This window comes from Microbacterium gorillae, assembly GCF_050990725.1.
GTDB lineage: Bacteria > Actinomycetota > Actinomycetes > Actinomycetales > Microbacteriaceae > Microbacterium > Microbacterium gorillae_A.
The window spans coordinates 3,820,164-3,875,160 of the sequence record NZ_CP158844.1; the positions used below are offsets into that span (position 1 = coordinate 3,820,164).

The following is a 54,997-nucleotide window of genomic DNA, read 5'->3' on the forward strand; positions in this document are numbered from 1 at the left end:
CGACATTCCTGGAGATCTCGCGGTGGCCGTCCCCACCCGAATTCACGTGCTGCTCTGCAGCGCTGACGACGCGGACTCCGTCGCGGCGCTGCAGGGCTACGCCACGGAGCTGTTCGCGCAGGCGGCGTCGAAGCCGGTGACCACCCAGCTACTGAGGCTCGACACCGCCGGCGTGCTCAGCGTTCTCCGCTGAGCATTCTGCAGCCAGCAGCAGCCACACGAACGTCGGTGCTCGGGTCGAGATCCCGCCCGTGCGAGCGCCCGGGTTCAGCGCCCACGGCGCGTCGGCCGAGCACACGCCTCGGTCAACGCGCTCAGGCGAGCGCGCGCCGCAGTGCCTCGACCGCGTCGTCAGAGATCACGTGCTGCCGCTCACTGGCTCCGCTGCTCATGCGCGGGATGACCGTGATGCGCAGGTGGCTCTCCTCGTCGATGGCGTCGTTGCCTGCCTCGGCGACGACCCCCTCGAGCGCGATGTTGCCGTCTTCCAGAGCGACCGCGACATCCCGGGCGAGCATCATCAGCTCCGTCGCCTGGGCATCGGAGAGTTCGGAGATCCGGCTGACATGCGGGCGAGGTACCACGATGACGCGGCCCGGTGCGGGCGCGTTCTCGTCCACGACGGCGCAGGCATAGGGGCGATTGGCGATCACAGAAGATGCACGGGCACCGTCGGTGATCTCGCACAGCGGGCAGTCGATCATCTTGCCTCCTCGGTGCACCCGCGCGGCTGCACGGACGAACAGTGTGGCCACAGCGTACGCCCTTCCCCGAAGGACGATCCAGAATCTTCGCACGAGGTCACATCATGCGGATCGATGAATGTCCGATGTGCGCGCTACTCTCGCGGAATGAGCGAAGAGCGCGTCGTCGAAGCCCAGTTCACCGTCACTCTGACACCGGCCGTCGGCATCGTGGCCGAGACCGGTCGGTTCGACATGACCAAGGAATGGACGGGCGCCATCCGGGGCACCAGCGAGGGAGTGATGCTGTCCGCCGGCGACCCGCGCCTCGGTGCGGCGGGCTACGTCGCGCTCGAGGTCGTGTCAGGCTCGCTCGACGGTCGTGCGGGTTCGTTCGCGCTCGCCCAACTCGGCCGAATGACGCCCGCGGGGCAGAACCTCGACTGGGAGATCGTCCCGGGTTCCGGCACGGGAGACCTGATCGGGCTCGCTGGCACCATCGAGCTGCTGAGCGCCGAAGACACCCATCAGGTGCGACTGAGGTACACGCTCCCCGAGTGAGCGTGAATCGTGACTGACACGCCGCACCGCTGCTGCACACCCGCGGATCCCGGCGGGATGATCAACGCATGATCGTGGTGACGACGAATGACATCCCCGGCTATCGTGTGGAGGCCGTGCTCGGCGAGGTCATGGGCCTCACCGTCCGCTCCGCGAACTTCGGCCAGAACTTCGTGGCCGGATTCCGCTCGCTGGGCGGCGGTGAAATGACCGAGTACACGAAGATCATGTACGAGTCGCGCAACGACGTGATGAACCGCATGATCGCCGACGCGCAGCAGCGCGGCGCCAACGCCATCGTCGCGATGCGGTTCGATACCGGCGACATCGCGCAGAACTTCTCCGAGGTGTGCGCATACGGCACGGCCGTGGTCGTGAGTCCCATCCCGGGCGGACAGCCCGGTGCCACCAGCCAATCGGCCGGGCAGGCGCAGCAGTAGCGAAACGACACGAGGGCCGATCGGACAGTTCCGATCGACCCTCACATCCTTCAGGTGCCGTGCTCGACCTCAACGGGACCAGCACGGCACCCATCATCGCGATTCGGCAACGTCCCCTGGACGGCAGGACGTACGCGAACTCAGCTGATGGCCTCCGCCACCGTACGGCCCGCGAACGACGCGATCGACAGCCCGGTGAGGCGAGCCTCCTCGAGCCGCAGATCCTCGGCGATCCAGTCCTCCCCGAATCGGAGCGCCGCGATCGCACCGGCGACGGCCGGGAGCGTCGCAGCATTCCGAGGCTGGCCGAGCACGCCGAGCATCAGATCGTCCGCGGACTCCGCGACGCTGACGTGGGCGAGCAGGAAGCCGAGCGTCTCGGGCGCCGCGATCGGGTAGCTGTAGATCCAGTCCCCCACCTCGACGCCGAGCCTCCGGGCGCGATCGAGCGGTCCGCGCGCGTCAGCGGCGACTGCCAGGGATGCTTCGACCATCCGGCGCGACCAGGTCTGCGGTGGCAGCACCTCCACCGCTGCTGCCACCGCGTCGGCGGCGCTCGCACCGGCGAGCAGCGCGGACGCCAGCTGCACCGTGGCCTCAGCACACCACACGCCGTCCAGAGCGTGCGTCACCGATGCATCAGCGACAGCAGCGTCCCGCGCGCCCTCGCCACCCACCACGGCAACGGCCGCGAGGGCGCGCACCATGGCGATGTCATCGAAGTAATGCGCGTTGTCGTGACCGGACTGCGGCGGCTCGGCGCCGGCACGCAGGTTCTGCAGCGCGAGCTTCGTGCCGATGCGCGACCGCACGGGCGGTTCGGTCTCGGCCAGCGCGCGCCATTCCTGGAGGCCGAGACCGTGCGTGTGCTGGCGGGCGGAGAAGGCGAACCATTCCAGCGCCTCCCCCGGTCCCGGGTGCAGCACGGCGGGCGGTGCCGCGTGCGTGAACGGGCGCGGCACGGTGGTGGTCCGCGTCTCGTCGGCCAGCAGCGACAGCGTGCGCACGCGCCCCACGCGCTTGGGCGGCAGAGCGTACACGCGGTAATCGGCGTTGAAGGCGGAGGCCGCCTCACCGGCAAGAATGCCGCGGGCGATGGTGGCGAAGGCTTTGGTCATCGCACGTCTCCTTCCACGAGGGCGGTGAGTCTGTCGGCGGCGTCCAGCGGGTGGGTTCCCCGTGTGGAGCGGATGCACGAGCCGACCACGGGGCGCAACCCCGCCACCCAGTCCTGCGGGAACGCGTCGATCCCGGAGATCGCACCGGCGATCGTCCCGGCGATCGCGGCAGTGGTGTCGGCGTCACGACCCATGTTCACGGCGAACAGGATGGACTCGGCCGCGCGCCCCTCCGCGCGCAGCACCGACGCCATCGCGAGCCCCACGGCCTCCGGCGCGAGGTCGGCCCAGTAGTAGTCGGCCACGGCGAGACGATCGTGCAGCGCGATGGCGAGCGCATCATCGTCCAGGCCGGACCCCACCAGGTCCCGAGCGTCGCGGAGGTTACGCGCCGTCCAGCTGTCGGCCGGGATCGCGGCCAGTCCCGCGTCGTAGCAGGCGGCGGCGTCCGCACCCGTGAGGGCAGTGGTCACGGCAACCGCCACCACGACGCCGGCCCAGACGCCCTCCGTGGTGTGACTCACGGCACCATCCGCCTCGGCGAGACGACGGGCGAGGTCGACATCGCCGGCGGCGACGATGCCCAGCGGGCTCACGCGCATCGCGAGCCCGTCACTCCAGCCGTGCATGGTGTCGCCGCTCAGCGGCGGACGAACGCCACGACGGAGGTTGTCGATGGCCGCCATCTCGCTGAAGCCGCCGCCCTTGAAGTCATCGGCCTGCGGCAGCACGTCGGTGAGCCAGGTTTCGGCGAAGTCGTCCGCGGTGGCGTTCACACCGACCCGCTCCACCGTTTTGGCGGTGAGGAGTGCGTACTCCGTGTCGTCGCTGCCCGCGGGCTCCGGGTCGAGGTATCCGGTGACGCGGCCGTGCTTGGCCTGGATCTCCTGCGCGGAGAAGCCCTCGACGGGTCGTCCGATGGCATCGCCGATGGCGAGACCCGCGAGCGAACCGCGAGCGCGCTCGCGCAGGGTGAGGGAGGAAGTCATGTCAGGGCTCCTGTGTCGTGGGGATGAGAGCGAGAGTCCGGCGGGCGAGGTCGTCGATGGCGACGTCGTCCATGCCGGGAAGGCTGGTGGCGATGCGATTCTGCAGTGGCGTGGTCCACGCCGCGGGGATGGCACGGTGGCCGAGCAGACCGCCCAGCACCGATCCCACCGTGGCGCCCGCGGAATCGGTGTCCCAGCCGGCGATGACCGCGAGCGCGATACCGCGACCGAAATCCCCGCCGCTGCGGGCGAGTGCGAAGGCGATCAACGCGGCATTGTTCACGGTGTGCACCCAGTGCAGGTGACCGTAATGGGCATGCAGCTCGTCGAGGGCGGCGGCATCGTCGAGATCACCGACCCCGAGCTCGCGCCCGTGGCGGATGGCGGCGGCCAGTGCGGTGCCTTCGGGCACCACGAGCGCGGCAGTGTCCAGCACCTCGTCGATATCGGCGGATACCAGCGACGCGGATGCCAGAGCCGCGGCCCACATCGCACCCCACAGACCGTTGCCGGTGTGGCTGAGGCGAGCATCGGCGTGCGCCATGCGGGCGGCTTCGTGGAGGTCGCCGGGATTCACCCAGCCGAACACGTCGGTGCGGATGAGAGCACCGATCCACTCGCGGAACGGATTGCGGATGCGGCCCGCCTCATCGGGCGCGTACCCGTCGAGCAGGTTTCGGTAAGCGATGCGCTCGGCGGTGAAGGTGCGTCCGGCCGGAAGGTCGGACAACCACGCCTGGGCGATGTCGTCAGTGCTGAACCCCCGGCCGGACTGCTCCAGCACCCGGAGGTTCAACAGCGGATAGTTGAGGTCGTCATCCTCGGGCATGCCGGAGATGTTCTCCTCGAGGGAGTTGACCGCGGAGCGGCGGTTCCACGGCCACCGCGCCGACACCTCAGGGGGAAGACCCCGCGCGGTGAAATACTCCCGCAACGGCCAGCGGCCCGTTGCATGGAGGATCTCCTCGATTCCCTCGCGCGGGATCTTCTCCACGGGCTTGCCGAGCAGGCACCCCGCCGCTCGGCCCGACCACGCACCGTGCACACGGTCAGCGAGGTCGTCGCCCGCCGGCCGGATCGGCAGCGCAGGCAGGAGGGCGGCCGCATCCTCCCACCGCGGTGCCGGGGCGGCGGCACGCTCATCCAGCTCGATCAGCAGCTGGCGGGCCAGCGAGCGCAGCGGCTCCGGCGCGCGCTCGGGGGTTGCCCCGCCGCGCACCGGAACCAGCGATCCCCCCGCCTGCGCCCACCGGTCGGCGATGTCATCGACGTCGTGGCCCTCGGCGCGGGACTGCACCAGTTCATGCGCGACCAGGTCCTCGGGCTGCGCCCACGTGAGCCGCATCAGAGCACGCCGGCCGCGACTGCGGTGAGTCGCTGCAGGTCGGCCTCGGCGCGCGCGGCGTCCTTGCGCATGATGTCCTCGGCAACGCTCGCGAGCCGGTCCGCGTGCTCGGCGAAGTCCATGCGGCTCGCCTCGGCGATGGCGTCGAGCCAGTCCGTCGCGATCACGGACATGCCGCCGATGCCGCCCGCGATGCTTCCCGCCATCGAGGCGATGGAGTCGGAATCGCGACCGTAGTTGACGGGCCCGAGGATGGTGTTCCGGAAGTCGCCCTCGTACGCCACGAGGAACCCGAGCGCCACCGGCAGCTCTTCGATCGACTTGGTGCGGGACGGAATGCGCGCGTCCATCGCCGGCTGACGGTAGGCGTCGCCCACCGTGTCGAACGGCCGGATGGCGTCACGCAGCGCCCGACCGATGGTGTCGTGATCGCCACCACGCACAGCGCGGGCCGCACCGACCACCGCTTCGATCGCGGCGCGCGTGCCGTCATGAGCGAGCGCGATGCTCGCCTCGACGACAGAGTCCACGCTGGATCCCGGTGACACCGCGGCGGCCACGGCAGCCGCGAACACACCGGCGGCCTCCCGGCCGTAGCTGGACTGGTGGGCACCCGCCGCATCGATGGCCTCGGCGTACGCAGCGCGGGGGTTACCCGCGTTGACGACGCCGACGGGGGCCATGTACATCGCCGCGCCGCAGTTCACGACATTGCCGACGCCCGCCTCGCGCGGGTCGACGTGCCCGTACTGCAGCCGCGTGACCAGCCACTTCTCCGCGAGGAAGATGCGGTGCAGGATGATCGACTCGCGCTCGAACTCCGGGATCCACCGCACCTCGGTCTGCAGCCGCGGCACCAGCAGATCCGCGATGGCGAACGCGTCGATGTGGTCGCGGTGCTCCTCGTAGACGCGGATCAGCGCCTGCGTCATGAGGGTGTCATCCGTGATGTGCCCGTCGCCCTTGTGGTACGGGCTCACCGGTCGCGCCGTCTGCCAGTCCAGGTGGTACGGCGGCACGATGCCCTCGATCCGCCCCTGATAGCGCTCGCGGATCGCCTCCGGGCTGAAACCCTCCGCAGCTCCGCCCAGGGCGTCGCCGATCGCGGAGCCCGCCAGCACCGCAGCGGTCCGATCGTGAATCCAGTTCATGCCATTCCTCTCAGCGGGGTGGTGGGCCACGCGGGCCCACCACCCGGTGTCAACCGTTGACCTGCGCCCAACCGGTGTCGAGCTCGGACTTCAGCTGTGCGTCGTCGATCTCCCCGCCCAGGAACTTCTGGAATCCGGGGGTCGCGACGGTGTCCTTCCAGCGCACGAATCCGTTCGCCTGCAGGAAGACGGGACCGGCCAGACCCTCAGCGGAGGTCATGATCGCGGGCCAGCCGTTCTGCTCCTTGGTCTGCTCCTCCAGAGCCGCGCGCGCGGACTTCGTGGTGGGGATGAGGCCGTCGGCGATGTTCATCTTCACCAGGTTGTCGGTGGACATGAAGAAGTCGATGAACTTCGCCGCCTCCTCCTGGTGCTCGGAGTCGATGTTGATCGACAGGGTCTGCGGGTTGGCCGCCTGGACCGCACCCTCGCTGCCCGCGAGCGGCGGCAGCACGACCCAATCCATGTCGGCCGGCGCATCGGCTGCGATGTTCGCGATCTGGTACGAGCCCTGCACCGTCATCGCGGCCTTGCCCGCGTAGAAGGTGGCCAGCACCTCGGAGCCGGACTGCGTCACACCGATCGGGTCCACCGATCCGGCATCGATCATCGCCTTCACGCGGTTCGGAACCTCGAGATCGGCGTCGCTGACGTCGACCTTCATGTCATCGCCCTTGCCGGTGAAGTAGGTGGAGCCGAAGCCCATCCCCAGGCTCATGAACGCCGCCGTCGGGCTCTTCATGCCCCACGTGATGCCGTGCACGTCGCCGGCCGTGGTGGCCTTGGCGATCTCGGCCAGCTCGTCCCAGGTCATCGAGTCGCCGGTCGGCACGGTGACGCCCGCGGCTTCCAGCAGCTTCTTGTTGGCGAACACGACGTAGGTCTGCAGCTCGGTGGGAGCACCGATCACCTGGTCGTCGACGGTCACGGAATCGAGCACACCCGGATCGATGTCGGAGATGGTGTCCTTGCTCAGCAGGTCCGAGAGGTCGGCCAGGTAGCCGTCCTTCGCGAACGGCACGATGCCGAGCACCTCGTAGTGGATGATGTCCGGTGCCACGCCGCCCACGAACTGGGTCGTGAGCTTGTCGTCGAGGCTGTCGGTCGGGGCCTGCACGATCTTGACCGTGATACCGGGGTTGTCGGCGTTGAACGCGTCGACGATCTCCTTGGTCGCGGCGATCGCAGCCGGCTGGTCGGAGAACGACTGGAACGTGATCTCGACCGGCGATGCCGGATCTCCGGTTGCCGCATCGCCGGTGCCCGTGTCAGACGAGCCGGGCGAGCAGGAGGTGAGTGCGAGTGCCGTGACGGAGGCCGCCGCGAGCAGCACTGCTGAACGGTGGAGCTTGTTCACTTCTTTCCTCTTCCTTGTGATTGTGGAACGTACGGGTGGTGCGGGTCAGCCCTTCACGGCGCCGGAGATGAGCCCCTTGGCGAGGCGCTTCTGCAGCAGCGAGAAGAAGACGATGCTCGGGATGCTGGCCAGGAGTGCACCGGCGGCGAGCGGACCGACGGCGACCTTTCCTTCGCCGCCGACGAAGGTCGCCAGCGCGATGGGAAGCGTGTAGTTGTCCGGGTTCTGCAGCAGAACGAGCGCGAAGAAGAACTCGTTGTACGCCGAGACGAAGCTGAACATCGCCGTCGCCACGATGCCCGGCATGAGCAGCGGGAACACGATGGTGCGCATCGCCGTGAACTTCGACGCACCGTCGATGGACGCGGCCTCTTCGATGTCGAACGGGATCGCCGACACGTAGCCCTGGAGCATCCACAGCGAGAACGGCAGCGTATAGACGGTGTAGACCACGATCAGGCCGAGCAGCGAGTCCACGAGTCCCGCGCTTCGCAGAATGAAGAACAGCGGGATGATCACGAGGATCACGGGGAAGATCTGGCTCACCAGGATGTAGCCGACGCCGACCGCTCGCATCCGCCCCTTGTACCGGGCCATGACGTAGGCACCGGGGATGGAGATCACGGTGGTGAAGATCGTTGTCACCACCGCGACCACGAGGCTGTTCCAGGCGGCACGCGGCAGGCCCTGCCGCTCGAATGCCGCGATGAAGTTGTCGATCGTCGGCTGCGCCGGGATCAGGTTGACCGACAGCGAGTTGATCTCCGCCGACGACTTGAAGGCGGTGGAGAGCAGCCACAGCAGCGGGAAGCCGAGGAAGATCAGGAACCCGGCGAGAGCGAGGTACTGCAGGATGCGTACCGTGCGACGACGCGCGACTCGTGAGGTCATGACTCGCTCCTGTCTGAACGCAGCTGGCGCCAGAGCGCGACGGTGAGGATCGCCACCAGGAAGATGACGATGACGTCTCCCATCGCGGCGGCGCTGCCGGTGTTGCGGGATTTGAACGCTTCGAGATAGGTGAACAGCATCGGCAGCATGGTCCGGCCGCCGGGGCCGCCCTCGGTCATCACGTAGACGATGCCGAAGGAGTTGAAGTTCCAGATGAAGCTCAGGCTCGTGATGGAGAAGATCACCGGGCGCAGCGCGGGCAGCGTCACGTGGAAGAACCGCTGCCAGGCACTCGCACCGTCGACCGCCGCCGCTTCCTGCAGCTCGCCCGGGACGTTCTGCAGCCCCGCCAGCAGCACGACGGTGTTCTGCGGCATTCCCACCCAGACGCCCACGAGGATCACGGCGGGCAGCGCGAGCGAGAAGTCACCGAGCCAGTTGATGTTGGCGGGACCCCCCAGCGTCTCGATCAGCCAGTTGAGCGGCCCGTTGGTCGGCGAGTAGATCATCTGCCACATCACCGCCACCACCACGGGCGGCATGGCCCACGGGATGAGAGCCAGCACCCGGGTGATGCCGCGGAACTTCATGTCCGTGTTCAGCAGCAGGGCGAGGCACAGTCCGCCGATCAACTGCAGGGCGGTCACGGTGACCGACCAGATCATGCCGATGCCAAACGACTGCCAGAACTGCGTGTCGGAGCCGAGATCGAGGAAGTTCTGCAGCCCGACGAACTGCGTGTCGTGATTGCGCGCGAGGCGCGAGTCGGTGAACGCCGTCGCCACACCCACGAAGAGTGGGACGACGCTCAGAATCAGGATGGGAAGGACCGTGGGGATCGCCAGGGCGATCGCCTCGTTGCGTCGGGTGCGGGCCAGCCCGCCCCGACGCGCGGTCACTGTTGGTGCACTCATGACATCTCCAGCGAAGTCGAGCCGCGGACGACGAGGGTGGCCTCGACGGTCGCGTGTTGTGCGGAACGGGTGGGATCGGAAAAGCGGGACAGCAGCATGCGGGCAGCCAGCCGACCACGATCGGCGGACTGCAGAGAGACGGTGGTGAGGCCGGGCAGGTAGATGGCCGCGAGCTCGGTGTCGTCGATGCCAGTGATGGCGAGGTCGGTGGGCACACGGAGCCCGAGGCGGTGCGCCGCGTGGATCGCGCCGATGCCGATCAGGTCGTTCACGGCGACGATGGCGTCGAGTTCGACCCCGGCCTGGCGGCGGCGCGCGAGGAGCTCGGTTCCCGCGTCGATGCCGGCGGTCGAGGTGAAGTCGCGAGCGGTGATCTGTGCGTGCTCCGACACCGCCAGACCGTGACGCTGCATCGCGGCGACGAAACCGGCACGGCGAGCGGCACCCGGGTTCGTGTTGCCCGGGCCGTGGATCGCGCCGATCCGTGTGCGTCCCAGGGAGACGAGGTGGTCGATGATCATCCCGATGGCGGCGGACGAGTCCACGAACACCGAGTCGATCCCGAGATCGGAGTGCAGGTTGCCGATCACCACGACGGGGACAACGGTCTCGGAGAGGGCCTGCCGCAGCGCGGGCGAGACCCGCAGCGGCGAGATGATGAGGCCGTCCCCCGCTCCCATGCTGAGGCTGCGGACCAGGTCGACGGTCTGGTCCGGGCCCCGCCCGGTGGCGGAGACGCTGAGGCGGATGGTGTCGCCCAGCTCGGCCTCGATCGCGCGGAGCATCTGCACGTAGTTCGGGTTTCCGATGTCGTCCACGGCGAAGACGACCTGGCGCCGTCCGCCCAGCCGGAGCTGTCGCGCCGTGGCATCAGGCAGGTAGCCGATGCTCTTGGCGGCCTGGCGGACCCGACGCACCATGTCAGGGCTGGCGGAGCGTCCGGTGAGTGCCCGAGACGCCGACGCGAGCGAAACGCCCGCGGTCGCGGCCACCTCGTGCAGTGTCGGTTTGTCGCCCATGGTGCTCCTCGTCGAGCTTGTCTGTAAACGTTTCCACGGTGCCCCGTTGGAAACGTTTCCAAATCCGGCGGTTGTGTGGTGCAGAGACCTTAGGGGTGGGGGTACGGGCTTGTCAACCGTGCTGTTCCGCGGCGCGGAGGATCGCGATCGCGCGGCCCTGCATCGCGGGGTCGACCATCTCGCCGCTGCGCAGCGTGGCGACTCCGCCGGCCTCGAGGGCGGACTGCACTTCCTGCGCCCAGGCGATCTCGCCGGGCGTGGGCGCGAACACGGCTCGAATAGGGGCGAGCTGGCGCGGGTGCACGGCCATGCGGCCGACGAGGCCGAGATCCGCGCCGCGACGGGTGTCGGCGATGAGGCCCGCTTCGTCCGCGATACGCGGGAACACGGAGATCATCGGCGCGTCGAGTCCGGCGGCACGGGCGGCGAACACCGCGGTGAGGCGTGCGTGGTCGAGGACCGGCTCCCCTCCCCCGAGCTGGCTGCGCAGATCGCTCTCGCCCAGTGCGATCGCCGTGACGGCGGGGTGCTCGGCGATGGCCCGCGCATCCAGCACGGCGCGGGCTGACTCCAGGAGTGCGGTGAGGGGACGGTCGCCGATGTGCGCGGCGACGTCATCGAGCAGGGTGGGGTTCTCGGTCTTGGGGAGCCTGATGCCCACGGAGGGCGGAAGGTCGGCGACCGCCCGGAGATCGTCGACGTCTCCCGCGTTGACGCGCACCTCGACGCCGATGCCCAGAGACTCGGCACGATCCTGGAGCCAGGAGACCACGAGGGATCGAGCTGGTGCCTTGGCCGCCGGCGCGACGGCGTCCTCGAGATCGAAGACGACAAGATCGGCACCGCTGTTCACGGCTTTCTCGAATCGGTCCGGACGGTCGCCGGGCACGTAGAGCCCGGTCAGGCGCGTCATACGACACCTCGCTCGGCGAGGTCGTCGATCTCCTGCGCGCTGAGCCCGAGATCGGTGAGTACCTCCCGGGTGTCCGCGCCGTGCGCGCGTCCCGTCCACCGGATCGAGCCCGGGGTGCGGGAGAGTCGGAACAGCACGTTCTGCATCGCGATGTCGCCGAAATCCGGGTCGGGGACGCGGGTCACCGTCCCCAGCGCTGCGTACTGCGGATCGGCGACGACTCCCCGCACGTCCGACACGGCCGCGATCGCCGCGGACACCTCCTCGAAGCGCGAGATCACATCGTCCGCGTCGCGCGCGCCGATCCACTGCTGCACGGCCTCGTCGAGTTCGTCAGCGTGCTGGGCCCGCTCATGACCGCTGGCGAACCAGCTCTCCTCGGTGAGATCGGCTCGGCCCACCAGCTGCATGACCCGTTCGGCGATCGACTGCGAGCTGGTGGAGACTGCCAGCCACACGCCGTCGCGGCTGCGGTAAACGTTGCGGGGTGCGTTGTTCACGGAGCGGTTGCCCGTGCGCGGCTGCACGATGCCGAGCTGGTCCCACGCGGTGATCTGCCCGCCCAGGAGCATGAGGATCGGCTCGATGATGGCCATGTCCACCACTTGGCCCACGCCGTCGCGTTCGCTGGCGCGGAGCGTGGCCATCACCGCGTATGCCGTGGCAAGCGCCGTGATCCCGTCCGCCAGCCCGAACGGCGGAAGCGTGGGCGGTCCGTCCGGCGCCCCGGTGAGTGCGGCGAATCCGCTCATCGCCTCGGCGAGCGACCCGAACCCCGGTCGGCCGGCGTAGGGACCGAACTGTCCGAACGCCGTCACGCGCGCGAGGACGAGTCGGGGGTTCACGTCGAACAGCCGCTCGGGTGACAGTCCCCAGCGTTCCAGAGTGCCGGGGCGGAAGTTCTCGATCATCACGTCGGCCTCGGCGACCAGACGCAGCAGGATCTCCGCGCCTGCGGGGGCGCTGAGATCGAGCGTCAGGGTGCGCTTGTTGCGGCCCAGCGTCTTCCACCACAGGTTCACGCCGTCCTTCTGTGGCCCGTGTCCTCGGGCGGCGTCAGGACGACGCGGGTGCTCGATCTTCGTGACATCAGCGCCGAAATCGCCGAGGAAGGTGGCGGCCAGCGGACCGGCGAACAGCGTGGACACATCGAGAACCCTGACGCCGGCGAGGGGTGGCTGCGGAACAGTTTCCAGATCTGACGGCTCGAACATGCGACATGGTACTCCGACGGCTACAAACGCACGACGTACCCCCGGTGCCGCTCTCGCGGCACCGGGGGTACGTCGTCAGGTCAGCGGGTCAGCCGCGGATCAGCGGACGCTGGAGCGGCGTCGGGCGATCACCAGCGCGGCGCCCAGCGCGGCCAGCACGACCGCAGCGATCGCACCACCGCCGAGCACGCCACCATCGGCACCCGTGGTGGGCAGCGACGTACCGCGCGGCGCGGAACTCGACGGAGCTGGCGGCGACGCGGGAGCGGCCGGCGTCGTTGCCGACGGGTCCGGTGTGGAGGTGGGCTCGGGAGTCGCACTCGGCTCCGGCGTCACGCTCGGCTCCGGCGTCACGCTCGGCTCCGGCGTTGTTGTCGGCGTGGTTGTCGGAGTCGGCCCGGGGGTTGTTGTGGGCTCCGGCGTCACCGTCGGCGTGGGCTCCGGCGTCACTGTTGGCGTTGGCTCCGGTGTCACCGTGGGAGTCGCAGTCGGCGTCGGCGTTGCGGTCGGAGTCGGCTCCGGCGTCACCGTCGGGGTGGCGGTGGGCTCCGGCGTTGCCGTGGGCGTGACCGTCGGAGTCGGCGTGGGAGTCGGCGTCGGCGTGACCGACGGGGACGGTGACGGCGTCACGGCGTCCGCGACGTTGGTCAGCACGATCTCCACCCGCTGGCCGCCGACGCCGAGAAGCGTGTAGCAGCCGTTGGCATCCGGACCCGTGACGCCGGCACCGGTGATCGTGTAGGGCTTCCACGTGATGTCGTCGACGTCAGGGACCTTCTCGCACAACACGATCGGGGTGTCGGCCGCGTAGTAGCCGGAGTTCACCAGCGTGCCGTCAGCGGGAACCGCAATGGTCTCGCTGATGTCCCCCGACGTTGCGGTGAGCTCGTAGCTGTCCGGAAGCTCCGCGTCGGAGTTGTTCGTGAGTCGCTTCGACACCGCGAACGAGGTGTACTCACCGGCGTCCGCGCCGCCGCCGCCGAACGCCTTCGGCGTCACGGTGGCGTCCTTGGACTCGCCGTTGACGAGCGCATCGTTGGCGAAGAGGTCGGTCTCGAAGGACACGGCACCGGTGGCGACCGAGGTGTAGCGCAGCCGGTACTGGTAGCCGAAGGCCATGTCGTCGATCGAGAACGTGAAGCTCGTGCCGGAGCCATCGACCACCGGTGCGCTGAAGGTCTCACCGAGGAAGTTGGGGTATCCGGCGACATAGCTGCCGTCCAGCGGCAGATTCATGCGCGTCTCGATGAGACCCTTCGTGGGGTCGGTGGGGTCCTGCTGATAGCGAGTGAGCTGGAAGGAGTCCGCCACCAGGGTGTGGGGCTGGTTCGGCGAGGTCGATGTGAGCGTGTCGCTCACATCGAAGCGACGCACCGCCTGTGCGTCGTCGGGACTGCTGCCAGGCCACATCAGGATGTTCCAGGTGAGCACGGCCTTGTCGTCGATGATCTCGCCGCTGCCTGACTTGTCGGTGCCGAATCCCGGTCGCCATTCTCCCGGGGTGGCGGGCGTGGGAACGGGCAGGGGGATCGCTCCGCCGCCGACCTCCCAGACCGGCCCTGGCTCGCCCTCGGCCGTCTCCTCCAGGGTGCCGACGAACCAGATGTCGCCCTGCGGATCGCGATACGGACCGTCGGGGAGGAACGTGCACACGATAGTCGTGGGCTGGTACTCGCATCGCGCGATCGGCGTGCCCGTCTCGTCCAACAGTGAGAACGGGGCGGACTGGACGGAGGCGAAGCTGGACGGCAGCGGCACCGTGAAGGTGTCGCCGGCGTTCACCTGTCCTGCGACGTGCCAGTCCGCCTGGAACCGCAGCTGGTCGTTGGTCGTGAGCGGCGTGCTCGGGTCGACGGACTCGCCGCCGAGCAGCACCTGCGGATTGGTGATATCGACCGGCCGCTCGGCGGCGCTCGCCGCGGGTGCGACCGCGAGAGCGGTCCCCGCGACCAGCACGGCGGCGACGAATGCGGACGCCAGTATTCGGCGCATGAATGACCCCCAGATCGTGACGGACGCTCGCGACGCGAGCGGAAGAACCGTCGCGACCGGAGGACGGCATGCACCGACTTCCCGAGCAGAAAACCATCGGGTGCCCCCAGGCCCCGATCGTGTCGTCCGACGCTAGCAAGCTGGGCAGGCACTGCCACCCGCATATGGCGCATCTGTGGATAACTCCAGAGACGACAACGGGCGCATCCCCGAGGAGATGCGCCCGTTGTCAACGAACTCAGTCGCGGATGAGAACCTTCCGCGCCGCGAGCGCGGCGAGTCGACTGGATGCCCGCACCTGCACCAGCGGGATCGGCCACTGCGCGGCGTCTGCACTGAGAGGGATGCCCGTGTTGACCACGACGGCATCGGCACCGGTGGAGGCCACGGCCGAGACGACGTCACGCTGAGCCGCATCCACGGCCACTCGATCCACGAGGACGATGATCCGCTCTGCCGGATCGGCGACGGCGGCAGCAATCGCCGCCGTCCGCTCGGCATCGGTCGCACGATCAGGGTCCACCCGCAACACCGTTCCGCCTGCCGCCAGGACGGTGGAGACGTAGGACGCGGCGCTGTCCACGGCGAAGGAGGCACGCTTGCGCGCATCCACCACGACCGCCGATGCAGCGGGCGACAGGCTCTCACCCGAGCGCACCGTCACGGCACGGTCGGCGAGCTCCTGAGCGTCGAACGCGGCCGCATCGTTACCCGCAGTGGCCACCGCGAGTCGTCGTCCGAGGCGCGCAACGCGCTCAGCCGCAGCCTGCACCGTCTCGGTGGAAAGCGTGCCGTCGCGAAGAGCAGCGATCACGGCGGACTGCACGGCGAAGAAGTCGCGCTCGTCCTGATCCTCTGCCATCGCCTCACCCGGGTTGGTGGGGTTGCCGATGCACAGCAGGTCGGCTCCGGCCTGCAGCGCCATGACAGCACCGGCACCGAGTCCGTAGGTCTCGCGGATCGCGGCCATGTCGAGCGCATCGGTGACGATGACGCCGTCGAAGCCGTCCGCACGCAGCCCACCGAGGATCTCGGCGTTCAGTGTCGCGGGGAGCGCTCCGAACTGCGGAATCACGATGTGCGCGGTCATGATCATGTCCACGCCCGCCGCGATGGCGGCGAGGAACGGCGCACGGTGCTCGGCCAGCTGCTCTTCGGTGAGGCGCAGCGTCGGCAGGTCGTGGTGCGAGTCCACGTGGGTGTCACCGTGACCCGGGAAGTGCTTCACACACGCGGCGACGGCACCCGAGGCCTGAATGCCCTCAACCTGCGCCACGCCGTGACGCGAGACCAGATCGACGTCATCACCGAACGCCCGCACGCCGATCACCGGGTTGCGCGGGTCGGTGTTGACATCCACGTCCGGTCCGAGCTGGGCGTTCACGCCAATCGCGTGCAGGCGACGCGCGATCTCCGCCCCCGTGGCACGGGTGGCGTCGAGGTCATCGAGGAAGCCGAGCTGGGCAGCACCCAGCACCGTGGATCCGTTCGTCGTCTCGAGGCGAGTGACCGAGCCACCCTCCTCGTCGATGCCGATCAGGATCGACGGATTCGCGGCGCGCAGGTCGGCGCTCAGCTGTGCCAGCTCGTCGCCGACGTTTTGAGCGAAGTAGACGACACCCGCGAGTCCCGCCCGCAGTTCGTCCAGCAGCCACGCGGGCGCGCTGCGGCCGAGGAAGCCCGGCCACAGCACACCGTTCGCGAGGCGACGGAGGTCGTCCTCGGAGGTCATCCCTTCACCGCCCCCGCCACGACGCCCGAGCTCAGGCGACGCTGCACGATCACGAAGAAGATCATCACCGGAAGGGTGATCAGCGTGGAGGCCGCCATGATGGAGCCCCAGTCGTTGGAGTGCAGACCGAAGAACGACTTCAGACCGATGGCAACGGTGTACTGATCGCTCTCGGAGCCGAGGATCGTCATCGCGAAGATGAACTCGTTCCAGGCGGTGATGAAGGAGAACACGCTGGTGGCGACGAGGCCCGGCATGGTGAGCGGGAGCATGACCGAGCGGAACATGCGCCACCACGACGCGCCGTCGACATACGCGGCCTCTTCGAGCTCGACCGGGACCGCGGCGACGAAGCCGCGCAGCATCCAGATGCCGAACGGCAGCGAGAGCGCGACGTAGACCACCATGAGGCCCAGCAGGGAGTTGAGGAGTCCGAGGCTCTTCACCTGCAGGAACAGCGGGATGACGAGGGCCTCGAGCGGCACCATCTGGATGACGAGGATCATCATCAGCATGGTGGTGCGGAACTTGAAGCGGAATCGGGCCACCGCCACGGAGGCCAGCAGCGCGACGAATCCGCTGATGAGCACCACGACCGCGGCAACGATCAGCGAGTTGCGCAGATACAGACCGAAGCCGGCGTCGCCCAGCACGTAGGCGAAGTTGTCCCAGCTGAACTCCTTCGGCAGGAAGGAGGATCCGCCGTCGCCCGCGCGCTTGTCGAAGGCCGACTTCATCATCCAGTAGACGGGAAACAGCGTGAAGATCAACAGCGCGGCGACCGCGATGCCGATGCCGACCTTGCCGGCGAGGCTCTTCTGCTTCACAGCTGGTCCTCCTTGAAGAGCGTGCGGATGTAGACCGCGGTGATGGCCATCAGCACGAGCGTGAGCAGCACCGCGAGCGCGGAACCGAAGCCGTAGCGGTTCTGACCGAAGGACTCGATGTAGCTCCACACGCCGAGGTTCAGCAGCTCGCGGTTGGAGCCGGCACCACCGGGCATGAGGTACACCTGCGCGAAGACCTTGAAGTCCCAGATGGTCGAAAGGATCACGACCACGGAGAAGACCGGCTTCAGGGTGGGGAACGTGATGCGCCAGAACCGCGTCCAGGCGTTCGCACCGTCGAGCTCGGCCGCCTCCAGCATCTCCTTGGACACACCCAGGAGGCCGGCGAGGATGGTGATCGCGATGAACGGGAAGCCGTGGTGGATGACGTTCAGCAGCACGATGCCGTAGAACGACCAGCGGTTGGTGAACCAGTTGACCGGCTCATCGATGATCCCGGCCCCCTGCAGCAGGGAGTTCACGAGACCCTTGTCGGCGTCGAAGACCCAGGTCCAGACGTAGGTGCCGGTGACGGCGGGCATGGCCCACGCGACCATGATGGCGCTGGAGACGATGGTGCGCCAGGTGGTGCCGAGGCGGGCGAGGAGCAGGGCGACGAGCGTACCGAAGGCGACGGTGCCGAGCACCGAGACGATCGCGAAGCCGACGGTGTTGGGAAGGACAACGGTCCACAGGGTGGGCGAACTGAACGCCTCGAGGTAGTTGTCGACCCCGTTGAAGTTGGTCTTGCCCGTGTTGATCTCGCGCAGCCCGTAGTTCTGCAGCGAGATGATGACAACCCGGATCAGCGGCCAGATCATCAGGCCGCCGAGGATCACCAGGGCGGGTGCGAGAAGCAGCCACGGCCGTGCCTTGGCCATGGTGATGAAGCGTCGGCCACGCCCGGCGCCCGAGGGCGCGGCGACCGAAGTCGCCGCGCCCGGGGCGGGAGCGGGCGCCTGGATGGAGGTCAAGGCGCGCCCCGGATTACTTCTGGTTGAGGATGTCGGTCATCTCCGCAGCGGCGTCCTTCGTCGCCGTGGCGACGTCCTTCTGTCCGCTGAGGATCGACTGGATCATCGTGTTGGTGGTCTGCTTGGCCTGAACCGCACCGAACTTCGGGGTGACGGGGACCGAAGCGCCGCCGTCGACCATCTGCTCGGCGAACGGGGCGACCAGCGGGTCGGTCGACTTCAGAGCCTCGTCCATGCCGCTCTTGACGCCGGGGAAGTAGCCGGTCTGGCTGGCCCACTCGGTGGCGAGCTCACCGGTCGTCATGATCTTGATGAGCTCCCACGCGAGCTCCGGGTGCTTGGTGGTGTTGAACGCCGATAGGTGCGAACCGCCGAGCACGGAACCGGCGATGCCGCCGTCCTTGGCCGGGATCACGGCAGCGCCGATCTTGCCCTCGAGCTCCGGGTTCTTCTCCAGCAGCGACTTCGGGGTCCAGGAGCCGGAGATCATCGTGGCGACCGTGCCGCTCGTGAACGCGTCACGCACGTCGGTCTCCTTCCACGTGGTGGCACCCGCGGTGGAGAAGCCGTACTTGGTGGCGAGGTCCGTGTAGAACTGCAGGCCCTCGACGGACTTGTCGGAGTCCAGCTCGCTCTTCCACTTGTCGCCGTCCTTGACGGCGACCTCGCCGCCGGCACCCCAGACCCAGGGGTAGACCTGGAACTCGGCGTTGCCGGGAACCGCGAACGCGGCCATCTCGGGGTGGGCGGCCTTGATGGCCTCACCGTTCTTGATGATGTCGTCCCAGTTCTTGGGAGCCGACAGGCCGAGCTCTTCGTAGATGTCGGCGCGGTAGATGATGGAGCGGACACCGGCGTACCACGGCATGCCGTAGAGCTTGCCGTCGTAGGTGCCGGCCTCCTCAAGACCCGGAACCAGGTCTTCCTTCAGGCCGTCGACCGAGTCGATGTAGTCGTCCAGCTCCAGCAGCGCGCCGGCGTCGGCGAACTCGGGGGTCCAGGTGGTGCCGGTCTCGGCGACGTCGGGGGTGGTGCCACCGGCGATGCTCGTGACGAAGCGGTCGTGTCCGTCGGCCCACTGGACCTCTTCGAACTTGACCGTGGCGCCGGTCTTCTCCTTGAAGGCCGCGGCGACCTTCTCCTGGTACGCGCTGGAGTCGGGGTTGGTGCCCTGCATGATCCAGGCCGTGATGGTCACGTCCTTGTTGTCCTCAGGGTTCACGGTGGCCTCGCCGGCACCGGTGGAACCACCGGAAGAGCAGGCGGTCAGGCCGAAGGCCGCGACTGCGCCGAAAGCGGCGACGGTCAACATGCGCTTGTTCACGATTGTCTCCTCGTTGAAACCCGGGCGGCCCGGGAGGCTGTGGTCGTGCTTTGTTAGGAGCACTTACATTTCTCGTGAGTCTACGGACCGGTCAGCGAAATGACAAAAAGTTTTCAGGATCGTTATCAAGCGTGGAAATTCGTGACACTCCGGCAGAATGCCGCGTCACACCAGTCTAGGCGCGGAATTTCGGGGTTCTGTCCCGATCCGGATAGGTCAGGACCAGACCCGAGCGAGGTCTCTCGATGATGAATCCGCGCGCAGAAACGCGTCCTCTGATCACGCCTCCCCGGCTGTGCGCGCACGGGCGCGAGTACCCTCGAAGGGTGGCACGACGCAGCAGAGAAGAACCCGACTCCCCGCGGGTGCGGCTGAGCGATGGAACGCTGGCGCGCGTGGCACGCAGCGAGTTCACCAGCGGCTGGGAGCTGCTGGTGGATGAGACACCCCAGTCCCACGTGGACCTGGACGATCCCACGCATCTGCACTTCGAGTACATCGCCCGCATCGGCGCGGTGATCGATGTCCTGAAGCCCGCCGGCGAGCCTCTCACCGCGGTGCACCTCGGCGGTGGGGCGCTGACGGTGCCCCGGTACATCGCCGTCACCCGGCCCGACTCGCGCCAGCAGGTGATCGAGCTGGAGCCGGGCCTGTGGGACCTGGTTCGCGAGAACCTTCCGCTGCCACGCGGTGCGGCGATCCGTGTGCGCATCGGCGATGCTCGCGCCGGCGTCGAGAAGATGCCCGGCGGCATCCTCGGCCAGGTTGACCTGGTGGTGAGCGATGTGTTCGCGGGAGCGCAGACTCCGGCACACGTCACCTCGGTGGAGTTCTACACGTCGGTGGCGAAGCTTCTCGCCGCCGACGGGGTGGTGCTGGTGAACGTCGCGGATGGACCGGGCCTGGCCTATACACGTCGGCAGATCGCAACGCTGCGTCAGGTGCTCCCCCACGTCGCAGTGCTCGCCGAGGCGCAGGTGCTGAAGGGCCGCCGATTCGGCAACCTCGTGCTGGCGGCATCCCGCGCACCGCTGCCCACGGACTGGCTTCCGCGACTGCTGGCGGCAGGTCCTCATCCCGCGAAGATCGCGACGGATCGCGAAGTGAACCAGCTCGCGTCGGGTGCTCTCCCGGTGACGGACGCCGATGCCGTCGCCTCTCCGCGCCCCAATGCGTCCATCTTCGATCGCTGACATGCGCAAGCTCGCGACTGGAGCCATCTGGGGTTTGACGAGACAGGACATCGGTGTGCCACAGGGGTCACACGGCAGACCGCTGACACACTAGGAACAGCGCCATCGGGAAGGGAGCGACGAGTGAGCTTGATCCGCGGGTATGACCCGGAGACTCTGCGCGAGCTGATCGATCCGAAGGAGTGCGAGGCTCGCCTGGAGGAGATCAGCGCCCAGCGGAGCCTCCCCGCTCTGCTGGAGCGGGTGTGGCTGCTGAAGGTGCTCGGACAGTTCGACGATGCGCTGAAGGTCTCGGAGCAGTCCGTGCGTCAGGCCCGGATGGGTGGCACACGCAAGGATCTGCTGCGTGCTCGCATCCTGCACGCCACGGTGGTCCACTCCCGCGGCGGCAGCATCGCCGCGGAGCAGGAGCTGACGATGTGCGCCGAGGAGGCTGAGGGTCAGGGCTGGCCCGGGATCGCCGCCTTCGCCGTGCAGCACCGCGGCCGACTCAACTTCGACAACGCCGACTACTCACAGGCGCGGCACGACTTCAAGAAGTCCCTCTTCCTTCGCCAGCAGGCGGGTGCCGACGAGAGTGAGCTGGAGTCCATCCTGATGTATGTGGATGCGGCCGATCGCCGCTGGGCGCGCGACGCCGCGCACCAGGCCACTCCGGTGGCCGACGCGTTGGAGGCTCGGCTTTCCATGGGCGACGCGCCCGCCGAGAAGCCCCGCGTCGACGCCGCGCGTCGGGAATCGTTGATCCGTCGCCCCGTGGAGAACCGTTCGCGCGACGCCGAGGACGCGGCCGTCCGCTGAACGAGGCGTGCCTCGACGGGCGGACTTTGCCCCGCCTCTGACGGGGAGGGGCGGGATTAGCCGCGCGGGATGTCGTCGGGAAGATCGCCGGCGGAGCGCAGCGTCCGCGCCGCGCGCACGTGGCCGGTGAGCAGGCGCTCCTCGGCCGACTGACCCGCCAGGAAGCCGTGCAGCCAGCCGGACGCGTAGGCGTCGCCTGCTCCCACCGGCTCGACGACCTCCACGGGAGGCGTTGCCACGAACGTCTCTGAGTCGTCGTCGAACTCGGTCGCCCCGATCGGGCCGTCCTTCACCACGAGGATCCGCACGCCGCCGAGCAGTGCTCGCACGTCTGCCGGCGTCTCGACGTCCCAGAGCCCCTGGGCCTCGTCAAGTCCGACGAAGCAGATGTCGGCTCGCTCGGCGAACGCGCGGAGCACGTCGGAGGCGGTCTGCAGATCGGGCCAGAGCGCCGCGCGGTGGTTGACGTCGAAGCTCACCAGGACGCCCGCCTCGTGCGCTCGCTCGATGAGAACCGACGCGAACTCGCGGCACGACGGCGACAGCGCCGGCGTGATGCCGGAAAGGTGGAGCACGCGGAAGCGCTCCAGAGAAATCGCACGCGCGTCGTCCGCGTTCAGCCGGCTCGCCGCGGATCCGGCGCGGTAGTAGACGACACCGTTTCCGGGGTCCTTGAGGTACAGACCGGTGCGCTCGCCCTCACGCACCTCGACGAGCGAGACATCGACACCCGCCGCGCGCAGGCGTCGCAGGATGCGCTCGCCGACCGCGTCCGCACCGAGCGCGCTGAACCATGCCGCATCGTCGCCCAGTGTCGCCAGGTGCGCGGCGACATTCGACTCGGCGCCGCCGGTCTCCAGCAGAAAGCTCGTCCCGGTGACCACGGGCGACGCATCGCTCGTGGTGACCACGCCCATCGTCTCCCCCACGCACAGGACTCCGGTGGGGGACGGTGCGAATTCGCTCATGTTCTGCTCTCATCAGGCGGGTGGGGGCTGTTGTCAGTCTAGTCAGCGGGCCCTCGACGCCCGTCGCCCGAGGCCACTGTCGGAGGCCAGACGTAAGCTGAGAGACATGTCGGAGCTGGGGCGCGTGGAGATCTGGGCGAACGCGCTCATCCGCACCCATCTGGACCCTTCGTGGACGTTCGGTTTCGACAATGCGAAGCGTCGCGCGGGGCTGTGCGACTACAACCGCAAGCGCATCTCCGTCTCCCGGTACCTGGCCGCCCGGTATGACGACGACACCAACCACCAGACACTGCTGCACGAGGTGGCGCATGCCCTGGCCGGCCCCGCCGCCGGGCACGGGCCGCGGTGGAAGCGCATCGCTCGGGATCTCGGTTACGTCGGTGGCACCACGCACCGCGGCGAGACGGCCAATGAGCTCGCTCCCTGGGTCGGCGTCTGCCCCGCGGGTCATATCGCGTATCGACACCGCAGACCGACCCGGCTCGCCTCGTGCGTGAAGTGCGCACCACAGTACGACCCACGCTTTCACTTCACGTGGACGCGACGCGAGATCTCAGCTGCAACACGACGGGCAGCGGTAGCTCCGCGCTGAATCGCGAGTGGGGGCGCAGGTAGGCAAGGATGGGGGCCATGCTCAGCGACGATGATGCCCGAGAACTCCGCGAGCTGCAGCGGCGCGTGTTTCGACACGGAGATGCGCTTGACGCCGCCGAGCTGGCACGCCTCGATGAGCTGACACGGCGGGCGGAGGAATCCGCCGCCGAGGCTCAGGACATCACGCCCGAGACGAGGGCGCGCGAGGAGGACGTGCGTGATCTCCTCGACGGCATCGGTGAGGAGGCCTCCGTTCCGACCGGTGATCCTGCGCCCGCGCGACGTCGGGGACGGATCGTTGTCGCGTCCCTCGCGTGTTTCGCCGTCGCGGCAGCGCTCATCGGCGCGTTCGTTGTCGGTCGTTCCACCGCTCCGACACCGCCTGCGGCGATGGAGCGGGTTCTGCAGATCGGTGCGGACATCGCGCGGGAGCAGGGGTGGGCCACCTGGAACTACGCGGGCGCGCTGAACGGCATCGACTACTTCGCGGGCTCTCTACAGTCCGGGGAGCACTGCGTGCTCCCCGTGTCCACCGCTCCGATGCCGCTGGCAGAGCCGCTGTGCGTGACCGCAGACACGACGGAGTTGGTGTTGCGGACCGACGTCTACAACGCGGACGGGGGCGGGGAGGCCGCCATGAGCACGAGCATCCTGTGGAACAGCGAGGGCGCACGGTTGCAGACATCGATCGACGGTGTCACGGGCGATCTGGCCGTGGGCCCCGGTGCCGGAGCGTCCCAGCAGCTGATGGAGGACCGGCAGTCGGCGGTGGAGCTCGCGGGGTGCGAGGACCCACCCTCCCTCCTCGACTTCTCCATCGTCCCCGGCGCTGACGTCTTCGGCAGTGGGAGCAACGCCGTCACCACGAGTTACTGGGCGTGTGTCGCCGGGGGCGCACGTGCGGCCATCGCCGTGAAGCGGGACGGCACGACAATCTCCTGGTTGGACGACCAGGACGATCCGGCGGCCGGCATGCGTGCCACCTCGGCAGACTTCGCACCCGACAGCATTCTGCTGGAGGCAGAAACCGGGAACGTCCTGCCGGGATGGCACTGGCGCGTGGAGTGGCCGATCGACGGCGACCCGACCCTTGTTCCCGCCCTGGATCAGTGACGGCATGCGTGACGAGAGGGGGAAGATCGTGGGCGACACCTCGGCAGATGAGGAAAGACGACGCCTGATGGCGGCCGCCTACGGCCGCGCTGGAGCCGACCTCGAGCCGGAACAGGCACGACGACTCGCGGAACTCCTGGCACCCGCGGACGATGCGCCGGCGGCTCAGGAGGATGAACACCTCACACCCGGTCCGCAGGCTGCGCGCGATACCCGCCGTCCTCGAACGAGGGTTCGTGTGGCCGGCCCCGTTCGCCGCGCGCTGCTGGCCGTCGGCGCCGCAGTGATCCTGGTGGTGACCTTCGTGGCGGGATGGGCGGGGCACGACTGGGCGCAGGCGCCCGACACCGCCGCCTCGTGGATCCCCGTGAGCGAGACCGTCGCCACGACCCTCAACGCCGCGCGAGTGGAGATCGCCAACGAGGCGGACCCTGACACCCTCGTCTATATCGGCATGCTCTACGGCAGCGTCGTCTGGGAAGCGCGTTCGGTGGATGGCGAAAGTCGCTGCTTCGTGATCGCTGCCATCCCCGATGCGAGCCAGCCGAGCAGCGCAGACCTGCTGAGCTGCACCGCCGAGACGACGGGGGCCGCGGAGCTGTGGTCGACCTCTGCATCGGGAGAGACGTATACCGCCCGCAGCACGATCCAGGCCGTCTGGCGGGAGGGAACTCCTGCTCAGCTCGAGCCGGTGTGGCATGACGTGACCATCAGCGCGCTGGAGCCGAACGCGATCATCAACCGTACGCGACCGGTCCCCCCGGACGACGCCGTCACCGCGACGCCCGTCGCGGTCTCAGGGCTCACCGCGCTGTGGGCCGTGGATCAGGACGGATTGCGCTGCGTGTACGCGATCACGCTCTCGGGGTCCGACATCAACACGGCCGGGTACGAGAGCGCCGAGTCGTGTCGCGAGAGGGTCACCTCGAGCGAGCAGACCACCTGGATCTTCCCCGGCCCTGAGTTCTCCTTTCCGCCAGCGCCGTCCGGTCGGTACGTCCGCACCGTCGTCACCTGGCTTCCGGGCCAGGATCCCGTGGCGACGCTGCGCGAGGAGTGACGTGTCAGGCGCGGATGATGCCGTCGATCAGCCGTGGCGCGACCCGATCCGCGTCTACGCTCGCGGCAGCCGCGGTGACGGCACGCTCATCTCGCATGATCAGCTCTCGTCCTGATCCCGACGCGCCCAGCAGATGGCGCACGGCGCCGGCGAGTGCCCGGTACGCCTCACCGGCGACCGCGGCCTCCGGTGAGGTGTGATCGAGACCCCGTGTGCTCAGCGCGTCGATGATCGCACCCGCACCGAGCTGATCCTCGACCGCGAAGCGCACGTGAGCGTCGGGATCTCGAGAGGTGAGCTCTCCCGCCGCGATCACGGCCACCGAGGTGCGCGCGCCCCGCTGGTTCTGCAGATCGACGATCGCGTCGGCGATCGCGGAGGCGTTGCGCAGGCTGCCGATCAGGACGACCGGGGCGTGGTCCTGATCGGCCGCGAATGCGGCAACGGCCGCTCCGTTGAGAGAGCGCGGGGCGAGATCTGCGAGCGCAAGCTCCTCACCGGCGGCGGTGCGTTCGGAGACCACCGACGAGAATCGCAGCACGTCCACCACGACGACAACGTCCGCCGGTGCCAGCCGGGCCAGGCCCGTTGTCCCCCACTCCATGCGCACCTGATACGTGTCCTGGGCGAAGGGGAAGCTCATCCCTCCATGCTATTCACCGCTGACGCACCGCCCGCCGGGGCAGGATGGTGGCATGCGCGTGATGCTCAAGTTCCAGATCGACTGCGACGCCGATGCAGCCTGGCGTGCGCTGCACTCCCCCGCGGTGCTGGCCGAGCTCTACAGCCCGCTCATCGTGTTGCGGCCGATGACACCCATCCCCACGCAGCTCGAGCACGGCGGCGACACGGCCGTGGAGATGCTCATGATGGGAGCCGTGGGCATCGGCAAGCAGCTCATCCACACCACCGATCGCGAGGTCGTCCACGACGGCGTGCGGGTGCGGATCCTGCGAGACTCGGGCATTCCGTTGACAGGGCCCTTGGCGTCGCTGGATGTGTGGGATCACCAAATGGCGGTGAGCGCGGTTCCGGGACGGCCGGATCGCACGCTGTGGCGCGATCGCCTCACCGTCCGCGGAGCGACAGCCCCGGCACTCTGGCCGACCCTGTGGGCGTCGTGGCAGCTGCGCCAGGCGCGCATCACGAAGCTCGCACCCACGTGGGCTTTCGATCCCGAGGCGTCCGCATCACCGGCGGACTGACGAATCAGACCAGGGATCTGCGCATCAGCACCCGCGGGAAGCCGTCGAGCACCGATCCGGTGTCGGCGGCCTTCGTGAATCCGGCTCGCTCGAACAGGCTCCGCGTACCCACGTAGGCCATGGTGAGGTTGACCCGGTTCCCGCCGTTGTCGACGGGGTAGCCCTCAATGGCGACCGCACCGCTGTCACGGGCGTGTTCCACGGCCCCGTCTACGAGAGCGTGCAGGACCCCCTGTTTGCGGTGTCCGGGCTTCACCCGGAAGCACCACAGCGACCAGACGTCGAGATCGTCCACGTGCGGAATCAGTCGGTTGCGCGCGAAGCTCGTGCCGGCTCGCGGGTGCACCGCCGCCCATCCCACCGGTTCTCCGTCGAGATAGGCGAGCACTCCCGGCGGGGGATCCTGCGCACAGAGCTCCTTCACCCGATCGGCGCGTGCCTGACCGCGGAGTGAGACGTTCTCCTTGTTGCCGATGCGATAGCTCAGGCAGAAGCACACGTTGGAGGTGGGCTTCTTCGGCCCGACCACCGCGGCCACGTCTTCGAAAACGACCGCCGGCCGTACCTCGATGCTCATACAGCCAGTGTCGCAGGGACCTCCGACAGTGAACTACGCTGGCGCGTCATGGCACCTCTTCGCTTCGACATCAGACAGGCCGCCCTCCCGGATGCGCACGGGCTCGCAGAGGTGCACGTGCGCGCCTGGCGAGAGGCGTACGCCGGGCGAATGCCGCAGAGCCTGCTCGACGGTCTGTCGGTGTCGGATCGGATCGCTTCCTGGCAGCGGATTCTGACGTCGGAGGCCGAGCCGGAGGCGCCGTGGCGTTCCTGGCTGTCCGATAACGAAGGGCGCGTGGCGGGTTTCATCTCAATCGGGCCGTCCCGCGATGAGGATCTGCCCCCGCACATCGAGCTGTACGCCCTGTACGTGCTTGCGGACGCCTACGGATCGGGCGCAGGCCAGGCGCTGATGGATGTCGCGTCCGACTTCGCCCGACCGACCTCCCTGTGGGTGTTGGACGACAACCCCCGGGCGCAGGCGTTCTACCGCCGCAACGGCTTCGCGTTCGACGGAGCGGAGAAAGTCGACGAATACAACGGCGTCAAGCTCCGCGAGCTGCGCATGGTGCGCGACGAGGTCTGACACGCATCCGGCGCGCGCTTCCCGCGGGGTCCACGCAATGCGTCGAAAAGAGGATCATGTCGCGAGCGAAGGACGAAATCGGCACATCCGTCCTCATCTCAGCGCATGATCCTCTTTTCGACGCAGGGGCTGCGGCGCGGGGATCGGTCAGTCCGTGGCGAGGGCCTCCACAGGAACCACACGTGTCGCGAGGCGCGTCGGCGCGAGGGATGCCACCACCGTCAGCAGCGCGGTGGCCGCGACGACGCCGAGGATGAGCGTCCAGGGAATGGTCGGCAGGATGAAGTTCGGCGCGGTCATGTCCGGCGGCACCGGAATCGAGCCCAGCGTGGACTGTGCGCCCACCCACCCGTAAGCGACACCGAGCACGAGGCCCGTCGCGAGGGAGGCGATCGAGATGTGCGCGGCCTCCAGCAGCACCATGCGTCGAACCTGCTTGGCCGTGAATCCGAGAGCGCGCAGCAGTCCCAGTTCGCGACGACGCTGCACCACACCGATCGTCAGCAGGTTCACGAGGCCTACGGCGGCGATGATCGCCGAGACTCCGACGAGCCCCATCATGACGGCGGCGAAGCTGTCCATGACCTGACTGATCTGAGCTCCGATCGCCGAGTCGGCACCGCGCACCATCATCGCCTTGGCGGATTCGCTGGCGACCGAGAACATGGTGACCAGGGTCACGCCCATCACCACGCCGATCGTCATGCGTGCCGAGCGCTCGGGGTGGCGCATCGCGTTCTCGGCAGCCAGTTTCGCGGTGGGCGAGGAGCCGAACAAGCGCCCGACCAGGCCCAGCACCGGCGGCATGATGAACGTCGAGCCCAGCGCGAGTCCGGTGAAGGAGAGGACCCCGCCGAGGAAGGCGATGGCGACGCCCATCGGGTTGATGAACGTGCCGAACAGCAGCCCTCCCGCCAGCAGAGCGATCCCCATCACGAGCAGGGCGACGGCCGAAGCAGTGCGCGCGGGACGGCGAACATCGTCCGCGGTCCGCTCCTGCGACCCGGCGAGCGCCTGCAGCGGAGTCACCGTGAGCACGCGACGCGACCCCACCCATGCCGCCGCCCAGGTCGTGAGCGCCACGGCGGCGGCGGGGATCACGATCCACGGCTGCAGCACGCTGAACGAGAGGTCACCGACACCCAGCGCACGGTTGACGAGAGGCAGCGCCACCGCGGCCGCGGCGGTGGCGAGCACGAGGCCGATGACGGCTCCGATCACGCCGACCCCCAGTCCCTGACGGGCGATCGCTGCACGCTCGGAGCGAGCCGACGCACCGATGAGACGCATCAGCGCGATCTGCCGCGTGCGCCCCGCCACGATCGTCGCGAACGTGTTGGCGGTCACGATGGAGGCCACATAGACCGCGACGCCCACCAGCAGCACGCTGAGCATGACCACGACGAACATCGCCGTGGCGGATTCCCCGAGCACCGGGTTGTCCATCATCACCGCGCCGATGTAGCCCGTCACCGTGACGAGGACGACACCGAACGCGGAGCTGAGGGCGGCGATGAGGATGCTCGATCCCATCCCCCGCTCACGCAGCCAGCCGAGCGAGGGGGCCGCGCTCTTCGTCGGTGCAAGCGCGACGGCGGTCATGCGTTCACCTCGGCCGCGAGCATGTACGTGGTGATCTGCTCGGGCGTCTGACGCGGCTTGTCGGCCACGATGCGACCGTCGCCCAGGAAGATGACGCGGTCGGCGTAGGAGGCGGCGATCGGATCGTGGGTGACCATCGCGATCGACTGGCCGTGCTCGCGGCTGGCGGCAGCGAGTAGGGACAGCACCTCGCGCCCGGTGCGGGAGTCGAGGTTTCCGGTCGGCTCATCGGCGAAGACGAGGTCGGGCGCGGTAGCGAGCGCACGGGCGATGGCCACGCGCTGCTGCTGGCCGCCCGACAACTGGTGCGGTCGATGGGTGAGACGGCTCCGGAGTCCCAGCGTGTCGACCAGCATCGCGATGCGCGCGGTCTCCTCCGCCGTCGGCTTGCGGCCATCGAGGTCGAGGGGCAGCTGGATGTTGCCAGCCACGTCGAGGGTGGGCACCAGGTTGAACGACTGGAAGATGAAGCCGATCCGACGACGCCGCAGCAGCGTGAGGTCGGTGTCGCCCATGCCGGTGATATCGGTGTCGCCGATCCACACGTTGCCGCTGGACGGCGAGTCGAGCCCCGCCATGATGTGCATGAGCGTGGACTTGCCCGAGCCGGACGGGCCCATGATGGCGGTGAACTGTCCGCGACGCACGCCGACACTCACGTCGTCGAGCGCACGGACCTCGCCCTCGCCCGAGCCATAGGTCTTGGTGAGGTGCTGGACGCGGGCGGCGAGCCCGAGGTCGGAGGTCGTGATCTGCATGCTTCCAGCCTCGTTCGACGGCAGACGCACGCACATCGCCCCCGCGCCCGATCCCCCTACATCGCGAGGATGATCCGACTCCCCCACCCGTGAGACTTCCGTCTGTGGGTGACAATGCACGCAACGCGGGGTTTCTCGCCCACAGAGGGAATTCTCGCGGGGTTCGGCACGCGCGGCTGGACGGGACGGCGCTGCGGAGGTGCGTGGCCGGGGCGGACCGAGCGCGACGATCACAGTGCCGGGCGCTGGGTGGCGCGGAGGCGGGGTTAGGCGAGGCCGTGCTCGAAAGCGAAGACCACGAGCTGCACCCGGTCGCGCAGGTCGAGCTTGGTGAGGATGCGACTGATATGCGTCTTCACGGTCGCCTCGGAGAGGAACTCCCGCGCGGCGATCTCGGCGTTGCTCAGCCCACGTGCTGCGAGGGCGAAGATCTCGCGCTCACGCTCGGTTAGCGTCTCGTACTCTGCGGGAAGCGGTGCCGTCTGCGGGCTCGTGAAGTGCGCGAAGAGGTCTTGCGTCGCAGCAGCGGCGATGACCGCCGATCCGGAATGGACCGTGCGGATCGCCGCGAGGAGCGCTTCCGGCTCAGTGTCCTTGAGGAGGAATCCGCTCGCGCCCTGCTGGATCGCGCGCGCGGCTGCTTCATCGAGATCGAACGTCGTGAGCATCACCACGCGCGGTGCGTCCGGAGTGCGGAGGATCTCCGCGGTGGCCGTGAGACCGTCCATCACCGGCATGCGGATGTCCATGAGCACGACGTCGGGCTTCGTGCGCGCCACCACGTCGAGCGCCTCGCGCCCGTCGCCGGCCTCGCCCACCACGTCGATATCGGGCTGCGAGTCGGCCAGCATGCGAATGCCGGCGCGGAACAGCGCCTGATCGTCGACGAGCACGACCCGGATCGAATCGGCCATGCGTACGCTCCTCAGCTGGTGGCACCGGCGGCTGAATCCGCCGGCTCTGCGATCTCGGTGATCGGGATGCTGGCGCGGACGACGAAGCGATTCCGCCCGTCGGTGGCGTCAGCCCCCGCATCGAGTGTGCCACCCACAAGCTGAGCGCGCTCGCGCATGCCGATGAGACCGTGACCCCCGGGGCGTGATGAATCCTGCGGATTGATCACGTTGATGACCCCGAGATCGACGCGATCCGGGTACCACGACAGGTAGACGTCCACGCCGGAATCGTCGCCGTGACGCATGGCGTTGGTGAGCGCCTCCTGCAGAATCCGGTACACCGCCAGCTGGATCGCGCCGGGCGGGTCGACGCGCGGAATCGGATCGACGTCCACGCGCAGATCGACGCCGGCCTGGCGCACCTGCGTGTAGAGCATCTCCAGATCGGCCAGGGTGGGCTGCGGGCCCTCGGCCTGCGAGTGTCGCAGCTGCGTCAGCAGCAGTCGGACGTCCGACAGCGCGCCGCGCGCTGTGCTCGCGATGGTCCGCAGCGCTTCTGTCGCCGCCTCCGGGCGTGCCACCGACGCATATCGGGCGCCGTCGGCCTGCGCGATCACGACCGCCAGGGAATGAGCAACCACGTCATGCATGTCGCGGGCGATCTGCGTGCGCTGCTGTTCGGCAACGGCCAGCGCCTCGGCGATCTCCCGCTCACGCTCCACCCGACGCGTGCGGAGGCGGTTGCGCAGCAGGAGGCCGAACGCCCAGCTGAGTCCCATGGACGCGATGCAGGCCACGAACATCGCCGCGGTGATGACCAGGACCAGCGTGGTGCCCGGCGTTTCCGTGGTGCCTGCGGCCGGGTTCATGAACGCGCCCGCGAGGGTCGCGAGAGTGACGTAGGCGGATGCCAGGAGCGACCCCACCACCACGGACGCGAGCCCCCAGTACAGGGTTCGCTTCGACCCGTAGGCCGACGTGGCGAACAGCACCATGAAGACCACCGGGATGATCACACCCGGGATCAGCACGAATGCCATCGTCAGCAGCGCGGCGACCCACGCGATGATGAGCGCCAGGGGCGGCGAGAGTCGGCGGATCGCAGCGGCCCCGGCGGCCAGCACCGTGCTCAGCACTGCGCCGAACGCGGTCCAGCCGTTCGTGGGTTCCATTCCGGTCGCCGAGGCGACGCCGATCACCGGCCACCCGATCAGAAGCAGCAGGGAGGCGCCGACGATATCCCAGACCAGTTGGGAACGGCGAAGCGGACGGAACACCCCTCCACGCTACGGGAGGCCCCGCTTCGGCACATCCGTCTCCGGATGTATGAGATCGGCACCGGATGAGACACCTCGCCATCGAACGGGCATGTCTCGGTGAGAGGGTGGTGCAGAAACATGGACGATGACTTCACGGCACGACTGAATGCGATGGTTGCCCCACCGGATGCGCGGCTGGCAACTGCCGCGCGTGACGTTGCGCGCGCCGCCACGCATCGACAGCCTCGACGATGGTTCGTCCCGCTGATCGTGGTCGGAGCTGTGGTGCTCACTGGGGCCGCTTCGGCAACAGCCCTCGGCCTGAACTCCTGGCCGTTCGTCCAGCTGCCCGACGGGGCATCGCGCACTTCGGTGCCGATTCCCCTCGTGTTCACCACGATTGACGGTGAGCAGGAGGAGTGCGGTGGCTACGTCGAGTTGAGCCAGGTGACGCCCGAGCAGATCCGAGCCCTCAACGACGACATCGCCGCGCGCGACTGGTCCGGCTTCGGACAGTCGCTGTACGACAACGCGACCGGCGCCCCTGTTCCCGGCGATCCCAACGACGGCGAAGAGCGCGTGGGCGAGGGTTTCACGCGATGGGTTCCCAGCTTCGTCACCGCGACCATTCCTGATGCGGCGATCCTGCCCGGATCCGATCTCGCCCTCGAGCCGCCGACGGATGTGCCGCTCGTTGAAGCATGGGGCTTCTCCTGCGTGCCCGGGGTCCTCGGATGAGTCGCGAGGAGCTGCGCGCACGCATCGCGGCTGCCGCCGAGCGGGAGGCGCCCGACCTCCTCGCGTACTTCGTTCGCCGCACTCCGGTCCGTGAGGACGCCGCCGATCTGCTGTCGGAGACGATGCTGGTGCTGTGGCGTCGCGCCCGAGACGCGCCGCGCGACGACGCCCAGCTACGTCCGTGGCTGTTCGGTGTGGCTCACCGGGTGTTGCAGCGCCACAGACGTTCGTGGGCTCGACGTGCGGCTGTGACCGAGCGACTGCGCAGCGAACTGGAGCAGAACCCGTACACCGGCTTCACCGACGCCGATGACGCCCGCCGTGTGCGCGACGCGCTTCGAGAACTGGCCGAGCTGGACCAGCAGATCATCATGCTGGTCCACTGGGAGGGCTTCATGCAGGCCGAAGCAGCGGCCATCCTCGGACGCAATCCGTCGACGGTGCGCACGCGCTATGAGCGCGCACGTCAGCGGCTCCGAGCGATCCTCGCCGATCACGATGGGCGCAGCGTACGGGCCCACGGAACTCAGCCGTCGTCAGGGGGAACCCGCTAGGATCGTCGCAACCCATTCACCCGCCGCCGCATTCACAAGACGTGGCAGCACGTCGCAGTGCAGCGGCCCGAGCCTCGAGATCGGAGGTTCCCATGTCCATCAGCCAGACCCACGAAACGCGTGAGCACAAGGCCGTCGTCGGAGAGCCCGAGGTCGTCGAGGACGGTCGCGCAGTCGGCGTGGAGGACTCGCCGCAATGGCTCGCCCTGAAGGGTGCCGCCACCGAGCTGCAGACGATGCAGGTGAAGGACGGCTCGGTTCCCGAGACCACCGATCACGCGCGCGCCGGTGAACTGGTGCAGACGATCATCTCGTCGATCGACACGCTGGCCCCGTTGTTCCCGCATGACGCGGAGTACCTGACCGCTTTGGTCGCCGACTTCCGGCGCTGGGCGGATGAGGGCTTCGGCGTACCGGACTTCCTGGATTCGCTTGTGGCCTTCCAGCCGCAGCTGCACCGCGTCGACGGGATCCGCCACCTCGTGGTGTTCCCGATGTACACGCAGAATGGTTCGCCCGATCGCCACGTCGAAGCGCTGATCGTCGAGGTCATCTGGCCCGAGTTCATCGCCGAGCTGGAGGCAGGCGACTACGGCAACAAGCTGTTCGTGTCCCTGCGTCTGGTCGATTTCACCTCCGGCTACGACACGAACTCCGCGGTGCTGTTCCCCGAGACGGTGTCGATGCGCGAGATCCCCACGTTCACGTGGGGCGCGATCTTCCAGGACCGCGAGGCCGCGCGCTACCGCCGTGTGGTGGATGCCGCAGCGGAGATCACCAAGCTCGAACTCCCCGAGGACGCCGCGCGCATGCTCACCGACCAGAAGCTGGCCGAGGAGACGTTCGTGATGTGGGACATCATCCACGACCGCACGCACATGCGAGGCGACCTGCCGTTCGATCCGTTCATGATCAAGCAGCGCATGCCGTTCTTCCTCTACTCGCTGGAGGAGATGCGCTGCGACCTCACCGCCTTCCGCGAGAGCGTCAAGATCCAGCGAGCGCTCCAGGCGCGCAAGGACGCCGGCGACGCGATCACCGACGCCGAAGAGCAGATGCTCGAGAAGGCGGCACTGGTGCAGTACGCCGTGCTGTTCGACCGCATCTTCCGCTTCGCGCTGACCGGCACGCGCGTGCGCAACTACGACGGACTCGGCGGTCAGCTGCTGTTCGCGTGGCTGCACCAGCGCGGTGTGCTGCACTGGACCGACGTGTCGCTGGCCGTCGAGTGGGATCGCCTGCCCGACGCCGTGGTGGCGCTGGGTGACGCGATCGACGACCTGTACTGGCGCTCGATCGACCGTCCGAAGACCGTGCACTGGCTGGCCGCGTACGACCTCGTGCGCTCCGTGGTCACGCCGCACCCGGCATCGCAGTGGAACCGCGGTCTGCCCGACGAGATCCTCCTCGGCGCGCCGAAGGGGTACACCGATGCGGTGCTGGACGACGAGTTCCCGCTGTCGATGTTCTTCGAAGCCCTCGACAAGAAGATGACGGACGTCATCGCGTCGACGCAGGGCATTCGCGGCACCGACTGATCACAGAAAAGGTCCCCGCTCCGACAGGCGCGGGGACCTTTCTCTGTGGGCGACGATCGCCACGAGAAGTGACAGGTGCTCGACGAGGGCGGCGGGCCAGTGAATGCGAGGGGATGCATGCACCTCCACAGCCGCCCTCGTCGAGCGTCTCCGTGGATGGATCCGTCCTCCTGCGCACGGTTCGCCAGGACCAGAGTCTCAGCGAGCCGTCCCGATTGCCCAGGATTTCCGATTCACCCCCCGAACGTACAGGTCGTCGCGCGGGTGGAGATTCGACCGGACGTACATGACGAATCGTCTTGCAGGTCCGCCCGATACTTAAAAGTTACGGAGCAGTCCACCCACGTGTCAATTGCGGGTACGGCGCGCCCTGGAATCGGTGCAGAATCGTCACCCGCGGCGCGGGGACTCACCCGCGAGTCGCGCGGCGACGCAGCAGGATCACGGCCAACACCGCTACGACAGCGACGATGACGACCAGGCCGATCACGATCCCCAGCACCGGGGACCCGCTGTCCGCGGTGGTCGCGTCCGGGGAAGCGACCACCGACGTCTCGGGCGATGCGGCGGGGGCGGTGGTCGGCGCGGCGGTCGCAGTCGCCACCGGCGTCGCTGTCGCGGGATCGGTGGTCGGTTCCGTCACCGGGGCCTGCTCCGTGACCGGCGGCTGCTCCGCCGCCAGCGTGAAGGTCCAGTTGCCCTGCGTGGGGTGGCCGTCGCTGGAGGTGATCTGCCAGTTGACGGTGTACTCGCCGTTCGGCAGGCCAGTCTTCAGCGGAATGGTCACGATGGTTCCCTCCACCGTCGGAGTGCCGTCGGCATAGTTCGCGCCATCCTCGCCGCGAACCTCCGCGAAGGTGCCTTCCGGGAACACCTCCTGGGAGAACTCGAGCCCGATCGAGGTGGGCGCGGCGGTCACCGTCTCGCCCTTCGACGGCGTGGTGGCCACCAGCTCATCGTGGGCGAGGGCCGGAGTGGCCGCGAACAGACCGCCGATCATCGTGGCGATGAGAGCCAGCACCACCAGCAGCGCGGTGCGCGGGCGTGCGAGAGCGGGGCGGGTGAGCGTGGACATGCAGAACTCCTGTCGGCGAACTCGGATCGCCCGATTCGGGGGCGGCGGACGCGTGTCCATTCTTCCCGGTTCCTGCTGGACGACCGCGCAGAGTGCACAGCCCTCGCCTGTGGAGGAGGGGGTACGATCGAGGTATGTCGTCGATGAGTCCCGTGATCGGGAGCAGGGAGGTCCGTGGCGTTCTCCGCGCCGCGGACAGAGGCGCGCGCCTCGCGCGCTGACTCGCCCCTCTCGGACCTCCTTCCGATCGCCTCGTCAGTCGACGATGTGATCGGTGGCGTCTCTGGGATTCGAGCGAATCAGCGAAGCATCTCCGCTCGTCGCCGTACGGCGAGCGTCCGTGCCGCGAAGCGATTCACGCTGTCGCGCAACTCATTCTGAGATCGTTCTCGCTCACCCGCGGAAACGCCTTCCCATGCGTATCCGCGCCGTTCAGCGAGACGCTGACGAAAGACGACAATGCAGAACCTCACCGAGGCGCAGATCCGCGCCTCCTTCATCAACACCACCCGTTCCGAGCGCACCCGCGCGAGCATGCCCGAGTTCGACGAACTCGTCTGGGACAAGCTCGACTACCTGGGCTGGCGCGACCGGAAGCAGCCACAGATCGGCTATGTGGTCGGCATCGTGGACGGCGAGCCCGTCGGCGTGATGCTGCGCCAGAGCGACACCAAGCCGCGCAGCCGGGCGCAGTGCACCTGGTGCACCGACGTCACGCTGCCCAACGACGTCGTGCTGTTCGCGGCGCGACGCGCGGGCGATGCTGGCCGGCGCGGCGACACCGTCGGCACCCTGGTGTGCAGCGGGTTCGAGTGCTCACGCAACGTCCGCAAGCTTCCGCCGCTGCCCTACCCTGGCTTCGATCGCGAGGCTGCGCGACTGCAGCGCATCGAGACCCTCGGCGTCACCGTCGAGGCGTTCCTGCGCGACGTTCGCGACCACACGGCCTGATCCGCGAAACACCCAAGCAAGTCCGAGACACCCCGCGCTGCGGGGTTTATCGGACTTGCTTGGGTTTCTCGGGAGCTTCGTCAGCGCTGGGGCAGCATGTTCCCCGCGAAGAAGGAGGTGAGCTCCTCGCGCGCGGTGAGCGGCAGCACCTGGGCGACGTACTGATCCGGACGGACCACCACGATCGCGCCCGCACGCGAGACGCCTCGCTCGTCGAAGATGTCACCGCGCTCCGGGTCCACGGCGTACACCTTCTCATAGTCGGTGAGCTGGAACGGCCCGGACTGCGGCAGGAAGATCGCGGGCACTCGCGCGATGTCCACGGCCGTGTACGGCTGCTGGTAGATCACCTTCACGTCGAACACCGCGTCCACGTCAGCGCCCGAGGGCGTGAAGCGCACCACCGGCGACTCCGCGGATCCGGCGAGCCACTCCGCGAGATCTGTCGTCGCGGGTGCGTCACCGGCATCCGCGAAGACGTAGATACGCCACCGGCCATCGGCGCGCGCATGGTGGCCGAGATGCACCGGGTTCGCATCCGCGACGCGGACCGCCCGCGCCGACTTGAAGCGCTTGCCCACCGGGAATCCGGTCGCGAGCTCCTGGTGCGCCTGATCGCCCGTGATCGGCGAGGTCATGTACTGCGTGCGGAACCCCGCGGGGAACTCCGCCGTCGTCGTGTAGAAGTCGGCCAACTCCTGGGGGCTGGAGAACTCCTCGGGCTTGCGCGCCATCATCGCCGACCACTCGCGATCGAAGTCGATGAGATTCTGCGCGATCACCTGGCGCTCATCCGAGTAGGTGTCCAGCAGGGCGGCGTCGCTGCGGCCCTCCAGCACCTGACCCAGCTTCCATCCCAGGTTGAAGCCGTCCTGCATCGATACGTTCATGCCCTGACCCGCCTTCGCGGAGTGCGTGTGGCAGGCGTCGCCCAGGATGAACACCCGCGGCGTGCGCGTGCCGGTGAGCTCCTCCGGCACATCGTCGAACTTCGGCGTGACGCGGTGACCCACCTCGTACACGCTGTGCCACGCCACGTTCTTCACGTCCAGCGAGTAGGGGTGCAGGATCTCATTCGCCTTCGCGATGATCTGCTCGATGCTGGTCTCGCGAACGGCGCGGTTGTCGGTATGCGAAACCTCGCCCAGATCGACGTAGCTGCGGAACAGGTACCCGCCCTCGCGCGGGATGTGCAGGATGCTGCCGTGAATGGATGTGATCGCGCACTTCGTGCGGATATCGGGGAAGTCTGTGTTGGCCAGCACGTCCATCACACCCCAGGCGTGGAAGGCCTGGTCCCCCACGGGCTTCTGACCGATGGCGTCACGTACCCGGGACCGAGCCCCATCGGCTCCCACGACGTACTTCGCCCGCACCGTACGGGTGGTGCCCTCCTGCGCACCCGCCGTACCACGCAGGTGCACGGTGACGGGGTATTCGCCCTCCCCCATCTCGAGGTCCAGGAATTCCCAGCCGTAGTCCGGCTCGATGCGCGCCGGGCCGTTCTTGGCGTACGCGGCGAAGTAGTCGAGCACACGCGCCTGGTTCACGATCATGTGCGGGAACTCGCTGATGCCGTGGGGATCGTCCGCCTCCCGCGCAGTGCGGATGATGTTCTCGGGATGCTCCGGATCGGGGGTCCAGAAGTTCATGGCGGTGAGCTGGAACGCCTCGGCGATGATCGCCTCCGCGAAACCGAACGCCTGGAACGTCTCGTTGCTGCGTGCCTGGATCCCGTCGGCCTGACCGATCACGAGCCGGCCGGGACGACGCTCGATGATGCGCGTGGTCGCGGTGGGATACTCGGTCATCTGGGCGGCGAGGAGCATGCCCGCGGGGCCCGAGCCGACGATCAGGACGTCGATCTCATCGGGAAGCTCGGTGGGGCGGTCGACTCCCGTGCCCGCCGCGGGCCGAACCCGCGGATCTCCGGAGATATACCCGTGGTGGTGGAACTGCATCGTCACGATCCCTTCGACAGCAGTGTCGATTGCCTGCTTGTGTTCGATATTCGAATCTGCAATTCTCATAATGAACGCGGCAAGGATAGGGCCGCGCGACCCTGGCCGCAAGAGGAGACAGACATGACCGCCTCCGCTCCCCCGTCGCAGACGCTCAGTCGCGGGATCCGCATCCTCGAGGTGCTGGCCGACGCGTCGAGTGCCATGACCATCGACGAGCTTGCCGGGGCGCTGCAGCTGCACCGCTCGATCGTGTATCGGCTGCTTCGAACGCTGGAGGAGCACGCCCTGGTCTCCCGCGATCCCGCCGGCCTCGTCTCCCTGGCGCCTCGACTGGCGTCCCTGGCCGCGGCCGTGTCGCGGGACCTGCAGGCAGCCGCCCTTCCTGAGCTCACCGCAACAGCGAACGAGCTGGGCATGACCTGCTTCCTGGCCGTGCTCGACCGCGACCAGTGCGTCACCCTGGCCAGCGTGGAGCCACATCGGTCGGTCGCCACCATGGTGCAGCACCCGGGCGGGAGCCATCCGGTATGGCTCGGCGCTCCCGGGAAGGCGATCCTGACGGAGCTCCCGGTGCAGCAGTGGCCGTTTCCGCCGACGCCGGAGCTCATCGCGGAGGTGGACGAATCCCGCGCGCGCGGCTGGGCCACCAGCCGCGACGAGGTGATCCCGACGGTTCGCGCCCTCGCCGTGCCGCTCCAGGTGCGCGGTCAGCGCCCCGCGGCGATCGCGGTGGTTCACATCGGCGACCGCGAAGACGTGTCCGCCATCGTCGCGCGGCTGCACCGCGGCGTCGCCGCGGTGCGTGACGCCCTCGGCGACCGCTGACACGGTGCCGGCCCGTGACGGTCAGCAGCCGGGAGCGTGGGGCGAGGTGATACAGGTGTCGTGGGTGAGAGCGGTGCGGGCAGCGAGGACGCGGATGTCGGGTCCGGGACTTCGGGACGTGATGGTGCCGATCACGGGACGAGCGATGGCGTCGGAGAACGTGACGGTCGCGGTGTATTCGGCGACAAGCGTCGTGCCGTATGTGCCGCGGGCCGGGTAGGTGTGGTCGAAGACGGCGCTGCCACCCGGGTGTGATGCGATGCCGCCATCGCCGAAATCGATCCCCACGCGAACCGGGGTGAACGTCACGGTCACGGGGAAGCTCAGCAGCGTTCCGGTCAGGCTGTGCGCATCCGCTGCCACGGCTACCGATGCCGGAGACGCCACGAGGGTGATGCCCTCATTCGGGGTGTTCGCACTGGGGGCGTGCGGGGTGAAGCGGATGAGGTCGGAGTTGTAGATCGTGTCGGGGTAGTCGGGCAGCACGACGACCACGCACGCCGTATCGCGGAAACCGTCCACCGTGCACGAGGGTGCCGAAGGTTCGGGTTCGGGTTCGTTGTCCGGCTCGGTTCCGGCGGTCGGGTCCGATGGATCGGCTGGGGCCGGCTCCCAGCCACCACCTCCGACATCGACGCCGTCTCCACCGTTGTCGATCTCGCAGGTGAAAATTCTTCCGCAGCCGTCGTAAGGCTGGGCCGCGACAAGCTGCTGAGAAGGGATCAGCGCGAGTATCGCTGCTGTTACAAGGGCAGGAACGCTCAGCATGGCTCGCCCGTCTCGCGAGGGAGGATGTCCGCGACAAGCCACCCCGCAGCTTCGTCGATTCGAGTCAGTACAACAGTTCGCGCTGGAACGTTGACGCTATTGCGACGGACCTGCTCAACACCTGAGCTGTCGAAGAATCTCAGCCCAGAGATGTCGACGCAGACTGACAGCCGCACCTCACCCGAGGTCTCTGGCAGGTCGCCGACACCAAGAATGTGGAGCTGTGATGTCCCCTCGACGCGCCAGCCCGCGGCGAGAAGCTCCCCATACAGCTCACGGTCCTCGCGATTCTGCTCGCCCGTACTCAACGCGTAGAAGCTGTCGAATGACGACGCATCGGTCCAATCAAGATTGTCACCGGCATTCCAATACGCAGTCAACGCACCCGTGGCATCCACAATGTCGGCGTCGGCGATGTCGGACGGCGACGGCATCGGGTGGTACGTCGGCGTCAGCACGGGCGGCGTGGAATCCGGTGCGCCACGCCCGTCGCACCCGGCAAGCGCCAGCATCGCACACGCGAGGATGCCCAGAACAAGGGAGGGTCGTTGGGTCGGCATCCCTCGAAACTAGACGCGCCCGCAGATTTCCGCTGCCACTGTCCACACCGCCGACGGCCCCGTGAAGGGCCTACGGTGGAGCTATGCGCATCGCACTCACCGGGGCCTCCGGCAAGCTCGGAACCGTTGTCGCTCGTGAGCTCCGAGCGAACGGACACACCGTCATCGGGCTCGACGTGGTCGGAATGCGGGCACCCGACTTCGTGCAGGTGGATCTCACCGACTACGGTCAGGTGATCGACGCGCTCACGGCCGTCGGTGACACCCACGACGGATTCGACGCGGTGGTGCACCTCGGCGCGATTCCGGCACCGGGGATCCGCGCCGACGTGGCCACGTTCCACAACAACATCACGGCGACGTTCAACGTGCTGTGGGCGGCGGTGCGACTCGGCATCACCCGTATCGTCACGGCGTCGAGCGAGACGGTGCTGGGACTGCCGTTCGATGTGCCGCCGCCCTACGTGCCGGTGGACGAGGAATACCCGGCGCGTCCCGAATCCACCTACTCGCTCTCCAAACACCTCGAGGAGCAGTTGGCGGTCCAGCTGACCCGCTGGAACCCGGCTGTCTCGATCTCGGCACTGCGCTTCTCCAACGTCATGGTTCCGGAGGACTACGCGCGCTTCCCGTCCTTCGACGCGGATCCGCTCCTGCGCAAGTGGAATCTGTGGGGCTACATCGACGCCCGCGACGGTGCTCAGGCGGTGGAACGCGCACTCGAAGCCGCGATCCCGGGCCTGAACGCCTACATCATCGCGGCGGCGGACACCGTGATGTCAACGCCGAACTCCGCACTGCTCGAGGCTGTCTTCCCCGACGTCCCGGTGCACGGTGAGATCGGCGAGAACACGACGCTGCTGTCCATCGACAAGGCGCGCCGCATGCTCGGCTACGAGCCCCGACATTCCTGGCGCGACGAGGTCTGACGCCCGCTCAGCGCCGCGGATCGATGCCGACGCGGACATGCTCGCCGCTGCGGGCGAGCGCGATCGCATCGTCGATTTCAGACAGGGGTAGCACCGCGCCGACCAGTTCTTCGAACGGATAGCGCCCCGCCGCGCCACGCAGAAAAGCAATCGCATCGACCAGGTCGCGCGGTGCGTAATTGTGGACGCCGCGCATAGTCAGGCACGTGCGCACGATGCGCTCCGGATCCAACGGCACGGCTTCGGTCGGGAAGACGCTGCCGACCAGGGCGATCGCACCGCCCACGGCCACAGCGTCGAACGCCGCGAGCACGGCCGCGCGGGCGCCGGAAGCCTCCAGCACGGCATGCACCTCGCTCTCGCAGAATCCGGCGATCACGTCCGACAGATCTTCCCCGGGCGCATGCACCGCGGCGGCACCGAAGCGGAGCGCCTGCTCGCGACGACGGGGATCGGGGTCGCTCACGACCACCCGCGCACCACGCTCGGTCGCGATCGCCGTGGCGGTCAGACCGATGAGTCCGGCACCGCTGATCAGCAGCACGGCGCCGTCAAGGTCTACGACGTCGTCGAGCGCCGCCACCGCCGCCCACGCGGTCGCCGTGCCGCAGGCGGCCGGAGCCAGCACCGAACCCGGAAGCTCCTCCGCCACCCGAACGATCGCGGTGCCCGCGCGCAGGTGGACGTGCGTGGCGAACCCACCGGTCAGCTCCCAGTGCGCCTCGACACGCTCGTGTCCGTATTTCCGCAGCGCGCGGCACTTCTGCGGCATCCCGCGGCGACACCGGTCGCATGAACGGCAGGCGGCGAAGATCGACCAGGTGACACGGTCACCGACGTTGAGGCGACTGCCGTCGATGGTGCGGGCGCCCTCAGCGCCCAGGGCGGTGATTCGTCCGACGTACTCGTGACCGAGGACCAGCGGCATCGGGGCGGCGCGATGGCCGGCGACCGTGTGCACGTCCGAGCCGCAGACGGTGGCCAGCTCCACCTGGACGAGCACCTCGCCCGCGGCGAGCACCACGCCGGGCACGGCGATGGTCTCGTGGGGGCGACCCTCCCCGATCCACACCTTCGCCAGCGCGGCTGGGGCCAGCCGGACGTCGGTCATGGGCGATGCCGGCGCGAGCACGGCAGCGGCGGGCACGGATGCCGCCACGTCAGACCGCCAGCGCGGGGACGTCGCGGATCTCGGCGACCGAGCCGAGCACTGCATCAGCACCGGCGCCCGCCAGCACGGCCGCATCGTGAGCACCGCTGGTGACGCCGATCACGAGCCCCGCCCGCGCGGACGTGCCCGAGCCGATGTCGCTGGCGGTGTCTCCGATCACCGCGACAGCGGACATCGACGAGACCCGTGCACGCAGTGCGGCGGTGAGCACCAGATCAGGGTACGGACGGCCGCGCCCGGCGTCGACGGGAGACAGCGCGCCGTCGATCAGCTCCCGCCACCCCAGCGCGTCGATGATGGCGTCTCGCGTGACAGGCGCGAAACCGGTGGTCAGGATGACACTGCGCCCCGCGGCACGCTGCGCGCGGAACAGGTCCTCAGCACCGGGAATCGCCTCGGCGCCTTCGGTGGCGATGAGGTCGGCGTACGCTGCCTCGAACGCCGCCGTCGCCTCCTCGGCCTTCACGCGGTCGCCACCGGCCAGGTGAGTGAAGACGTCGATCTTCGACTGCCCCATCGTGTCGCGGACGTACTGGAGCGCGGCGTCCCAGTCCAGGTCGGCCGCGACGCCGGTGCTCTCCGCGGCGCGCTGGAACGCGCGCTCGACGACGCCATCGTCGCGCACCGTGGTGCCCGCCATGTCGAGGACGATCAGTTCGATGGGGGTGCTTGTCATGTTTCCTTCTTCGCAGCGGGGGTGAGTGCCGTCAGGCCGTGGCCGGGGCGGGAAGCAGAGGGGCAAGAGCGGTCTCCGCGAGACCGAGACCGGTGGTCATGCCGATGCCGGTGGTCGCGGTGAGCACGGCAAGGCCGGGAACAGTGGTGTCGACGAGGAAGTCCTCGGGAGCGCTGGCGTACACGCCCTGCCAGCGCTCGATCACACGGAGCGGCGCACCGAACAACGCCTCGGCTTCGGAGACCAGAAGGTCGGCGGCGCTCTCCGGCTGGAACGGCGCGATGCTACCTGCTCGCACGTGGGTGTCGCCAACGATGAGGGTGCCGTCGGGCAGCTGCGTGTACATCTGGTTGAGGTCGAGCGCAGCCAGGTCGGGACGCTCGGTGTGCAGACGTTCGCGCACCGCGACGACCTGGGGAAGGGCGGCGAATCGCCCATAGCGGGTGAGTGACCAGCCGGTGAGCAGCGGCGCATCCAGCGGCGCCCGGAGCTCGATGCGGGTGCGGAGCATGTCCAGGCCGCAGCGCTGGACACCCGCCGCCTCCGCAAGCTCGGGCAGCAGCTGATCGATGTCATGGTTCACCGCGACGACCACGAGTCCGGCGTCGATGATGCCGCGTGACGTCGTGACGCGGCCCTCCGACACCGATCCGACGGAGGTGCGCAGCAGAAACTCCACGCCCCGATCCGCCAGGTAGCGGCGAATCGCCGCGGCCGCCGTGCGGGGGTCCGTCTGTAGATCCGTGCGGATGTGGGCACCGCCCACCGCGGTGCCCGCGCGACGGGAATGCGCTCCTCGGTCTCACGCGCCGACAGGATGTCGATGCCGCCCGCCTCTGCCGCCGCTGACAGCAGCGCCAGTTCGTCCTCGTGTCGGGCCACCACGAGCGTTCCCGACTCGCGCAGCCAGAATCCCGCCTCGCGGGCAAGCGTCAGCCAGATGTCCCGGGCCTTGTCGCCGTAGCGTCGGGCCTGACCGGTCTGCGCGCCGATGCACAGGTGTCCGAAGTTGCGGATCGTCGCGCCGTTCGGCTCGGCGGAGCGATCAATCACGATCACCCGCTGACCACGGCGCACCGCGGCATACGCGGCTCCGAGGCCCACGATTCCGGCGCCGACAACGGCGACGTCGTAAGAGCGGTTCATCGGAACACCTTCCGCATCCACATCGAGATTCCTTCGATGGCCAGCACCGTGATCAGGATCATGAGGACGATCGCGGTGACCATCCCGTAGTTCGAACCCTGGCTCGCGTTGAGCAGGTAGTAGCCGACGCCACCGCCGCCGACCACACCGAGGATCGTGGCCGCGCGCACATTGGTGTCGAGCAGGTAGAAGACGTGCCCGATGATGGCGCGCGTGCCCTGCGGCACCGTCGCGCCGACGTAGACCTGGAGGCGCGTGGCGCCCGTGGCCACCAGCGCCAGCTCGGGACCGCGACGGACCTCCTCGAACGAGTCGGCGAGGAGCTTACCGAGCAGTCCGATGCCGCCCACCGCGAGCGCGATGGTGCCGGCCTGCATGCCGAGCCCGGTGATGACGATGAGCACGATGGCGAGGATCAGCTCCGGGATGCCGCGGATGCCGACCATCAGGAAACGGGCGACACCACGGGTTGCGGAGTTCGGGGCGACATTGCGGGCCGCGAGGGAACCCAGGATCACGGACGGGATCAACGTCAACAGCGTGGCCGCGAGCGCGATGGCGATGGTCTGGCGCATCGCCTCCAGCATCGTGTCGAAGCCGTACGCACCGAAGTTGGGTGGCCAGAACTGCACGGCCACCTCGGGGATGCGCGCCCACACGGTGAGGAAGTCGCTCCACGTGATCTGGCACACCCACACGCCCGCGATGATGAGCGCCACCGCGATCCACCCCGCCGCCACGTTGCGCACGCGAACAGCGGTCCACGGGCGGCGCAGCGCAGTGGTAGGGCTGGCCGCCCAGGCGGGCGCGCTGGCGACGGACGGCGAAACCGGAGTGCCACGACGGAAGCGCGCGACGACCCGATCAGCCCACGTGCGCTGGGTCGCAGCGCGACCGAGCATCGCGGCGCGAACGGAGGAGGAGACGATCTCCATCACCACGCAGAGCACGAAGATCACCAGGGCGATGCCGAGACCCAGCCCGTAGTTGAGCGACTTGAAGGCGTAGGACATCTCCAGACCGAGGCCCGCCACACCCACGTAGCCGAGAACGACCGATCCGCGCAGATTGATGTCGTTGCGGTGCAGCACCGTGGCGATCCAGCTGGGCAGCACCTGCGGCAGGATGCCCGCGGAGAACTGCTGCAGCTTCGTCCCGCCGGCCGCGCGGATCGCGGTGCGCGGCCCTTCGTCGATCTGCTCGATCGCGTCGGCGAACATCTTGGAGATCATGCCGACGGAGTGGATGCCGATGGCGAGGATGCCGGGCAGTGCGCCGAGAGAGAACATCAGGACGAACACCATCGCGAGCACCACGTCCGGCAGAGCACGGGTGAACACGCCGATGAAGCGGGCGATGCCGCGCCAGGCTGCGGACGGCGTGGTGTTGGCCGCCGCGAGGTAGGCGACGGGAACGGAGATGACGGCCGCGAGCAGTGTTCCCGAGAGCACGAGACCGAGGGTGAGAGCGATCTGTCCGAGCAGGTCGCCGAACTCAGGGAAGGAGAGCGATCCGACGCGGGTGAAGAAGTGCTCCGCGTTCGACCAGCTCGCCAGCATGCCGGGAATCGAGATGTTCACCTCGGCCAGGGAGACGACGGCCAGACCGGCGATCACCACGAGCGTGATGGCGGCCGAGATGCGCTCGGGGCTGATCGGTCGTTTCGGGGCGCGGTCGGCGACGCTGGCCGTGGTGCTCGGGCGCACCGACGCGGGCGCGGTGGTGGTGCTCACGCGACGGACTCCGACGCGAGCTCGCCGCCGAGGAGTTCGGTCTGAACCGCGGCGAGCTCGGCGGTGGTGGTGGCGACGCGGCCGTAGATCTCCATGACCTGAGCCTTGGTGAGGCCCTCGTTGGGGAGGTCGAGCACCAGCCGGCCGTGGCGGAGGCCGACGATGCGATCGGCCCACGAGATCGCGAGGTCCACCTGATGCAGGGTGCAGAGGACGGTGAGTCCGTCGTCCGCGGCGATCTGTCGGATGAGCCCCATGACCTGCTCGCTGGATTCCGGGTCGAGCGAGGCGACCGGCTCGTCGGCCAGCAGCACCTCGGGGTTCTGCATCAGCGCGCGGGCGATGGCGACGCGCTGCTGCTGCCCGCCGGACAGGGTGTCGGCACGCTGGTAGGCCCGATCGAGCAGTCCCACACGATCGAGGTGGCCGAGAGCCGCGAGCTTCGCGGCACGGGAGTACGAGAAGAGCCCGAGGCGCGGTCCGCGCACGGTGCTGAGCGAGCCGGTGAGCACGTTCTCCAGCACGCTGAGGGAGGGCACCAGTTCGAACTGCTGGAAGATGAAGCCCACCCGCGAGCGCAGGGAGCGCAGCTTGCGACCGGAGAGGGAGGGCACCTCCTCCCCCAGCACCTGGACGGACCCGGACGTGGGGGTCTCGAGGCCGTTCAGGTGCCGGAGGAGGGTGGATTTGCCGGACCCGGAGAGACCGAGCAGCACGACGATCTCGCCGCGGTCGATCGTGAGGCTCACGTCATCCAGCGCCGTGGTGGCGCCGTAGACGCGAGTCAGGTTCGTGGCCTCGATCAAGGGGGAGGTCGCCGCGTCGCTCATGCTCTATCTCTCGTGATTCGTGCGGATCCGGTGGTGTCGGATCAGGCCTGGCACTGGGTCGCGTTGGTCTTCTTGCAGATGTCGCGGATCAGGTCGTAATACGCGTCGTCGACCGGCTTGGTCTCGTAGAACACGCTGCGGAATCCCTCGGTGTCGGCGCTCGTGATGCCGGCGTCGATGATCTGGTCGATCGTGACGTCGGAGAGGATCTCGACGAGCTTGTCGGAGGTCTCCTTCGGCAGCGTCGTCGAGTACACCAGCGGAGCGCCGGGCACCATGGTCTGGTCGATCGACTCGACCTTGTCGCTCTTGGCGACCTCGCTGTCCTCGGCGAAGCCCGCCTCGCACTCCTTGCCCTCGCCGACCTTCGCGACGGAGACGTCGTGCTTGCCCGCGAACACCGGCGTGATGTCCTTCTCCGGGTCCACGCCCGCGTTCAGCAGGTTGTAGGAGGGGAAGAGGTAGCCGGAGGTGGAGGACGGGTCCACGAAGCAGACCTTGTGGCCCTTCATGTCGGCGATCGTCTTGATGTCCGAGCCCTTCGGAACGATGGCCTCGGAGTAGTAGCCGGGCTCCTGGCCCTCCTTGGTGACGATGGAGGAGATCGGCGTGAGCTTGGCGCCGTTGTTCGTGGCGGTCACGTAGGTGAAGCCGGAGAAGGAGGCAACATCGACCTTGCCGGCGATCGCGGCCTCGATGAGGGCGGCGTAGTCAGTGGACTCGTGGTACTCCACCTTCTTACCGGTCTCCTGGGCGATGTAGTCCATGAGGGGCTGGTAGTTGGTCTGGGTGGCGGCGGAGTCAGGAACGACGCCGAAGACGAGGGTGTTGGCGTCGATCGCGTAGCCACCCTCTGCGGAGGTGGCTGCGCCGTCGGTGGCCGGTGAGGCCGAGGCGTCGCCGGAGCAGGCGGCGAGGCCGAGAGCGAGCAGCGTGGCGCCCGCGAGGAGAAGGGGCGCCTTGGTTGCACGGAGGTTCATGATTGCCTTTCGGTGACGGATGGAACCTCGGACAGACTGGCACGCTCGATCGCCACATGTATACCTATCTTGGAACAGTTCCCGACTTGTTCACCTAACTGTCGATCGGGTGAACGACGCCCGCGAGCACAACCCGGGACGGGTGAGAGGGCGGGGCGGCTCATAGGATGGCGGCATGGCCGAAGTGGTGTACAAGCAGATCGCGGATGAGCTGCGCGAGCGCATCCTCTCCGGCCTGCTCGCGCCCGGCGCGGATGTGCCCACCGAAGCGGAGCTCGCCCAGCAGTGGAACACCTCCCGCGGCCCCATCCGCAATGCCCTGCTGACGCTGCGGCAGGAGGGGCTGATCGAGACCGGTCGGGGCCGTCCGGCGCGCGTCACCTCACGCAAACCGAATCAGGCGGTCGACGTGTCGATCCCGTTCACGCGCTGGGCCGAGGGCATCGGCGCCGTGCCAGGGGCGGATACACAGGAGGTCTCGCTGCGCCGGGCGGGTGCCGAGAAGGCGGCGCTGCTGGGCGTCGACGCCGGCGCCCCGATCGTCGACGTTCTGCGGCTGCGTCACTTGGACGGCCGCCCTGCCATGCTCGAGCGTCTGACGTTCCTCGAGGATGTCGGTCGGGTTCTGTTCGACGTGGACCTCGACACCGTCTCCATCACGGAGTACCTCGAGCAGCGCGGCCATCCGTCGTACTCCATCGACCATGAGATCGACGCGGTGGCCGCCGATGAGGTGGATGCCGAGCTCCTCCAGGTGCCGATCGGCTCCCCCATCCTGCGTCTGCGACGCATCAGTCACGACGCCGACGGCCGCATCTTCGAGGCGAGCGATGATCGCTACCTGCCGGATGTGATCCGCTTCACGGTGTCCGCTTCGGGGCGCTCCCGCACCGGCGACGCCTACGTCCGTCCTCTGCGCGCTCTCTGACTCGGGGCGGTGGTTCAGCGGATATAGCGGGTGACGGCGTCGGTCACCTCGATGTTCTCGGCAGCGGCGAAGGAGATCACGGTGGTGGCGACCGCCACCAGGACGGCGTGCAGCGTCACCTCCCCGCCGTACTGCACGATCAGCTCGCCCGTCGCGTCGAAGACGCCGCGATCGGCGGCTCGCCGCAGCACGTCTCGTACCGCACGACGGCTGGACTCTGCCCAGATCGGCGCGGGCACCCGTGCGATGGTGAGCAGAAACGGCGGTGTGATGCCCCAGGAATCCAGCAGTCCAGCCCCCGTGCCGATCACCTGCGCCACAGTGGCCGCGTCGGACTCACTCTCGGGCGGAATGGCCTCGGCCAGGGTCCACGTGTCGGCGTCGAATCCCTCATGAGTGTCGATCGTGAAGGTCCGCAGCGTCTGCAATGCACTCTCGCGCTGAGCGCCGATCGGTGTCTGCAGTTCGAGGTTGTAGCGCTCCGTGGCGCGAGTCAGCGCGTCCTGGAACGCGTCGATGTCCGCGATGTTGTCGACATCGACGCCGTCCTCGGCGAGGAGAGGGGCGAGTTTCGCCAACATGTCCGCCGCCATGCCGGGCACATGGACGACATCGGGCCCTCCAGGACGGCCCCGCAGCGGAGGGATGCCGTCGGAGAAGTTATCCGCGTGCGGTTCGTCGTCGAGAAGGCTCGCGTTCCGATCTGCGACTGCCATCGTGAAGGTCAACGCTCGCGCGAACACCCCGCGCAACGCCATCGGAACAGTCACCCGCCCGGCGTTGTCGGTGGTCACGATGTTCCATCGCGCCAGTTTCGCGATGTCCTCGCGCGCGAATTCGGCCATAAGCCGTTCGACCTCACCGGACGGTGCCGGCACAGGTGCCGACGGGTCCAGCGCCCGCACTCCCGCCCACACAGCGGCGTAGGCTGCGGTCGGGCCCTTGGCGTTGAGCAGGTTCACGATGAAGAACATCGCCACGGCTTCGGCCGCCTCCGCCGCCTCCGCGCCGGGCTGTTCCCATTCGAGCGCTGCCGTTCCCGGCCGAAGCCGCGTTCCGGCCACCTCGATGAGGCGGCACATGAGCAGCGTTTCCCACCACGCTCCTAACTCGGGGACATCCCACATCGTCTGTACGACGCGTGCGCCGGTGGCATCAACACCACTGCGGGCACCGCCGACCGCCGAGACGCCCAGGAGTGCGGCCACCGGCCGGATGTCGACCCGGCGCAGCGATCCCGTCGTGGTCACCGTTCGTCCCGTGCCGATCCACTCCAGCAGCGACGCCACCTGAGCGACGGGAACGATCCGCGACACAGCGTCCCGGCGGACGTCCGGATCCAACAGCGCGTCCGCATCCATCGCCTCCTGGACCGCCGGGGGAACTCCCGGATCGAGCTCCTCCACCGTGTTCTCGTAGTGCGTGTGGGCAGCCTCCCACGCCACGAACGTTGCGTGATCGGTTGCCGTCTCCACTCGGAAATGCAGGTAGTCGTGCAGGATGTCCAGAAGCTCGTCGCCGTGCTCGTCCGCGTCAAGGAGAAGGCTGATCGCGTCGTCGATCGTGTCCGGTTCCAACAGACTGATCTGCGCGCGCTCAGTGAGCCGGAACAGTTCCACACTCAGCAGCGTCGCGCGTCCAGCGTCGGCGATGACGTCGTCGCTCGAGGCGAGCCAGCGCTCGAAACCCCGCCGCGCGACGTTCAGCGCAAGGGAGGTTGGCATCGCGGCGGACGGTGTGCGGCGGCGCTTCTTGCTCGTGGACATACGGCTATCCTCGCGGGGAAGTCCGGCGCGCGCAGCCGCGACGCAGGAAATGCGAACAACCTCGTGACGAGCCTGTGCATAACGTCAGCGTGCGACGCGTGGAATATTGGGCACAGGACAGGCGATCCGGGATCATGTCATCACGAGCGTGTGATCAGTGCGGAGGCGGAACATGACGTCGGACATCGAGGTCGGCATCGTCGGCACGGGCAGTATGGCGGTACGGCATCTCGCATCGTGGCGGGAACTCGGGGTGGAGCCGGTCGTCTGGTCGCCCCGCTCCGCCGCGGAGTTCGCCGCAGCGCACGGCACCCGAACGGCGTCCTCGTTCGCGGAGCTCCTCGCCAGGGTGCAGGTACTCGACGTCACCTCACCCACCCTCACGCACCCGGAGTACGTGATCGCCGCGGTCGACGCCGGCGTCGACGTGATCTGCGAGAAGCCGCTCGCACGCACCGGCGCGGGGGCCGACGCGCTGGTCACCGCAGCCCGCGAGGCCGGCGTGCTGCTGTATCCGGCTCACGTTGTGCGCGCGATGGCGCCATGGGCGCAGGCGCGCGATGCTCTGCGAGCGGGAACGATCGGGACCGTGCGTTCGGCGGCCTTCACCCGCATCGGGGAGGGGCCGGACGCCCTCTGGTTCCACGACCACGCTGCCTCCGGTGGTGCCGTCATGGACCTGTTCATCCACGACCTCGACATCGCGGAGTGGATGCTCGGGCGAATCGTCCGCATCTCAGGGACGGAAGACTCAGATCCCGTCCGACGGCGACATCTCGCCCGGCTGGTGCTGGAGCACGACAACGGTCTCACGAGCACGATCGAGGGCGGCTGGACCGGGACACCGCGGCCCTTCCACGCGGGTTTCGTGATCGACGGTACCGCCGGGACACTGACCTGGCCGAGCGCTGCTGGTGATTCGACCGACCCCGTGTCCGGCATCCCCGGCGAGGATCCGCATACCCGGCAGCTGCGCGATGCGCTCGCCGCGCGCGACGGGTCTGACCCCGTGGTTACGGCCGAGGACGGCGCCCGCGCCGTACACCTGGCCGAGGCTGCTCTCGACGCGGTCCGCACCAGCGAGGCTCACCTGGTCTAGGCGGGTCCCCCTCCTCACTCGCGCAGGAGCGCCCGCAGAGTCTGAATCGTGTCGGCATCCGCGGCCGACTTGTCTGGTCGGTATCCCTTCACGCGCGCGAAGCGCAGGGCGATCCCGCCGGGATAACGGGGTGACCGCTGAACGCCGTCGATCGCGATCTCGACGACGAGCTCGGGTTGCAGGAACACCGCGTACGGGGTGCGGTGAGTCTCGAGCGTGGGGAACGTCTCGGTCTGCCAGCGCAACAACTCGTCGGTGAGACCCTTGAAGGTCTTGCCGACCATGACGAAACCACCCGGATCGCCGAACTCCCCCGTCGGATCCAGGGCTCCGAGGTGCAGGTTGGAGAGCATGCCGTTCCGCCGCCCTGACCCCCACTCGGCCGCGAGAACGACAAGGTCATAGGTCAGGACGGGCTTGACCTTCACCCACGATTTCCCGCGTCGGCCCGCGGTGTACGTGGAGTCCAGCGCCTTGACGACGACGCCCTCGTGACCGGCGGCCAGCGCCTCGCGGGAGAGGTCCTCCGCGGCATCCGGATCTTCGGTGACGCTCCCCGGCATCCGCCAGGGTCCCACGACTCTGTCGAGCTCCTGCAGACGCGTGGATAGGGGCTCGTCGATCAGGTCGCGACCGTCCACGTGCAGCAGGTCGAAGAACCAGGGCCGCAGCGCGAGGTCACGAGCGGCGTCCGCTCCGAAGCGCGACATGGTCTCCTGAAACGGGCGCGGACCGCCGTCCTCATCGAGCGCGAGGGTCTCGCCGTCGAGGATGAGATCGTGGGCGGGCAGCGTGCGAACAATGTCCACGATCTCCGGAACTCGATGGGTGATGTCGGCGAGATTGCGCGTGTAGACGGAGACCTCGTCACCCGTGCGGTGGACCTGAATGCGGGCGCCGTCCAGCTTGTACTCGACAGAGGCTCGGCCGGTGAGCTCCAGCGCGGCGCTCGGCGTGGCTGCCGTAGCCGCAAGCATCGGCAGCACAGGACGCCCCACGCGCAGGCCGACCCCCTCGAGATCCTCCTCGGTTCCGGTGAGGGCGATCACCGCGGTTTCGCCGAGGTCACCGGACAGCATCGCCGCGCGCCGCACGCTCGCCGCCGCACGCCCCGACGCGCGGGCGATCGCATCAAGCAGGACACCGGCGAGCGCTCCGGTGCGCAGCTCGCCGAGCATGGTGCGGCTGAGGAACTCCCATTCGTCAGCCGTTGCGCGTGATGCGAGCGACGTGAGCAGGTCGGTGCGTCTGCTCACCGATCCGGCCCCGGATGCGTGCGCGAGGGCTTCGAGGACCTGATCGACGTCGTCGACGGTGAGGGTCGATTCGTCGGTGTGGCCCACATCAAGGCTGGAGAGCCCGCGCCATCCGACGCCGAGCCGACCTTGCCGCGGGGACGCGAGCAGGAGCCCCACGACGATGGGGATCTCATCACCCGCGGCCTGCCCGAGGAGACGCGCGAGCGCATCGATCTTCGCGAGTCGAGAGGAGGTCGCCGCGACCTCCGCCGCCGCATCCACCAGCACCGAGAGCTTCATGCGGTCATTCTCGCAGCGGGGTCCGACATCGAGTAGGGCGGTGCGTGCGCAACAACACGACGACATACGGCCCGAGGCGTACGATCGAGAGCGCGATCAGGAGGGGACATGACGAAGCAGGCGGATGAACGGCCGAGCACCGCGGTACTGGCCATCCCCACTGGCCTCGCCGTGTTCACCGCGGCCACCGTGCTGCTGACAATCCACGTTCTCGGTGTGGCCGTCATCGCCGCGGCGATCGTGTTCTTCGGCGCTTTCGCGATCACCTTCGTGCTCGATCGCTTCGTGCTGCGCTCATCGCACGACGACGCTCCCCCACGGTCCTGACGCCTCAGAGTCCGGCGCCGACCAGCGCCTCCCCCAGCGGCGTCCGCAGGTGCATCATGCGGTTACCCTCGCGGGTGCTGATCAGCAGTCCGGCGCCCCGCAGCACCGACAGGTGATGCGAGGCGGTGGAGACGGCGACGTCCGCATCGGCGGCGATCTGCGACGTGGTGCGCGCGACGTGGGCGCGGAGCAGGATTCCCGCTCGCACCGGACCGAGAAGCGCGCTCAGGGAGTCCGCGATGTCCCCGCTCTCCCGCGCCCATCCCTCGGTCACGCCGCGCGCGGGATAGAACAGGGTCGGCTGTGCCGGCGGCTCGGTGATCACCATGCAGCCCCACGAAGACATCACCGACGGCACCAGCACCAGCCCGCTGCCCCGACAGTCCACATCCTCACTGTGGCGGCGCAGGCGAACACTCACCGCACCGTCGTTCCACCTCACGTTTCGGTGCAATCCCGAAGCCATCGCGGCCAGTCCGTCGACGGCCACGACGCGGGACCGCACCGCGATGTCCGCGCGCAGCAGCCGCTCCAATGGACCCCAGAACGGGGCGATCGCCGCCTCCCAGACCTGCTCCCAGGCGTCGGCGATGCGCTCCCGCGCCCGTTCCGGATCGGCCCGCATTCGTCGCAGCATCTCCTGTCGCTCGCCGACCGAACGCACGATCATCTTGTCGAGGTCCACCACCATCCCCGCGAGCGGCGCGGACCGCAGTGCCGCCAACTCCGCCTGCGGAGTCATGTCCCACCGCGGGTCGGCCGTGAGGAAGTCGGGCATGTAGCCGTCGGCTCCGATCACCTGGGCCAGCAACCCGAACGCCTCGCGCGGCACGTGATCGCGCACGCGCTTCAGCCAGCCCC

Annotated in this window: 55 protein-coding genes and 1 pseudogene (2 of these 56 only partly in view); 19 read left to right on the forward strand and 37 right to left on the reverse strand. The window is 68.4% G+C overall.

Annotated features, from left to right (window positions below; genetic code table 11):
- Positions 1-193 carry the 3' end of a hypothetical protein gene (locus ABTV68_RS17675; RefSeq protein WP_433674986.1) on the forward strand. The gene continues 419 nt to the left of window position 1, outside the view, so only the last 193 of its 612 coding nucleotides appear in the window; the start codon falls outside the window, past its left edge; its stop codon occupies positions 191-193.
- Positions 194-314: 121 nt separating this feature from the next.
- On the opposite strand, the gene ABTV68_RS17680 is transcribed toward ABTV68_RS17675, so the two are convergent.
- Positions 315-755: an HIT family protein gene (locus ABTV68_RS17680; protein WP_433674987.1), complete on the reverse strand. Its 441-nt coding sequence runs from the start codon at positions 753-755 to the stop codon at positions 315-317.
- Between the two features lie 96 nt (positions 756-851).
- Between ABTV68_RS17680 and ABTV68_RS17685 the strand changes: the two genes are divergently transcribed.
- The gene (locus tag ABTV68_RS17685; RefSeq protein WP_433674988.1) at positions 852-1,244 is read left to right on the forward strand and encodes a DUF3224 domain-containing protein; all 393 of its coding nucleotides are present in this window, start codon (positions 852-854) and stop codon (positions 1,242-1,244) included.
- 68 nt (positions 1,245-1,312) lie between these two features.
- Positions 1,313-1,684, forward strand: a complete 372-nt coding sequence (locus ABTV68_RS17690; RefSeq protein WP_433674989.1) for a YbjQ family protein — start codon at positions 1,313-1,315, stop codon at positions 1,682-1,684.
- 140 nt (positions 1,685-1,824) lie between these two features.
- Here ABTV68_RS17690 and ABTV68_RS17695 read toward each other — a convergent pair whose 3' ends face one another.
- The 15 genes from ABTV68_RS17695 to ABTV68_RS17765 all read right to left on the reverse strand — a co-directional run bounded on the left by ABTV68_RS17695 (position 1,825) and on the right by ABTV68_RS17765 (position 19,444).
- Positions 1,825-2,802, reverse strand: a complete 978-nt coding sequence (locus ABTV68_RS17695; protein WP_433674990.1) for an ADP-ribosylglycohydrolase family protein — start codon at positions 2,800-2,802, stop codon at positions 1,825-1,827.
- Positions 2,799-3,791: an ADP-ribosylglycohydrolase family protein gene (locus tag ABTV68_RS17700; protein ID WP_433674991.1), complete on the reverse strand. Its 993-nt coding sequence runs from the start codon at positions 3,789-3,791 to the stop codon at positions 2,799-2,801. Before ABTV68_RS17700 ends, ABTV68_RS17695 begins: the two co-directional genes overlap by 4 nt.
- A 1-nt stretch (position 3,792) precedes the next feature.
- The gene (locus ABTV68_RS17705; RefSeq protein ID WP_433674992.1) at positions 3,793-5,136 is read right to left on the reverse strand and encodes an ADP-ribosylglycohydrolase family protein; all 1,344 of its coding nucleotides are present in this window, start codon (positions 5,134-5,136) and stop codon (positions 3,793-3,795) included.
- Positions 5,136-6,287, reverse strand: coding sequence for an ADP-ribosylglycohydrolase family protein (locus ABTV68_RS17710; RefSeq protein ID WP_433674993.1), 1,152 nt, complete (start codon positions 6,285-6,287; stop codon positions 5,136-5,138). Before ABTV68_RS17710 ends, ABTV68_RS17705 begins: the two co-directional genes overlap by 1 nt.
- 49 nt (positions 6,288-6,336) lie before the next feature.
- On the reverse strand, positions 6,337-7,644 hold the full coding sequence (locus ABTV68_RS17715; RefSeq protein WP_433674994.1) for an ABC transporter substrate-binding protein: 1,308 nt from the start codon (positions 7,642-7,644) through the stop codon (positions 6,337-6,339).
- Positions 7,645-7,689: 45 nt separating this feature from the next.
- Positions 7,690-8,535 (reverse strand): carbohydrate ABC transporter permease, encoded by an 846-nt coding sequence (locus tag ABTV68_RS17720; RefSeq protein ID WP_433674995.1) that lies wholly within the window; start codon positions 8,533-8,535, stop codon positions 7,690-7,692.
- Positions 8,532-9,449, reverse strand: a complete 918-nt coding sequence (locus ABTV68_RS17725; RefSeq protein WP_433674996.1) for a carbohydrate ABC transporter permease — start codon at positions 9,447-9,449, stop codon at positions 8,532-8,534. Before ABTV68_RS17725 ends, ABTV68_RS17720 begins: the two co-directional genes overlap by 4 nt.
- Positions 9,446-10,468, reverse strand: coding sequence for a LacI family DNA-binding transcriptional regulator (locus ABTV68_RS17730; RefSeq protein ID WP_433674997.1), 1,023 nt, complete (start codon positions 10,466-10,468; stop codon positions 9,446-9,448). Before ABTV68_RS17730 ends, ABTV68_RS17725 begins: the two co-directional genes overlap by 4 nt.
- A 112-nt stretch (positions 10,469-10,580) precedes the next feature.
- A complete protein-coding gene (locus ABTV68_RS17735; RefSeq protein ID WP_433674998.1) occupies positions 10,581-11,381 on the reverse strand; it encodes an HpcH/HpaI aldolase/citrate lyase family protein in 801 nt (266 codons plus the stop codon).
- Positions 11,378-12,595: a CaiB/BaiF CoA transferase family protein gene (locus ABTV68_RS17740; RefSeq protein WP_433674999.1), complete on the reverse strand. Its 1,218-nt coding sequence runs from the start codon at positions 12,593-12,595 to the stop codon at positions 11,378-11,380. The genes ABTV68_RS17735 and ABTV68_RS17740 overlap by 4 nt, the downstream gene beginning before the upstream one ends.
- A gap of 99 nt (positions 12,596-12,694) precedes the next feature.
- Positions 12,695-14,587 (reverse strand): Ig-like domain-containing protein, encoded by a 1,893-nt coding sequence (locus tag ABTV68_RS17745; protein ID WP_433675000.1) that lies wholly within the window; start codon positions 14,585-14,587, stop codon positions 12,695-12,697.
- 238 nt (positions 14,588-14,825) lie between these two features.
- Positions 14,826-16,319, reverse strand: coding sequence for a glycoside hydrolase family 3 protein (locus tag ABTV68_RS17750; protein WP_433675001.1), 1,494 nt, complete (start codon positions 16,317-16,319; stop codon positions 14,826-14,828).
- Positions 16,316-17,146, reverse strand: coding sequence for a carbohydrate ABC transporter permease (locus ABTV68_RS17755; RefSeq protein WP_433675002.1), 831 nt, complete (start codon positions 17,144-17,146; stop codon positions 16,316-16,318). Before ABTV68_RS17755 ends, ABTV68_RS17750 begins: the two co-directional genes overlap by 4 nt.
- On the reverse strand, positions 17,143-18,120 hold the full coding sequence (locus ABTV68_RS17760) for a carbohydrate ABC transporter permease (RefSeq protein ID WP_433675003.1): 978 nt from the start codon (positions 18,118-18,120) through the stop codon (positions 17,143-17,145). The genes ABTV68_RS17755 and ABTV68_RS17760 overlap by 4 nt, the downstream gene beginning before the upstream one ends.
- Positions 18,121-18,133: 13 nt before the next feature.
- The gene (locus ABTV68_RS17765; RefSeq protein WP_433675004.1) at positions 18,134-19,444 is read right to left on the reverse strand and encodes a sugar ABC transporter substrate-binding protein; all 1,311 of its coding nucleotides are present in this window, start codon (positions 19,442-19,444) and stop codon (positions 18,134-18,136) included.
- A 326-nt stretch (positions 19,445-19,770) separates the two neighbouring features.
- Here ABTV68_RS17765 and ABTV68_RS17770 point away from each other — a divergent pair, with 326 nt between their 5' ends.
- Together ABTV68_RS17770 and ABTV68_RS17775 are read left to right on the forward strand one after the other, a co-directional pair.
- Positions 19,771-20,637 carry a spermidine synthase gene (locus ABTV68_RS17770; protein ID WP_433675005.1) on the forward strand — a complete coding sequence of 289 codons (867 nt, stop codon included), beginning with the start codon at positions 19,771-19,773 and terminating at the stop codon, positions 20,635-20,637.
- Positions 20,638-20,760: 123 nt separating this feature from the next.
- On the forward strand, positions 20,761-21,438 hold the full coding sequence (locus ABTV68_RS17775; RefSeq protein ID WP_433675006.1) for a hypothetical protein: 678 nt from the start codon (positions 20,761-20,763) through the stop codon (positions 21,436-21,438).
- A 56-nt stretch (positions 21,439-21,494) separates the two neighbouring features.
- Here ABTV68_RS17775 and ABTV68_RS17780 read toward each other — a convergent pair whose 3' ends face one another.
- Positions 21,495-22,406 (reverse strand): sugar kinase, encoded by a 912-nt coding sequence (locus ABTV68_RS17780; protein WP_433675007.1) that lies wholly within the window; start codon positions 22,404-22,406, stop codon positions 21,495-21,497.
- Between the two features lie 106 nt (positions 22,407-22,512).
- Between ABTV68_RS17780 and ABTV68_RS17785 the strand changes: the two genes are divergently transcribed.
- From ABTV68_RS17785 to ABTV68_RS17795, 3 genes are read left to right on the forward strand one after another with little or no spacing between them, the layout of a single operon-like run.
- On the forward strand, positions 22,513-23,001 hold the full coding sequence (locus tag ABTV68_RS17785) for a SprT-like domain-containing protein (protein WP_433675008.1): 489 nt from the start codon (positions 22,513-22,515) through the stop codon (positions 22,999-23,001).
- A gap of 38 nt (positions 23,002-23,039) precedes the next feature.
- The gene (locus tag ABTV68_RS17790; RefSeq protein ID WP_433675009.1) at positions 23,040-24,116 is read left to right on the forward strand and encodes a hypothetical protein; all 1,077 of its coding nucleotides are present in this window, start codon (positions 23,040-23,042) and stop codon (positions 24,114-24,116) included.
- 4 nt (positions 24,117-24,120) lie between these two features.
- Complete coding sequence (locus tag ABTV68_RS17795) at positions 24,121-25,176, forward strand: hypothetical protein (RefSeq protein WP_433675010.1); 1,056 nt, start codon at positions 24,121-24,123, stop codon at positions 25,174-25,176.
- A gap of 4 nt (positions 25,177-25,180) precedes the next feature.
- Here ABTV68_RS17795 and ABTV68_RS17800 read toward each other — a convergent pair whose 3' ends face one another.
- On the reverse strand, positions 25,181-25,819 hold the full coding sequence (locus ABTV68_RS17800) for a 2-phosphosulfolactate phosphatase (RefSeq protein ID WP_433675011.1): 639 nt from the start codon (positions 25,817-25,819) through the stop codon (positions 25,181-25,183).
- 52 nt (positions 25,820-25,871) lie between these two features.
- Between ABTV68_RS17800 and ABTV68_RS17805 the strand changes: the two genes are divergently transcribed.
- Positions 25,872-26,381: a hypothetical protein gene (locus ABTV68_RS17805; protein ID WP_433675012.1), complete on the forward strand. Its 510-nt coding sequence runs from the start codon at positions 25,872-25,874 to the stop codon at positions 26,379-26,381.
- A gap of 4 nt (positions 26,382-26,385) precedes the next feature.
- Here the strand turns inward: ABTV68_RS17805 and ABTV68_RS17810 are convergent, their stop codons facing one another.
- Positions 26,386-26,958, reverse strand: coding sequence for a GNAT family N-acetyltransferase (locus tag ABTV68_RS17810; protein ID WP_433675013.1), 573 nt, complete (start codon positions 26,956-26,958; stop codon positions 26,386-26,388).
- Between the two features lie 48 nt (positions 26,959-27,006).
- On the opposite strand from ABTV68_RS17810, the gene ABTV68_RS17815 reads away from it, so the two are divergent.
- Complete coding sequence (locus ABTV68_RS17815) at positions 27,007-27,525, forward strand: N-acetyltransferase family protein (RefSeq protein WP_433675014.1); 519 nt, start codon at positions 27,007-27,009, stop codon at positions 27,523-27,525.
- A 147-nt stretch (positions 27,526-27,672) separates the two neighbouring features.
- Here the strand turns inward: ABTV68_RS17815 and ABTV68_RS17820 are convergent, their stop codons facing one another.
- The 4 genes from ABTV68_RS17820 to ABTV68_RS17835 form a co-directional block, all read right to left on the reverse strand.
- On the reverse strand, positions 27,673-29,127 hold the full coding sequence (locus ABTV68_RS17820; protein WP_433675015.1) for an FtsX-like permease family protein: 1,455 nt from the start codon (positions 29,125-29,127) through the stop codon (positions 27,673-27,675).
- On the reverse strand, positions 29,124-29,885 hold the full coding sequence (locus ABTV68_RS17825; protein ID WP_433675016.1) for an ABC transporter ATP-binding protein: 762 nt from the start codon (positions 29,883-29,885) through the stop codon (positions 29,124-29,126). Before ABTV68_RS17825 ends, ABTV68_RS17820 begins: the two co-directional genes overlap by 4 nt.
- A gap of 266 nt (positions 29,886-30,151) precedes the next feature.
- Positions 30,152-30,799 carry a response regulator gene (locus ABTV68_RS17830; RefSeq protein ID WP_433675017.1) on the reverse strand — a complete coding sequence of 216 codons (648 nt, stop codon included), beginning with the start codon at positions 30,797-30,799 and terminating at the stop codon, positions 30,152-30,154.
- Between the two features lie 11 nt (positions 30,800-30,810).
- Complete coding sequence (locus tag ABTV68_RS17835) at positions 30,811-32,058, reverse strand: sensor histidine kinase (protein ID WP_433675018.1); 1,248 nt, start codon at positions 32,056-32,058, stop codon at positions 30,811-30,813.
- Positions 32,059-32,178: 120 nt separating this feature from the next.
- On the opposite strand from ABTV68_RS17835, the gene ABTV68_RS17840 reads away from it, so the two are divergent.
- The 3 genes from ABTV68_RS17840 (at position 32,179) to ABTV68_RS17850 (ending at position 34,870) form a co-directional block, all read left to right on the forward strand.
- Positions 32,179-32,778, forward strand: coding sequence for a hypothetical protein (locus ABTV68_RS17840; protein WP_433675019.1), 600 nt, complete (start codon positions 32,179-32,181; stop codon positions 32,776-32,778).
- A complete protein-coding gene (locus tag ABTV68_RS17845; protein ID WP_433675020.1) occupies positions 32,775-33,332 on the forward strand; it encodes an RNA polymerase sigma factor in 558 nt (185 codons plus the stop codon). The genes ABTV68_RS17840 and ABTV68_RS17845 overlap by 4 nt, the downstream gene beginning before the upstream one ends.
- A gap of 92 nt (positions 33,333-33,424) precedes the next feature.
- Positions 33,425-34,870, forward strand: coding sequence for a DUF6421 family protein (locus tag ABTV68_RS17850; RefSeq protein WP_433675021.1), 1,446 nt, complete (start codon positions 33,425-33,427; stop codon positions 34,868-34,870).
- A 409-nt stretch (positions 34,871-35,279) separates the two neighbouring features.
- On the opposite strand, the gene ABTV68_RS17855 is transcribed toward ABTV68_RS17850, so the two are convergent.
- Positions 35,280-35,945: a copper resistance CopC family protein gene (locus ABTV68_RS17855; RefSeq protein WP_433675022.1), complete on the reverse strand. Its 666-nt coding sequence runs from the start codon at positions 35,943-35,945 to the stop codon at positions 35,280-35,282.
- Positions 35,946-36,404: 459 nt separating this feature from the next.
- Here ABTV68_RS17855 and ABTV68_RS17860 point away from each other — a divergent pair, with 459 nt between their 5' ends.
- Positions 36,405-36,896 (forward strand): FBP domain-containing protein, encoded by a 492-nt coding sequence (locus ABTV68_RS17860; RefSeq protein WP_433675023.1) that lies wholly within the window; start codon positions 36,405-36,407, stop codon positions 36,894-36,896.
- An 80-nt stretch (positions 36,897-36,976) separates the two neighbouring features.
- Here ABTV68_RS17860 and ABTV68_RS17865 read toward each other — a convergent pair whose 3' ends face one another.
- Positions 36,977-38,857 carry an FAD-binding monooxygenase gene (locus tag ABTV68_RS17865; RefSeq protein WP_433677640.1) on the reverse strand — a complete coding sequence of 627 codons (1,881 nt, stop codon included), beginning with the start codon at positions 38,855-38,857 and terminating at the stop codon, positions 36,977-36,979.
- Positions 38,858-38,980: 123 nt separating this feature from the next.
- Between ABTV68_RS17865 and ABTV68_RS17870 the strand changes: the two genes are divergently transcribed.
- Positions 38,981-39,685: an IclR family transcriptional regulator gene (locus ABTV68_RS17870; RefSeq protein WP_433675024.1), complete on the forward strand. Its 705-nt coding sequence runs from the start codon at positions 38,981-38,983 to the stop codon at positions 39,683-39,685.
- A gap of 21 nt (positions 39,686-39,706) precedes the next feature.
- On the opposite strand, the gene ABTV68_RS17875 is transcribed toward ABTV68_RS17870, so the two are convergent.
- A complete protein-coding gene (locus ABTV68_RS17875) occupies positions 39,707-40,207 on the reverse strand; it encodes a hypothetical protein (protein ID WP_433675025.1) in 501 nt (166 codons plus the stop codon).
- 239 nt (positions 40,208-40,446) lie between these two features.
- Positions 40,447-41,013 (reverse strand): hypothetical protein, encoded by a 567-nt coding sequence (locus ABTV68_RS17880; protein ID WP_433675026.1) that lies wholly within the window; start codon positions 41,011-41,013, stop codon positions 40,447-40,449.
- Between the two features lie 83 nt (positions 41,014-41,096).
- Here ABTV68_RS17880 and ABTV68_RS17885 point away from each other — a divergent pair, with 83 nt between their 5' ends.
- The gene (locus ABTV68_RS17885) at positions 41,097-41,942 is read left to right on the forward strand and encodes an NAD-dependent epimerase/dehydratase family protein (RefSeq protein ID WP_433675027.1); all 846 of its coding nucleotides are present in this window, start codon (positions 41,097-41,099) and stop codon (positions 41,940-41,942) included.
- 7 nt (positions 41,943-41,949) lie between these two features.
- On the opposite strand, the gene ABTV68_RS17890 is transcribed toward ABTV68_RS17885, so the two are convergent.
- The 7 genes and pseudogenes from ABTV68_RS17890 to ABTV68_RS17920 form a co-directional block, all read right to left on the reverse strand.
- Positions 41,950-43,101, reverse strand: coding sequence for a zinc-binding dehydrogenase (locus ABTV68_RS17890; RefSeq protein ID WP_433675028.1), 1,152 nt, complete (start codon positions 43,099-43,101; stop codon positions 41,950-41,952).
- A 1-nt stretch (position 43,102) separates the two neighbouring features.
- Positions 43,103-43,789: an HAD family hydrolase gene (locus tag ABTV68_RS17895; RefSeq protein WP_433675029.1), complete on the reverse strand. Its 687-nt coding sequence runs from the start codon at positions 43,787-43,789 to the stop codon at positions 43,103-43,105.
- Between the two features lie 31 nt (positions 43,790-43,820).
- Positions 43,821-44,555, reverse strand: coding sequence for an FAD-dependent oxidoreductase (locus ABTV68_RS17900; RefSeq protein ID WP_433675030.1), 735 nt, complete (start codon positions 44,553-44,555; stop codon positions 43,821-43,823).
- A 65-nt stretch (positions 44,556-44,620) separates the two neighbouring features.
- Positions 44,621-44,935 (reverse strand): annotated as a pseudogene (locus tag ABTV68_RS17905) (FAD-dependent oxidoreductase); the annotation flags it as partial.
- A complete protein-coding gene (locus ABTV68_RS17910) occupies positions 44,932-46,668 on the reverse strand; it encodes a PhnE/PtxC family ABC transporter permease (protein ID WP_433675031.1) in 1,737 nt (578 codons plus the stop codon). The pseudogene ABTV68_RS17905 and the gene ABTV68_RS17910, both read right to left, overlap by 4 nt.
- Positions 46,665-47,498: a phosphonate ABC transporter ATP-binding protein gene (gene phnC / locus ABTV68_RS17915; protein WP_433675032.1), complete on the reverse strand. Its 834-nt coding sequence runs from the start codon at positions 47,496-47,498 to the stop codon at positions 46,665-46,667. Before phnC ends, ABTV68_RS17910 begins: the two co-directional genes overlap by 4 nt.
- Positions 47,499-47,539: 41 nt before the next feature.
- Positions 47,540-48,478, reverse strand: coding sequence for a phosphate/phosphite/phosphonate ABC transporter substrate-binding protein (locus ABTV68_RS17920; RefSeq protein ID WP_404921085.1), 939 nt, complete (start codon positions 48,476-48,478; stop codon positions 47,540-47,542).
- 175 nt (positions 48,479-48,653) lie between these two features.
- On the opposite strand from ABTV68_RS17920, the gene ABTV68_RS17925 reads away from it, so the two are divergent.
- On the forward strand, positions 48,654-49,406 hold the full coding sequence (locus ABTV68_RS17925; protein ID WP_433675033.1) for a GntR family transcriptional regulator: 753 nt from the start codon (positions 48,654-48,656) through the stop codon (positions 49,404-49,406).
- A gap of 14 nt (positions 49,407-49,420) precedes the next feature.
- Here the strand turns inward: ABTV68_RS17925 and ABTV68_RS17930 are convergent, their stop codons facing one another.
- Complete coding sequence (locus ABTV68_RS17930) at positions 49,421-51,172, reverse strand: hypothetical protein (protein ID WP_433675034.1); 1,752 nt, start codon at positions 51,170-51,172, stop codon at positions 49,421-49,423.
- 172 nt (positions 51,173-51,344) lie between these two features.
- Here ABTV68_RS17930 and ABTV68_RS17935 point away from each other — a divergent pair, with 172 nt between their 5' ends.
- Positions 51,345-52,271: a Gfo/Idh/MocA family protein gene (locus ABTV68_RS17935; RefSeq protein ID WP_433675035.1), complete on the forward strand. Its 927-nt coding sequence runs from the start codon at positions 51,345-51,347 to the stop codon at positions 52,269-52,271.
- Positions 52,272-52,285: 14 nt separating this feature from the next.
- Here ABTV68_RS17935 and ABTV68_RS17940 read toward each other — a convergent pair whose 3' ends face one another.
- Positions 52,286-53,809 carry an ATP-dependent DNA ligase gene (locus ABTV68_RS17940; RefSeq protein ID WP_433675036.1) on the reverse strand — a complete coding sequence of 508 codons (1,524 nt, stop codon included), beginning with the start codon at positions 53,807-53,809 and terminating at the stop codon, positions 52,286-52,288.
- A gap of 108 nt (positions 53,810-53,917) precedes the next feature.
- Here ABTV68_RS17940 and ABTV68_RS17945 point away from each other — a divergent pair, with 108 nt between their 5' ends.
- The gene (locus ABTV68_RS17945; protein ID WP_433675037.1) at positions 53,918-54,136 is read left to right on the forward strand and encodes a hypothetical protein; all 219 of its coding nucleotides are present in this window, start codon (positions 53,918-53,920) and stop codon (positions 54,134-54,136) included.
- A 4-nt stretch (positions 54,137-54,140) separates the two neighbouring features.
- Here ABTV68_RS17945 and ABTV68_RS17950 read toward each other — a convergent pair whose 3' ends face one another.
- On the reverse strand, positions 54,141-54,997 hold the 3' portion of the coding sequence (locus ABTV68_RS17950; RefSeq protein ID WP_433675038.1) for a DUF5937 family protein. It continues 154 nt past the right edge of the window; the window shows 857 of its 1,011 coding nt (coding positions 155-1,011); the start codon falls outside the window, past its right edge — the gene reads right to left on this strand; it ends in the stop codon at positions 54,141-54,143.

Bases quoted from the DNA above. Each gene is read 5' to 3' on its own strand.
- ABTV68_RS17685 (WP_433674988.1), top strand. From the start codon at position 852: ATGAGCGAAGAGCGCGTCGTCGAAGCCCAGTTCACCGTCACTCTGACA.
- ABTV68_RS17690 (WP_433674989.1), top strand. From the start codon at position 1,313: ATGATCGTGGTGACGACGAATGACATCCCCGGCTATCGTGTGGAGGCC.
- ABTV68_RS17695 (WP_433674990.1), bottom strand. From the start codon at position 2,802: ATGACCAAAGCCTTCGCCACCATCGCCCGCGGCATTCTTGCCGGTGAG.
- ABTV68_RS17700 (WP_433674991.1), bottom strand. From the start codon at position 3,791: ATGACTTCCTCCCTCACCCTGCGCGAGCGCGCTCGCGGTTCGCTCGCG.
- ABTV68_RS17705 (WP_433674992.1), bottom strand. From the start codon at position 5,136: ATGCGGCTCACGTGGGCGCAGCCCGAGGACCTGGTCGCGCATGAACTG.
- ABTV68_RS17710 (WP_433674993.1), bottom strand. From the start codon at position 6,287: ATGAACTGGATTCACGATCGGACCGCTGCGGTGCTGGCGGGCTCCGCG.
- ABTV68_RS17720 (WP_433674995.1), bottom strand. From the start codon at position 8,535: ATGACCTCACGAGTCGCGCGTCGTCGCACGGTACGCATCCTGCAGTAC.
- ABTV68_RS17725 (WP_433674996.1), bottom strand. From the start codon at position 9,449: ATGAGTGCACCAACAGTGACCGCGCGTCGGGGCGGGCTGGCCCGCACC.
- ABTV68_RS17730 (WP_433674997.1), bottom strand. From the start codon at position 10,468: ATGGGCGACAAACCGACACTGCACGAGGTGGCCGCGACCGCGGGCGTT.
- ABTV68_RS17735 (WP_433674998.1), bottom strand. From the start codon at position 11,381: ATGACGCGCCTGACCGGGCTCTACGTGCCCGGCGACCGTCCGGACCGA.
- ABTV68_RS17740 (WP_433674999.1), bottom strand. From the start codon at position 12,595: ATGTTCGAGCCGTCAGATCTGGAAACTGTTCCGCAGCCACCCCTCGCC.
- ABTV68_RS17745 (WP_433675000.1), bottom strand. From the start codon at position 14,587: ATGCGCCGAATACTGGCGTCCGCATTCGTCGCCGCCGTGCTGGTCGCG.
- ABTV68_RS17750 (WP_433675001.1), bottom strand. From the start codon at position 16,319: ATGACCTCCGAGGACGACCTCCGTCGCCTCGCGAACGGTGTGCTGTGG.
- ABTV68_RS17780 (WP_433675007.1), bottom strand. From the start codon at position 22,406: ATGAGCGAATTCGCACCGTCCCCCACCGGAGTCCTGTGCGTGGGGGAG.
- ABTV68_RS17785 (WP_433675008.1), top strand. From the start codon at position 22,513: ATGTCGGAGCTGGGGCGCGTGGAGATCTGGGCGAACGCGCTCATCCGC.
- ABTV68_RS17790 (WP_433675009.1), top strand. From the start codon at position 23,040: ATGCTCAGCGACGATGATGCCCGAGAACTCCGCGAGCTGCAGCGGCGC.
- ABTV68_RS17795 (WP_433675010.1), top strand. From the start codon at position 24,121: ATGCGTGACGAGAGGGGGAAGATCGTGGGCGACACCTCGGCAGATGAG.
- ABTV68_RS17800 (WP_433675011.1), bottom strand. From the start codon at position 25,819: ATGAGCTTCCCCTTCGCCCAGGACACGTATCAGGTGCGCATGGAGTGG.
- ABTV68_RS17805 (WP_433675012.1), top strand. From the start codon at position 25,872: ATGCGCGTGATGCTCAAGTTCCAGATCGACTGCGACGCCGATGCAGCC.
- ABTV68_RS17810 (WP_433675013.1), bottom strand. From the start codon at position 26,958: ATGAGCATCGAGGTACGGCCGGCGGTCGTTTTCGAAGACGTGGCCGCG.
- ABTV68_RS17815 (WP_433675014.1), top strand. From the start codon at position 27,007: ATGGCACCTCTTCGCTTCGACATCAGACAGGCCGCCCTCCCGGATGCG.
- ABTV68_RS17820 (WP_433675015.1), bottom strand. From the start codon at position 29,127: ATGACCGCCGTCGCGCTTGCACCGACGAAGAGCGCGGCCCCCTCGCTC.
- ABTV68_RS17825 (WP_433675016.1), bottom strand. From the start codon at position 29,885: ATGCAGATCACGACCTCCGACCTCGGGCTCGCCGCCCGCGTCCAGCAC.
- ABTV68_RS17830 (WP_433675017.1), bottom strand. From the start codon at position 30,799: ATGGCCGATTCGATCCGGGTCGTGCTCGTCGACGATCAGGCGCTGTTC.
- ABTV68_RS17840 (WP_433675019.1), top strand. From the start codon at position 32,179: ATGGACGATGACTTCACGGCACGACTGAATGCGATGGTTGCCCCACCG.
- ABTV68_RS17845 (WP_433675020.1), top strand. From the start codon at position 32,775: ATGAGTCGCGAGGAGCTGCGCGCACGCATCGCGGCTGCCGCCGAGCGG.
- ABTV68_RS17850 (WP_433675021.1), top strand. From the start codon at position 33,425: ATGTCCATCAGCCAGACCCACGAAACGCGTGAGCACAAGGCCGTCGTC.
- ABTV68_RS17855 (WP_433675022.1), bottom strand. From the start codon at position 35,945: ATGTCCACGCTCACCCGCCCCGCTCTCGCACGCCCGCGCACCGCGCTG.
- ABTV68_RS17860 (WP_433675023.1), top strand. From the start codon at position 36,405: ATGCAGAACCTCACCGAGGCGCAGATCCGCGCCTCCTTCATCAACACC.
- ABTV68_RS17865 (WP_433677640.1), bottom strand. From the start codon at position 38,857: ATGCAGTTCCACCACCACGGGTATATCTCCGGAGATCCGCGGGTTCGG.
- ABTV68_RS17870 (WP_433675024.1), top strand. From the start codon at position 38,981: ATGACCGCCTCCGCTCCCCCGTCGCAGACGCTCAGTCGCGGGATCCGC.
- ABTV68_RS17880 (WP_433675026.1), bottom strand. From the start codon at position 41,013: ATGCCGACCCAACGACCCTCCCTTGTTCTGGGCATCCTCGCGTGTGCG.
- ABTV68_RS17885 (WP_433675027.1), top strand. From the start codon at position 41,097: ATGCGCATCGCACTCACCGGGGCCTCCGGCAAGCTCGGAACCGTTGTC.
- ABTV68_RS17895 (WP_433675029.1), bottom strand. From the start codon at position 43,789: ATGACAAGCACCCCCATCGAACTGATCGTCCTCGACATGGCGGGCACC.
- phnC (WP_433675032.1), bottom strand. From the start codon at position 47,498: ATGAGCGACGCGGCGACCTCCCCCTTGATCGAGGCCACGAACCTGACT.
- ABTV68_RS17920 (WP_404921085.1), bottom strand. From the start codon at position 48,478: ATGAACCTCCGTGCAACCAAGGCGCCCCTTCTCCTCGCGGGCGCCACG.
- ABTV68_RS17925 (WP_433675033.1), top strand. From the start codon at position 48,654: ATGGCCGAAGTGGTGTACAAGCAGATCGCGGATGAGCTGCGCGAGCGC.
- ABTV68_RS17930 (WP_433675034.1), bottom strand. From the start codon at position 51,172: ATGTCCACGAGCAAGAAGCGCCGCCGCACACCGTCCGCCGCGATGCCA.
- ABTV68_RS17935 (WP_433675035.1), top strand. From the start codon at position 51,345: ATGACGTCGGACATCGAGGTCGGCATCGTCGGCACGGGCAGTATGGCG.
- ABTV68_RS17940 (WP_433675036.1), bottom strand. From the start codon at position 53,809: ATGAAGCTCTCGGTGCTGGTGGATGCGGCGGCGGAGGTCGCGGCGACC.
- ABTV68_RS17945 (WP_433675037.1), top strand. From the start codon at position 53,918: ATGACGAAGCAGGCGGATGAACGGCCGAGCACCGCGGTACTGGCCATC.